This window comes from Arthrobacter sp. CAN_A214 (assembly GCF_015751955.1).
In the GTDB taxonomy this organism is placed as follows: Bacteria; Actinomycetota; Actinomycetes; order Actinomycetales; family Micrococcaceae; genus Arthrobacter_D.
On the sequence record NZ_JADOUU010000006.1, the window covers coordinates 113,670 to 170,671 of the forward strand.

The window sequence follows — 57,002 nt, forward strand, 5'->3', positions numbered from 1 at the left end:
AGCTCAGGCGGCTGGATGTCCGTCATCAGTCCCCACTCGAAGCGTGAACGCATGCGTTCCTCGAAACCCGACATCTGTTTCGGCGGAAGGTCGGAGGTGATCACTACCTGCTTGTTGTGGTTGTGGAGCGCATTGAAGGTGTGGAAGAACTCCTCCTGGGTGCGGTCCTTGCCCGCAAGGAACTGGATGTCATCGATCAGCAGGATGTCGACGTTCCGGTAGGTCTGCTTGAAGCTTGTTCCTTCGTCATCCCGGATGGAGTTGATGAAGTCGTTGGTGAATTCTTCGGAGTTTACGTACCGAACCCGGATTCCCGTGTACAGGTGGCGGGCGTAGTGACCGATCGCATGAAGAAGGTGGGTCTTGCCCAGCCCCGAATCACCGTAGATGAACAGTGGGTTGTATGCCTTGGCGGGGGCTTCCGCCACAGCCACGGCGGCCGCGTGGGCGAACCTGTTGGACGATCCGATGACGAAGGTGTCGAAAACGTATTTGGGGTTCAGCCGCCCGAACTCGTGGGAGTTGCTCGGTGGCGTCGGCGAGGGCTTCGACTCTCCGCGAGGCTCGGGCGACGGGACTGGTTCTGCTGGTGGTTCCTCGACTGGGACCGGGATCAGTTCCGGATCGATGACGAAGGCACACTGGATATCCTCACGAAAAACGTCATGAAGTGCTTCGTCGAGTGCCGCCTTGAGCTGAGTCTGCAGGACTTCCCTGGTGAGCTCGTTCGGTACGGCAACGAGCATCGTGGTTCCGATGAGGCCCTGGGCCTGCGCGAGTACGACGAACCCTCGTTGGCGCGGAGTGACGCGGTCGTCGTGTTCAAGGGTTCGGATGACCTTTCGCCAGGAGCTCCCGACGTCGTTCACTTCATTTGTTCCCACGAAAACCCCTCTTGGTTCCACTGACCCACCTGAAATCGGCCTTCGTCCACAGAGTTGTACACAGCTGGTGATAAATGGGCCATGGCCAACCCTAAAGGATGAAAAGTGCAGAACATAGCGGTCAAACTGCGGGCAGGAGGTGCTCGACGAGGTTTCAAGCCTGTCGGTAGAGGCTGAAGAAGTGTAGTTTTCACACTGGTTTTCCACAGCTGTTGATAAAGTGGGCCGGAGGATTGGTGTGCACCCGGTTTGACGCCCCTGTGCCCGGTCGCCTAACGTTATGTAGTCCTTCATGTCTGCATTTCGCATGCCATCACAGTTGTTCCGGGTACTAAGAGGCCTCGGTTCGTGACGGTGTTTCCGGCGATGTGTGGATGTGCACCTAGCCGCGTCAGTCTGTTCTTCCCCCTTGTTGCAATGGGCCGGGCGCATCTCAAGATCGTTCTGGAGTAATCACAGTGAGCAAGCGGACCTTTCAGCCGAATAACCGCCGTCGTGCCAAGAAGCACGGTTTCCGCCTTCGCATGCGTACCCGCGCAGGCCGTGCCATCCTGTCGGCACGCCGTGGCAAGGGCCGTACCGAACTCTCGGCATAAGCGGCCTAATCGCCCCCAACGATGCGATCCGAAGTCCACGCCGGTAAGAGCCCGTTGCAATCCAATGGAATGGAACGGGGAATCAAGTGCTTCCGGCGGTGAACAGGATCCGCACAGCATCGGAATTTTCACGGACTGTACGTTCCGGTGCCCGCTCTGGGCGCCGGAACGTAGTGTTATACGGATCGATCACCTCCGGGATGGACCCAAGCCGGTTCGGGTTCATCGTCGGAAAGAACGTAGGGAACGCCGTGGTCCGCAACCTCGTTAAGCGGAGACTGCGCGAAGCTGCAGCCATCGCTCTGACCGACAACCCGCAAGGGTTGGATATCGTGGTCAGGGCACTGCCCGCATCCGCGGCTGCCGGCTGGCCCGAGCTTTCGGTCGATCTGGACAAGGGATTGAACTCAGTACTGAGGCGCCTCACCGCGCGGAACAATGCGGCTATGGAAGGCGAGGACTCGTGAGTAGTACCGAAACCAGGTACGCCCAAGCCTCCGGTCTGCTGATGGGGCTCCCTCGAAACGCGCTGATCATCCTGCTCCAGGTGTACCGCCGGATCATCTCCCCCTTGTACGGACCCGTATGCAGGTTCTTTCCGAGCTGTTCCGCCTACGCGCTCGAAGCCGTGACGGTCCACGGAGCAGCAAAGGGGTCAGCACTGGCCATCCGGCGGGTTTCCCGATGTCATCCGTGGAATGACGGCGGAGTGGACCATGTTCCCCAGGGCCGGCGGACTTTCCCTCCAGGGAAAGTCCCGACAATTATTGGATTGAACCACCCGGTGATCCCGGCCGACGATGAAAGCCGCCCCGCGGCCCGAGGAGCTAACTGACTATGGATTTCTTCGAGACAATACTGTCGCCCTTCCGGTGGCTCGTGTCATGGATCATGTTCATGTTCCACGAAGGCTTCAGCGCCCTTGGCATGGACCCCGCGTCGGGCTGGACCTGGACCCTGTCTATCGTCGGCCTCGTCGTCGTCATCCGGGCGGCACTGATCCCTGTTTTCGTGAAGCAGATCAAGGCTCAGCGAGGAATGCAGGCGCTCCAGCCGGATCTGCGAAAGCTGCAGCAGAAGTACAAGGGAAAAACCGATCAGCTGTCGCGTCAGGCCATGACGCAGGAACAGATGGCCCTGTACAAGAAGCACGGCACCAATCCGTTTGCCGCATGCCTACCGATCCTGATCCAGATGCCGTTCTTCTTCGCACTGTTCACCGTATTGAACGGTGTCTCACGGGCAAGCGCCGAGGGCGAGGAGATCGGTGCGCTCTCCATCGATTCGGTACGCCAGTTCGACGCCGCAACAATCTTCGGAGCTCCCCTCTCCTCGACTTTCCTCGGCAGCCTCGGCGGCAACGGGAACCTGAGCGTCATCATTCTTTCGGTCATCATGATTCTTGCGATGACTGCCTCGCAGTTCATTACGCAGAAGCAGATCATGGCGAAGAACATGTCGGAGGAGGCCATGCAGAGCCCCTTCATGCGTCAACAGAAGATCATGCTCTACATCCTTCCCCTTGTGTTCGGAATCGGCGGCATCAACTTCCCCATCGGTGTGCTGGTCTACTGGACCACCACCAACTTGTGGACGATGGTGCAGCAGTTCTATGTAATCCGCCGCATGCCGACTCCCGGCTCGCCGGCCGCCAAGGCGCTGGCGGAGCGGCGTGCCAAAAAGGGGCTGCCGATAGCGCCCCTCCTCGGGGAACGGAAGGCTGAACCCGCCGTGGAATCCGTACCAGAGCCAAGAGGCCAGCGAGTGCAGCCCCAGCGCAAGAAGAGGAAGAAGAAATGACTATCGACAACGAAGAGCAGCTCATTGCCGACGACTCTGCCGACCTCGACCCAGAAACGAAAGCTTCCCGGTTGGAGGATGAGGGCGACGTCGCCGCTGACTACCTTGAGGAGCTGCTCGACATTGCTGATATCGACGGCGATATCGACATCGAGGTGCGAAGTGGGCGGACCTATATATCGATCGTGTCCGATGACGCTGCAGACAGTGGGCTGCGGGCGCTTGTTGGACAGGACGGCGAGGTGCTCGAGGCGCTCCAGGAACTGACGCGTCTTTCCGTCCTGACGGCCACCGAGAACAGGTCGAGGCTTGTGCTCGACGTCGACGGTTACCGGGACGTGCGCGGGAAAGAGCTACGGAACATCGCGGAAGACGCGGTTGCCGAGGTGAAGGAAACGGGTGGCGAGATGGCATTGCCTCCGATGACCGCGTACGAACGAAAAATCGTCCACGATGTCGTCGCGGAACTGGGCATGGTCAGTGAATCCGAGGGAGAAGGAACGGGTAGACACATCGTGGTCTCCCGGGCCGATGCCTGAGCTGCCCCTCGGGAATGCTGCGCATGTGGTGATGCCCGAGATGTCCGAAGGCGAAGGAAAAGCGGCCCAGACGGTCTTCGGTGATCGGCTGGTGCTTGCCGAGCGGTTCGTCACGCATCTGTCGACGTCAGGGATCGAGCGCGGACTGTTGGGTCCGCGTGAAGTACCCCGGTTATGGAGCAGGCACGTGCTGAACTGTGCCGTGGTGGCGGACCTGATCAAGCAGCAGCTGACTGTTTGTGATGTAGGAAGCGGGGCAGGTTTGCCGGGCATCGCCCTCGCGATCGCCCGGCCGGACCTTTCCCTTGTCCTGGTGGAACCATTGGAGCGCAGGGTGATCTGGCTCAACGAGGTGGTTGAGGACCTCGGGCTCGAGAACGTCCTGGTGCACAGGGCACGAGCCGAGCAGGTCGTGGACCAGATTGACGCCGATGTGGTCACAGCCCGCGCAGTGTCGGCCCTGGGAGGCCTGATGCAGTTGACCATACCCCTGCTCCATGGCCGGGGTGAGGTATTGGCAATCAAAGGGCGCAGCGCGGCAGAGGAAGTTGCGAAGGCAGCAAAGCTGATACGGCGCCTCGGTGGTTCCGGGGTGGAGGTTGTTCGCGCCGGAGCGGAAATACTCGAGGAACCGACAACAGTAGTACGGGTGCGGGTCGGCTGAGTTTCAGGGCTTGTTCGCGGCGGGCCAGAACTTTCCCGGATCCGTCAGCTTCCGTATGAACAGAGCGCGGTACGGTAAGAGTACAGCCGTTAGGCTTGTAGCTGATACAGCCCGGCATCTTGAGAGTGAGCATTTGAGTGACCAGAAAAGAAGCCGAGACAAAAACGCCCGTCTCCCCGGCGGCTGGTCCGCCCCCGGCGGTCAGTTGGGGCGGTATTCCACCGGTAGTGTTTGCAAACCCGACCAACACAGGAATTGTTTCACGTGAATCCACCTCTCCGATGATTGAACCGGTGTCCTCCACGGCGGGAAAGAAAGCCGCAAAAGCAAAAAGCGTGATGGAGAGTATGGACGATTCGTCTCCTCTCGGACGTGAGTTGGCCAATGAAACACGCCGACGCGCGAAGCTGCTGGGCCGGACGCTTCCCCGTCCTGGACACACCCGCATCATGACGGTGAGCAACCAGAAGGGCGGAGTGGGCAAAACCACGACGACGGTCAACGTTGCAGCTGCCCTGGCAACCGCAGGTCTCAAGGTGCTCGTAATCGACATCGATCCCCAGGGAAATGCTTCAACTGCCCTCGGCATAGACCACCACGCCGACGTGGACAGTATCTATGACGTGCTGATCGACGATCTCCCACTCAGCAAAGTGGTTGCTCCCTGTCCCGATGTGGAGAACCTGATATGCGCTCCGGCGACGATTCACCTAGCCGGTGCGGAGATCGAACTCGTTTCGTTGGTGGCCCGTGAGCAACGTCTTCGGAAGGCGATCGAAGTGTACGCCAAGGAGCGTGCGGAATCCGGCGAGGCGCGCCTCGACTACATCTTCATCGACTGTCCCCCTAGTCTCGGCTTGCTGACAGTAAACGCATTTGTAGCAGCACAGGAGGTTCTCATCCCCATCCAGTGCGAGTACTACGCACTGGAAGGGCTGAGCCAGCTGCTGAAAAACATCGAGATGATTCAGAAGCATCTGAACGCCGAGCTCGTGGTTTCTACCATCCTGCTTACGATGTATGACGGTAGGACCAACCTCGCGGCACAGGTTGCAGCCGAAGTCCGTGAGCACTTCCCGAAGCAGGTGCTCCGGGCTCTTGTGCCGCGGTCGGTCCGCATATCTGAGGCACCGAGCTATCAGCAGACCGTGATGACCTACGACCCTTCGTCGAGTGGGGCGCTGTCCTATCTCGAGGCCGCCGCGGAGATAGCTGAACGCGGCTAGCGCTCTGCGCCCCACGGACCGCTTTATACTGTCCTTATAAGTTTAATCTGCGGGATGTGTCCTGCTGTCTGGAGGAGTTTTCATGGTTGAGAAACGTCGAGGACTCGGCCGTGGACTGGGCGCCTTGATACCCAGCGCACCGGTGGAGGAGGTCATTGTCCCCGAGGTTCCGTCCCGACGCCCCGGCAGCCGGCCCGCCGACCTCTTCTTCGAAGCGTCACAACAGGGACAGGATGCGAAGCAACGTCGAACGGGTGACGCAGGATCCGGCGGGGATGCGCCGGCCTCCTCTACGCGGGCAAAGGCCCGACCCAGTTCCCGCACAAGCGTGCCCTCCTTGAGAGCGGGCCGGGCCTCGGCAAATTCAGCTAGTTCTGAATCCGTGCCGAAGGCCGGCTTCTTTCCTGAAACTCAACGAGACACACCTGGATCGACTACGGAGAGGGCGCCAGGAAAGCCGACTGAGTCTCCGGAGGCGGTAGACGATTCTTCACCTGCTCCGTCAGAAAGTGTGCCCAACGGCTTCGATGATTTCTCGTCCTCCGGCGAAGCAAGTGATGGTTCCGCGGCAGGCCGGTCCGGCGAAGATGCGTCCGTTTCACGTGAAACATCCAGCTCAGCCTCCGCCGAAACGCAAGTAGATTCTCTGCCGGGATTGGTCGACGTTCCGGGTGCTCGCTTCGCCGAACTGCCGGTGGATGCCATTCATGCAAACCGGAAGCAGCCCCGACAGGAGTTCAACCAGGATGAACTAACGGAGCTGGTCCACTCTATCCGCGAGGTCGGGGTCCTCCAGCCCATCGTGGTGCGGCCATCCTCCGAGGGCGGTGCTGCCGGCTATGAGTTGGTGATGGGTGAACGACGCTGGCGCGCTACACGGGAAGCAGGGCTGGACACCGTACCCGCCATTATCCGTCTTACTGCGGACGATGATCTCCTACGGGACGCGCTTCTCGAAAACCTTCACCGGAGTTCGCTGAATCCATTGGAGGAGGCGGCCGCCTATCAGCAACTTCTCGACGATTTTGGATGTTCACACGAAGAATTGTCCGGTCGGATCGGACGCTCGAGGCCGCAAATCTCGAACACCCTGCGGCTGATGAAGCTTCCACCGCTTGTTCAGCGACGGGTAGCTGCAGGAATCATTTCGGCGGGCCATGCACGGGCACTCCTTGGTCTGGCTGACCAGGCGGACATGGAGAAGATTGCTCAGCGTATCGTCGCGGAGGGGCTGTCCGTGCGGTCGACAGAGGAGATCGTATCGATGAGCGGTGGGTTGAGGCGACCGGCGAAAGCGACAAGCCCTCATGCCGGGGCCCGTCACGAGAGGCTCGATTATTTAGCGACTTCACTGTCGGATCGTTTGGATACGAGCGTCAAGATTACTCTGGGTGTCCGAAAAGGAAAGGTAAGCATCGAGTTCGCGTCCGTGGATGACCTCAATAGGATCATGACCGTTCTCGCCCCTTCCGAAGGCTGACCCTCGTCTCCGCAGGCGTACGAGTTGTGCTCTAAGTCTTTTCCCTGGCATTTTCGCTAAGTCACGGATGATCAAGCCCATTCTGGCGTTGTCCGCCGCTCGTCGCGCGGTTCCGAACTCCGACGGCGATACCGTAGTTGCAGTCTCCGCTTGGGTGCCCACGGTCTGTTCTTGGTCGCAACGTTTGTACAGCGGTCGGTGGGCAAGCGGAGGCACTGTTTCACGTGGAACGACCCAATCCAAACTCCTCCTCGCTTTGATTGCTGGATCCGGCTTTTTCGCTCCTTTGTCGCGATGCTGTTCAGCTTCGGCAAGCGAATGGCAACAAATACCCGGCAGTTTGCCTAATGGGCGCTCAGTATCTGGCTTGGCTCAAGGGTGTTTCACATGAAACGACGGCGCACGACAGACTCCGTTTCCCGACATGCCCGAAGTAGCGACGACTGAGCGTTGCGCCGATGAACTTGGCGATGGGGGCTTGCTCAAGCCCCCATCGCGTCGCCCCTACCGATCTGTCTGCGTGCTCTATCTTCGAATATCCTGATTTATGGCGCCGCAGACTGATCGTGCGGAAGAAGGGCTAATCAGGGGTGCCTCCGGGAAGGATGCTGCTGACCTTTTCGCTCGCGCCGGGGACTTTTTCGAAGCCGCGGACCCATTCTGGAAATCTGGTCCGTCGCCTGAACTGCTTGATCGAGGGCCGCGGCCGTCACTGCGAGTTGAGGCGACGTTCATTGGGCGACTGATCGGCGGGCACGCCGAGTAACATCGAGCAAGCCGACACCTCCCTTTCAGCTGCCGCCCGAGCCTCGGGCCGCCGGTCGTGTCACGTGAAACGGGGAGGGAGAGGGACCGCGGGTAACCGGTCGGGTCCAGCGACCGCGCTGGTTGACCTCCCGTACCGACGGATGTGAAGCCGTGACTCGATGCGTTCGTGCGGGGAAGGGCTTGAGGGGCGCTGCTACGCACTGCCAGGCTACAACCCGGAACCGCCTGGTGCGAGCTGCGCGGAATTGAATAACAGTATCGTCACTGGGGTCGCAGGCTATCAGGCGTCTGGCGGCTTCGTCGAGGATGAGGTTTCACGTGAAACGGGAATCGGATCTGACGCTCGTTGCCGGCCCCGACATCTTGACGCCGTTCGGCCGCCCTCTTCTTCCCCCGAATAATCCGTGCCAACCCGGCGTGTGGCCAGCTGAGGATTCCATACCGCAATCCGTGCGCAATGATGTGGCTTCATTGAACTCCCCGCCCATGAGAGAGCCCGGCCACCCAATGGGTGGCCGGGCTCTTCCCTCGACAGCTCTACTGATCTGACTTCACGGATCAGCGACCGCTGATCCGCGTCTATGGATCTGAAAAACTTCCTGGATCAGATGAAGGCCGCAAATTCCTCTTCGAGGACATGCTTGGGCTTTGCGCCGATGGATGTGGCGGCTACTTCGCCCGACTTGAACACGTACACTGCCGGGATCGAAGTGATCCCATACTTGGCGGCGATAGCCGGATTGTCATCGACATTGACCTTGACCACGTCGATCTTCTCTGCATGCTCGGCGGCGATCTCATCGAGAATCGGCGACAGCTTACGGCACGGGCCGCACCACTCGGCCCAGAAATCAACAATTACAGGCTTCTCGGAGCTAAGGACTTCTGCTTCGAATGAAGCGTCAGTGACATCTCTTGCGGTACTCATGGGATCTCCCTAGGTTAGACGGTTGCGTGTTCTGACACGGCCTCGGCGGGAGGCGTGGGTACTGTTGCAGCAGTAGGAGCTATATCAGCGATATCCGCGAGGTAATGCTCAACATCAATTGCTGCAACACATCCTGAACCGGAGGCGGTGATCGCCTGACGGTAGGTCGGATCGATGACATCTCCGGCGGCGAACACACCGGCAATTGAGGTTTTCGACGTCCTGCCCTGGACCGCAATTGTTCCCTCTGATGTGAGGGTGAGCTGATCCTTCACCAGATCGACCCGGGGATCGTTCCCGATCGCCACGAAAACACCGGTGACGGAGAGATTCGAGGTGGAGCCATCAGCGGTGTCCCGCAGCGTCAGTCCGGTCACCTTGTCCTTGCCGTGGATTCCCACCACTTCCGAGTTCCAGGTGAAGCTGATCTTTTCATGTGCGAAGGCGCGGTCCTGCATGATTTTCGAGGCACGCAACGTTCCCCTGCGGTGAACCACCGTGACGGATCGAGCGAACTTGGTGAGGAACAGCGCCTCTTCCATCGCGGAGTCACCTCCTCCAACAACAGCAATGTCCTGGTCACGAAAGAAGAACCCGTCGCAGGTTGCACACCAGCTCACCCCGTGGCCGGAAAGTCGTTTCTCGTCGTCGAGCCCTATCTCCCGGTAGGCGGAACCCGTCGAGATGATGACGGCACGGGCAAGGAAGACCTCACCCGTGGCGATGGTCAATCGTTTGACGTCTCCGGAGAGTTCGGCGGAGACGACATCTTCGAAAAGGATTTCCGTCCCGAACCGGGTCGCCTGCTTCTCGAACTGCTCCATGAGGTCGGGCCCCATCACCCCGTCCGGGAATCCGGGGTAGTTCTCGACGTCGGTCGTATTCATCAGCTCGCCCCCGGCCTTCACCGAACTGGCGATGAGCAGCGGCTTGAGGTTTGCTCGCGCTGCGTACACCGCAGCCGTATAGCCGGACGGTCCGGACCCGACGATGACGACATCGTGGATCTTCGGCTCGGCATCCGGCGGGTCCTGCTCGGTGGACGTCTGTACGCTTCCGTCGGGGAGTGTAGTCACGTTTACTGTGGACCTTCCTGTCATTGTCTACGCGGGCTTGCTGGTTGGTGCGATGAAGCTGCGGACACTTACTCCAACGGTGCCCCGCATGCGCTTATTCCGCGGCGCTCGTTGATGCCTGCCAGTGACATCAGGACCCCGGCGCCTATCCTTGCGGTCCTAGGAAACGCTGATCTCGGCGATTCTCAGTCCCCAGGGGAACTGTGCCTGGATGTTGGACAGTCGAGGCAACTGGGAGAAGTTGATAATTACATACTGCGCGCTCGGCGGTCCGTCGCTTCCTTCGGGAATCGGAAGGGACACCGTCGGTGCGGTGAAACCGCCCTGGGCTATCTGCTCTGCGCCGGTCAGGGTCGGTTCATCATTGATGAGAACGGAAAAACTTCCGCCGGACCCGTTGAGTTGGGTGATGTCGACCTGGGCGATCGTCGATTCTTCCTCGAGTTCGACGACGAGCGCGAGACTCTGCGCGAGCCCGCCGAACACGTCGTTCGCGTACACGTAACTGCCCCAGAAAGTTGCGGCATTACCATCGATGATCAGGGGCAGGAGCGCGTCGTTCGGAGCATCGAGTGCGGGGTTGTTCGGCACGAATCGCGTCACTCCTACTGCCACCGGCGGCACCGAGGCGGGAACCGGTTCCGCCGACGCACTCGGTTGTGCCGCGGAGGCAGTGGGCTCGGCTTCCGCCTGGAGGCTTTCGGCGGGCTCGGCGGCGTCGTTGCTGAAATTTCCCAGCTGGGTCGCTGCGAGGAACACTGCGGCGACGAGGACGAGGGTGAGTACTGCCCCTACCAGGATACGGCTGAACTTCCGGCTCCCGGTGTCGTCGGCGTACTCGTCGTTCTGTTCCCGGTCGTCGGGATCAGTGTCATAGCCTGCGTCATTGTAGGTTTCGCCGTCGTCGGAGGGGTCGTTCTCGGCGTCCCGTGACTGGTCGTTCGCAGCGGCGGGAAAGTGGGATGCGGTCCGTTCGGGATGACGGGAGGCAGCCGCACCGCCGGCAAGCACGGCACCCGCTGCAACGCCGGCGGCAGGAGACTCCGCGCGGTCCGGCGCGTCGTCGGTCAGCCGGGTTACTTTGGAACTGTTTCCATGTCCATCGGGTGTACTGATCGTGGAGACTTCGCGGGGCGGTTCGCTCGGAGGCACGGGCACACCCCGCGGGGCGGGACTGGACCCGGCCGGTGGGGATGGGTGATCAGCCCGTTCGGATTGGGGTGAACCTCCGGTTTCCGTATCCTCCGCAGCGGTTGCCGACCTGCCGAACCGTCTGGAAAGACCCGCAAGGCGGGAGCGGCGCTCCGGCTGCTCCTCCTCCTCGTAGTGGTCGTCGTCCTCCTCCGGTTCGGTCGAGCGCGTCACGCCGAAGATTTCGGAACCAAGGGTGTCGGTGAAGAAAGGCTCTGTGTAAAGCGGCTCCTGCTGAACGATCAGGTCCAGCAGATCGGCGGCGGAAGCGCGGTTGGTCACGAGATACGTGCCACCCTCGGTGATGGCCAGGTCGAGCACCTGGATACTGCCGGGCCGCTCGCCCGTCGCGACCTCCCGAGCACTTGCCGCAACTTTGCCCGCGTTCTCCGTGGAGGCAACAAGAATACTCACGGGCCGGTTCAGAACCTGATCCATGCCGTCAAGCACGAGGTCCTTTTCAGCAGAAGCCAGGACGTAGGCGGTGACCTTGTACCGGCCCCCTAGTACTGACCCGACATCTACTGCTTGTGGCACGTGTTCCTCCCGCAAAAACTCGTTGATTTTTACCCATGCTACCGTTCAGCGCGATGAATCCGCGGTTCCCGGGCTACTTCCCGGACCGCCGGAAACGCGCCAGCAGCGGAGCAAGGAAGTCGCTGAGTTCACGGACCCGAAGGACCTTCAGCATCAGGAGGTAGGCGCCGGCCATGGCCGTGCCGCCGAGGGTGAGCACGACCACGGCGTTCAGCTTCGATTCCCACACATAGCCGATCGGCTCATAGCCGCCGAAAAGCCACAGCACCCCGGTGCCCACGAGGGCGGACACTATCCCGGCGATGACGAAGCGCACATGGACGTCGAAGATCCGCCCCGCTCCATAACGTCCGATCCTGCGGGTGAGGAAGATGTGGCTGACGACGACGGCGATGGCGTTCCCCAGCGAATAACCGGCGGCCAGCACGGGCACGATCAGGTCCGGTGAGAACGACCCGGCGATAATCGCGAAGCCCACCCCCATGGCGGAGAGGATGAGCTGGATCTTCAGGGGTGTCCTGACGTCCTCGTTGGCGTAGAAGACGCGGTTCAGGAAGAAGTTCGCGCTGAGGAACGGTGCACCGAGGGCAAGGATGGTGATGATCACCCCGTTGATCGCGGCGCTTTCCCTCGATTCACTGAAGAGTGCACCGAGCGGGCCCGCGAAGGCCAGCAGCACCGCGGCGCCGAAGACGGTGGCCACCCCGATGGTGCGCAGTCCGTGGGACAGCGTGGCCTTGACTGCGGGAATGTCGTTTTCCGCGTGGGCCTTCGACAGCTGGTTGAACATCACCGTGGCAAGTGAAAGCGCTATGACAGAGTGCGGCAGCTGGTACACGAGCGCCCCGAACTCGAGGTTGGTCAGCCCCGCGATCAGCACCGGGGGATCCTGCTCGAGGAAGCCGGCGCGGGCTTCCGAAGCAATGGTCGCCACCTTCTGGTTGACCAGGTAGAGCCCGTTGCCCACGAGCATCGTCACGATGGTCACCGACGCGAGCTTGCCCGTGCGGCCCAGGCCGGTTCCACGGAGGCCGAAACGGGGACGCAATCCGAGACGCAGTTTCTTCAGCGGAATGAACAGGACGAGGGCCTGGATGATGATGCCCACCGTGGTGCCGCCGGCCAGGAGGAGTGTCTGATTGCTGGTCCACGTTTCCGGCGTGTGCTGCTCGCTCTGCTCAGCACCCATCAACACGATGAAGACGACCAGGAAGATGATGGACACCACGTTATTGACCACGGGCGCCCACATGTACGGGCCGAACGAGCCGTTGGCATTCAGTACCTGGCCGGCAACGGCATATATGCCATAGAAGAAGATCTGCGGCAGGCACCAGTATGCGAAGGTCACGGTCAGCGCAAGCCTGTCGCCTGTGATGCTGGTGGTGAGCCCTAGGATGAAGGGCGCGGCGAGTGTCACCAGGATGGTGAGGACCAGCAGGACGGCGGCGGCGAGCGTCATCAGGCGGCTGACGTAGTCGGCGCCGCGATCCGGCAGCCTGCTTGCCCGGATGATTTGCGGAACCAGGACGGCGTTGAAGACACCGCCGGCCACCATGAGATAGATGAAGTTCGGCAGGTTGTTCGCCGACGTGAAAAGATCCGATACCTGGCCTGATGCACCGATTGCGGTGGCCAACAGGGCAACCCTGACCAGGCCGAGCAACCGTGAGACAAGGGTGCCAGCTGCCATGATCGCACTAGATCGCGCGGTGGTGTCCGCTTCCGGTGCAGTCCGATTGAGCGCGCCTTCACCGGTTTCATCGCCATCCGGCGTGCTTCGGACCGGGGCTTCGTCGGACGGCGCGCTCTGGCGCGGTGGACCCGGGGGGGCGGCGTTCGGCCGGCCGACGCCGGCGTCCTGGACAGGGATTGAGGCTGTGTTTTGTTCCGACATCGCACATCATCGTCTCATTCAATCGACGCGCTGCAGCAATCTGCGGGGCGGTGTTTTGCTGCCCGCCCGGTCCCGGCTAGAGATACTCGGGTAGGACTTCCCGCGCCAGGTCGGCAATGCGCCTCTCATTGGGGAAGGACAGCCTCCGGCCGAGCTCGTTCAGCGGTACCCAGGCTACGTCCACGGCCTCGTGATCGGGGTCGTTCTCAATGGTGAGATAACCGCCCGTCGCCACGAGCAGGAAATGGTGGACCGTCTTATGCACGCGGTGGCCACTGACCGTGAACCAGTAGTCGATGCTTCCAAGGGCGGTGAGGATACGGCCCTGGATGCCGGTTTCCTCCTCGATCTCCCGGACTGCGGCCTCTTCGCTGTTTTCCTTGTTTTCGGGATGGCCTTTGGGCAGGCACCACTCAAGGCGGCCGCCCCGGTTCAGGCGCGCGATGATCGCGACGTCGAGGGTTTCCCGCGCGGTATCGATGACGATCCCCCCGGCCGAGACCTCCTCGACCGTGGGCAGTTGATGATGAACCGCAGGCATGCCCGGAGCGCCCATCGACACAGTCAAAGGGGTGCGTTTCGGTGCACTTGGAACGGGGCGGTCCATGGCACCACTCTAACGATCTTTAACTGCCGGTGATGACGACGAGGCATGCCCGGCGAGGCGTCGAACTGCTTCCCGATGCGATCCTCTCCGTCACCCCGAGCGGGCGTAGTGGGAATTCCCATTCGATCTGGCACCCTTAAAGGACTATGGCTCACCTGTTGGATTTGTCGACCCTGACCGCCCCGCTCCCCGCCGTTGTGCCAGCGCTGGGGGAACTTTTCAACAGCGCGGGTTTCGACCTGTCCCTGGTCGGCGGACCCGTGCGGGATCTCTTCCTGGGCAGGGTCTCGCCGGACCTGGACTTCACCACCAACGCGGATCCGGACCAGACGATTGCCGTTATCCGGCGCTGGGCCGACACGTACTGGGAGATCGGCAGGGCTTTCGGAACCATCGGTCTGCGCAAGGACGGCCATCAACTGGAAATCACCACCTACCGCGCCGAATCCTACGACCCGGGTTCACGGAATCCCACCGTCGCTTTCGGGACGAGCCTTGAGGATGACCTTCTTCGACGCGATTTCACCGTCAATGCCATGGCGTTGAGACTGCCCTCCCTCGAGCTCGTCGATCCGTGGGGCGGGGTGAAGGATCTTTCGGCGGGAGTCCTGCGCACGCCGGGCGCGCCGTCGTCGTCCTTCAGCGATGACCCCCTGAGGATGATGCGCGCGGCACGGTTCGTGTCCCAGCTCGGAGTGAGCCTGGCGCCCGAGGTGCTCGAGGCGATGACCTCGATGGCCGAACGCATCGGAATAATCTCCGTGGAGCGGGTGCGGGACGAGCTGACGAAGCTGATCCTGGGGCCGGCGCCGGCCAGGGGGATCGACGTGATGGTGGAGACCGGCCTCGCCGACCATGTGCTGCCCGAAGTGTCGGCCCTTCGCCTCGAGGTCGACGAGCACCATAAACACAAGGACGTGTACCAGCACTCGCTCACCGTCCTGAAGCAGGCGTGCGCTCTGGAAACGGAGAATGACGGCGCCGTGCCCGCCCCCGACTTCGTTCTGCGGTTCTCCGCGCTGATGCACGACATCGGCAAACCTGCCACACGGAAGTTCGAGTCCAGCGGCGCGGTGAGCTTTCGCCACCACGACGCCGTCGGTTCGAAACTTACGGCCAGACGCATGCGGGAACTGCGGTTCGACAACGACACCATCAAGGCCGTAGCACGCCTCGTGGAGCTGCACATGCGCTTCTACGGTTACGGTGAGGCGGGGTGGACGGATTCCGCGGTGCGCCGGTACGTCAACGACGCCGGCCCGCTCCTCGATCGGCTGCACCGGTTGACGCGTTCCGATGTCACCACCCGGAACAAGCGCAAGGCCGAGCGGCTCGCCTTTGCCTACGATGACCTCGAGACGCGGATCGCGGTGCTCGCCGAGCAGGAGGAACTGGCATCGATCCGCCCGGACCTCGACGGTGCGGCGATCATGGAACTCCTCCACATCCGTCCCGGTCCCGTAGTGGGGCGGGCCTACCGATTCCTGATGGAGGAGCGGATGGAACACGGGCCCCTCGAACGGGATATTGCTGAGGCGAGGCTGCGTTCCTGGTGGAGTGGGCAGCCCGAATCCCAGGAAACGTGCGAGGCGCACCCTTCCGAGAGCAGGAAAGCATGACTCCGTCGACGGGTGCTGCAACCCCCGACCTCACCCCTGCCGGAACCCCCCTGCCACGGTTGTGGCTCCTGCGGCACGGTGAGACGGAGTGGTCCCGGGATGGCAGGTATACCGGCCTGACCGATCTTCCCCTGACCGGGAACGGCGAGCGGCAGGCCGTCGAGGCGAAGCGGCACTTCGAGGGAGTGGCGTTCGACGCCGTCTACACCTCGCCCCTGCAGCGCGCTACCCGGACCGCGGCGCTCGCCGGCTTTCCGGACGCCGACGTACTTCCCTACGCCCACGAATGGGATTACGGCGACAATGAGGGGCAGAGCAGCGCCCTCATCCGACAACAGAACCCTGGCTACCTGATCTGGACGCACGGAGCGCCGCAGGGCGAGTCCCTGCACGAGGTGGCGGAACGGGCGGACCGCGTTATTTCCCTGGTGCAGGCGGGCTGCGGCACACCTGCTGACCGGGATCCGCAGGCGCAACCGGTGCAGAACGCGCTCCTTGTGGCGCACGGCCACTTCCTGCGGATCGTTGCAGCGCGCTGGCTTGCCTTCAATGCTGTCGAGGGGCGGCGTTTCGTGCTCGGGACCGCTGCAGTCTGCGTGCTGGGCTGGGACAAGCAGACTCCGGCGATCGTCCACTGGAACCTGTAGGTCACGCCGGGGAGTGCCCACCTCGGATTACGCGTCTTGAATCCGCGCAGGTCGCTCCCAATAGGTCACCCGGCGCAGCGCCCATTCCACCGGGCCTTGCGCGAAGCGGGCGAGCCACCACTTGCTGAGCGCCAGTTGGAGTGAAAAGACTCCAACGACGACGAACACCACGAGAAGCGGAGGTAGCTGGTTGGTCAGCTGCAACCCGTAACCCGTGAAGACCAGCGCCAGAACGGCCGACTGCAGCAGATAGTTGCTGAGGGCCATCCTTCCTGCGGGTTCAAGGACCCGCAGGAGCCTTCCGCCCCACCGTGTCCGAAAGGCCAGGAGCAGCGCTGCGGCATAGCTGACGGTGAGCAACGGCGAGGTGGCGACAGAGATGGCGGTGGCCAGCGTGGTCGAGGTATCCCCGCCGCGGTAATGGACGAGGTACGCCTGCGCCGTGGCCGCCCCAAGGCCCAGGGGCAGGCTGACAAGAAGGGCTCTCCGGAGGATCCGGCCGGGAATGTGCCTTTCGAGGAGGCGCGCTTTTCCTGCCGCCACCCCGGCATACAGCGCCGCTAAAGCCAACGGTCCCTGGAAGAACACCACGGACGGGAGGATCCGCAGGTAGGTAGCGGCATTCTCACCAAGCGCCGCTCCCGGCGACGTCGTCACTACTGGAGTTTCGGTTCCCGAAATCTCTGTGATCCCCGGCGGAATCGGCTCGATGACGGCGGCAATGATCATCAGCAGGGCTGCCAGCAGCAGAAGCAACGCGAAGGCCGCAGTGAGGACGATGCCGGCACCCAAGGCTGCCCGCGGTCCAGCAGCCCTGGTGGCGAGCAGGATGCAGCCGAGCAGGGCATAGGTCAGCAGGATGTCGCCGTAGAACAGGAGGATCCCGTGCAGGATTCCGAGTATCGCGAGGAAACCCAGTCTTCGCAGCGTCCGGGGCACCATCGGAGCGGAGACGTCAAGGGCTGAGGCCCACTGCAGAACGAAGCTGTAGCCGAAAAGAAACGAAAACAGGAGGTAGAACTTTGCCTCGAACAGCGCGGTGACCAGGAAGTGCACTAAGGTGTCCTGGCCAGAATCCGTTGGATTCGGTGAGCCGGAGAGTGTCCAGGGGTCGGCAAAATACCAGACATTGACCATCAGGATTCCCAACAGCGCAAAAGACCTTAGGGCGTCCAATTCGCGTACCCGCAGGGAACCCATGATTGATCCGCCTCCAAATTCGCGTGTCAGAAAAAAATCGCACTATTTTTCGGAAAGCACTGTACTAACGCTTCTCCTCTACGGTAGCTTTACTACATGCCATTGGGCATTCCCAACCGAAGGATCTCCGGATCGTGGGATGCACGGCACTTCAGCTAGCGGCACACTACAGGAACAGGAGGTAGGAATTGTGAATACAACAACGAGCGGCATCGTGACCCTCGGCACCGAACCTGCCTTCGTCATCCGGCCCAGCTAGCGCTCCGCCGGCCAGCTCGGCACGGCATCCCGGGCTTCGGCCCTCTTCCGTTCGCCGTCCCTTTTTCGAAACTGATCGCACTTCTCCAGTTTCTTATGCCACTTCCTTTTTGAAAGACAATGATGCCCAATTCCCAGCTTTCTTCTGCCCAATTACAGCAGGACATTCCACAACAAAGCGAGTTCTTCATGGCGGGTTCCCTGACGCCTGCCCGGACTTCGCCGGTATTACCCGAGTCCGGAGAAATTGCCCCAATGCCGGGATTCCACCATCGGAAGGAGGTGCGGCTCACGATCAGGAAACTCAGGAACAGCCTGCCCTTGTGGGAACGGATCCGGATCCAGCGGGTTGACAGCGCCTGGGACGGCGCCCAGCGCTTCGTCCTGCCGCAGCACGGCATGTACATCAAGTAGGCGGGCACCCAGGGCCACACGGCCCCTCCTGCTTCGGAATGTGGTGCGGCGCCGTCGCGTTATAAAGTCGGAGGCGTATCCCCCTATTGCACGAGCACGAGTTCCGGAGAGGAGGAGGTGTGCCCCCCGTCAATCGCGTGGCTATGTTGTCGCTTCACACCTCTCCACTTGAGCAGCCCGGAGCGGGAGACGCGGGGGGAATGAATGTCTACGTCCGATCCGTCGCGCTTGAACTGGCCAGGTTCGGCATCGAGGTGGAAATCTTCACACGCGAAACCGGCGACGGCCGGTCCAAGCGTGAGGAACTCGGCGACGGCGTCGTGGTGCACCACCTCGTTGCCGGGCCGAGCGGGAAGCTGCCGAAGGAAGCGTTGCCGGAGCTGTCGGACACCTTCGCCGATGCCATCTCCGAAGTAACGGACCTGTTGGCGGATGGGCACTACGACGTTCTCCATTCCCACTACTGGGTGTCGGGGACCGTCGGGCTGAAAGTGAGCCGCAGCCTCAAAATTCCGCTGGTGCATTCAATGCACACCATGGCTAAAGTCAAGAATCTGCGGATGAAGAATCTCGTCTCGCCGGAGCCGTCCGACCGCATCGTCGGCGAACAGGCGCTCGCACGGGAAGCGGCACGGATCATCGCCAACACCAGCACCGAGGCGTCGGAGCTCACCTCGCTCTACGGGGCCGCACGGGAGCGGGTGGATGTCGTTGCGCCGGGCGTCGATCTTTCCACCTTCAACCCTGTGGATCGTGAGCGGTCGCGTTCCCGTCTCGAGTTCCCACCGGAGGTGTTCCATGTTGTTTTTGCCGGCCGAATCCAGAAGCTGAAGGGGCCGCAGGTGCTGGTGGCGGCGGTCCGTGAGCTGAAGGCACGCCGCCCGGACATTCGCTTGACAGCAAGCATCCTCGGCTCGGGTAGCGGTTCCGAAGCGCTGAAGCTCCAGCCGATGATCGACGACGCCGGGCTCCATGAGACCGTGCGGCTCTACCCGCCGGTCCAGGCAGCGCAGCTGGCGCACTGGTTCCGTGCGGCGGACGTGGTGGTGATGCCGTCCTACAGCGAGTCATTCGGACTCGTGGCACTTGAAGCCCAGGCGTGTGGGACGCCTGTGCTCGCCGCGAATGTCGGCGGGCTCCCGCAGGCGATCAGTGATGGTCGGACGGGGTTGCTCGTCGATGGGCACCTGCCCGGAGGGTGGGCGGCAGCACTCGAGAAGCTCTACGACAACCGCGAACTGAGAGAGAGCCTCGGTCGCGGCGCGGCTATCCACGCGCTGGCCTTCGGCTGGCAGCGAACGGCCCTCCTGACAGCGCAAAGCTACCGCACCGCCGTCGAGCGGTTCGAACCCGCGGCAGCAATCTGATCCCGCCAAGCTTCGGCCCCGCCGGCCCGGCCTAGGATTGAAGGGTGAATCCCACTGAGCTAGCCCGTTACCTCGACTCCGTCCTCATCACCGGAAACGTCGCCACGCCCCGGCAGGACAACCTGCGCCACATCCGGCTGTTCCTCGACGGGGATGAGAACCTCGAGTTCGGGGTGCGCACCACCAGGGAGTGGACGTACGACGACGTGTTCGACCTGATGTGCGAGCGTGTCGGTATCAGTGCCGACCGCTTCTTCGAATCGGGTCAGGACACCATCGACGCCTTCAAGTGCGTTGCCGCCCTGGACCGGTTCGCCGAACGCCTCGGGGCGGCAGTGCGCGCCCGTCAGCGGATCCTGTTCGCAACCGGTCATCCGGCCGGGCTGCTGCCGGTGCACGCGGCCCTCGCGGAGGCGGCCCGGCAGGCCGGCGCGGAGGTGGTGGAGGTCCCCGAGGGGAACCGCTTCCGCCAGGGTGATATCCGGCAGCTCTTCGGAGTGCTGATGTGGCATCAGCACGGCAATCTGATGCACACCCATTCCCCCGAGCCCATGAGGCTCAGCCTCGAGCTTCTCAAGGATCGTGGCCTTCCGGCACCCGATCTGGTGGTGGCCGACCATGGCTGGGCGGGATACGCGGCGAATTCCATCCCCGCTCTTGGTTTTGCAGACTGCAACGATCCCGGGCTGTTCGTTTCCGAGGCCGAAGGCCACCTGGAGGTGGCCGTGCCACTGGACGACAATGTATGCCCCAGCCTTTATATACCACTGACAGAATACATTCTTCGCGGAGCAGGGCTTGGACAATTCCAGGCGGATTCGGCGCAACCCGCTGGTAGGTTGGCTTCGTGAATGACCTGAAAATTGCCCGAGCCGCCCTCATCCGCCCCATCGAGGACATAGCCGATGCTGCGGGTATCCCCCGGGAAGCAATCGAACTGTACGGCCGGTACAAGGCCAAGATAGATCCGGCAGGGCTGCGGCCGCCAGGGGCGAAGGAGCCCGGCCGCGTTGTGCTTGTCACGGCGATGAGTCCCACCCCTGCCGGCGAGGGCAAGTCGACCTGCACCGTCGGCCTCGCTGATTCGCTTGCCCGGGCGGGCCGGCGCGTCATGATTGCCCTACGGGAACCGTCCCTGGGGCCGGTGCTCGGCATGAAGGGTGGCGCAACGGGCGGGGGCTATTCGCAGGTCCTGCCCATGGACGACATCAATCTTCACTTCACCGGAGACTTCCATGCCATAACCTCGGCGAACAACGCCTTGATGGCCCTGGTGGACAACCACATCCATCAGGGCAACGCACTGGGGATCGATCCCCGGAGGATCACGTTCAAGCGCGTGATGGACATGAATGACCGGGCCCTTCGGGAAGTGGTGATCGGACTGGGCGGCCCCGCCCACGGGACACCGCGCCAGGACGGATTCGACATCACCGTCGCGTCCGAAGTCATGGCCGTCTTCTGCCTCGCCAGGGACCTGCCGGACCTCCGGGAGCGGCTGGGAAGGATGACCATCGGCTACACGTATGATCGTCAGCCGGTCACCGTCGGGCAGCTCGGGGTCGAGGGAGCGCTGACGCTGCTGCTCAAGGACGCCATCAAGCCGAACCTCGTCCAGACCATCGCGGGAACGCCGGCACTCATTCACGGTGGTCCTTTCGCGAATATCGCGCACGGCTGCAACTCGGTCATTGCCACGCGGACCGCCCGGCAGCTGGCCGACATCGTCGTAACGGAAGCAGGTTTCGGGGCGGATCTCGGAGCCGAGAAATTCATGGACATCAAGGCACGGTCCGCCGACGTGGCGCCGGACGCCGTCGTCGTCGTTGCGACCATCCGTGCACTCAAGATGCACGGCGGAGTCGCAAAGACCGACCTTGCAATGCCCAATACGGAGGCGCTGCAGGACGGTACGACGAACCTGCTGCGGCACGTCCGGAACGTGGAGAAGTTCGGCATCGAGCCGGTCGTGGCGATCAATCGCTTCACCACCGACACGCAGGAGGAACTGGACTGGGTGCTGCGCTGGTGTGCCGGCGAGGGGATCGAGGCCGCGGTTGCCGACGTCTGGGGCGAAGGAGGAGGCGGGCCGGGCGGGGACGACCTCGCGGTCGCCGTGCTCAAGGCGCTGCAGCGGCCGGTCGAGTTCAGGCACCTGTACCCCCTCGAGCTGCCTGTGGAGGAAAAAATCCGGGTGATTGCCCAGGAGATCTACGGAGCGGACGGCATCGAGCTGTCACCGCAGGCCCGCAGGCGCCTCGACGAGCTGGAGGCGAACGGCTGGGGACACCTGCCGGTCTGCATGGCAAAGACCCAGTACTCCTTCTCCGACGATCCCTCGCTCCTCGGCGCCCCCAAGGGCTTCACCCTCTCCATCCGGGACCTGATCCCCAAATCCGGGGCAGGTTTTATCGTGGCCCTGACCGGGGCCGTGATGACCATGCCCGGGTTGCCGAAGGAACCGGCCGCATTGAGGATGGACGTCGACGCCGACGGCAGTACTGTCGGCCTGTTCTAGCGTTCGACGGGGCGCTTATCCACAGGAAAGCGCCCCGTATGCAGGGCTTATCAACAGGTTGTCCACATTTCCACCCACCGGGTGGCCTGACCAGGACCGCGGCTCATTCGCCGCGGATGAAAGCCTCGACCTTCTCGTGGGCGATGTCGTCGGCGAACTGCTGGGGCGGCGACTTCATGAAGTAACTCGATGCAGAGAGGATCGGGCCACCGATTCCGCGGTCCAGGGCGATCTTGGCGGCCCGGATGGCGTCGATGATGACACCGGCGGAGTTGGGGGAGTCCCAGACCTCGAGCTTGTACTCCAGCGACACGGGGGCATCTCCGAAGTTACGTCCCTCGAGGCGCACGAAGGCCCACTTGCGGTCATCAAGCCAGGCGACGTAATCGGACGGGCCGATATGCACATCGTTCGCGTGCAGATCGGCTTTCACGTTGGAGGTGACTGCTTGCGTCTTCGATATCTTCTTCGACTCGAGGCGGTCGCGCTCCAGCATGTTCTTGAAATCCATGTTGCCGCCGACATTCAGCTGATAGGTCCGGTCGAGCGTCACCCCACGGTCCTCGAAGAGCTTCGCCATGACGCGGTGCGTAATCGTTGCGCCGATCTGGCTCTTGATGTCGTCACCGATGATCGGCACGCCGGCTTCGGTGAATTTATCCGCCCACTCCTTGGTGCCGGCGATGAAGACGGGAAGGGCGTTGACGAACGCTACACCCGCGTCAATGGCGCACTGGGCGTAGTACTTGGCAGCGTGTTCCGAGCCGACCGGCAGGTAGCAGACCAGGACATCGGCCCGGGTGGCCTTCAGCTGTCCGACGATGTCAACGGGTTCCTCATCGGATTCGACGATCGTTTCGCGGTAGTACTTCCCGAGGCCGTCAAGGGTGTGGCCGCGCTGAACGATGATACCGGTGGGAGGGACATCGGCAATCTTGATGGTGTTGTTCTCGCTCGCGCCGATCGCTTCGGCGAGATCGTGGCCTACCTTCTTGCCGTCGACGTCGAACGCCGCCACGAACTCGACGTCGTTCACGTGGTATTTGCCGAACTGGACATGCATCAGGCCGGGAACCGTCCCCGAAGGATCAGCGTCCCGGTAGTAGTGCACGCCCTGGACGAGCGACGCCGCACAGTTGCCGACTCCGATGATTGCTACCCGGATGGGGTTGTTTCCCACAGTTCTCCTCTGAAGCCCAGAAATTGATCCACCTTGGGTCGCCCTCGGGGCGGGGTGGAACAACCAGTCTACGTGGGTCGGCACTGTAGACCGGTGGGGCAGATGTTAGTGGTCACGAGCGATAGGCTCGGACCATGACGTCGAAGACCGGTCGGCGGGCGCCCCGCCGGATCAGCGTGCCATCGCGTGCCGATCCGCTACTCGCCCGGCTGACGGAGGTTCTCGGCGGCCCGATGGGCCGGCACAGCGCGCCCGGTCTCGTAGCGCCCGGTTTCTTCACCATCCAGCGCGTGCTCATCCTTCTCACGACGATGGCCGCCCTTGCCGCTGTCGCGGTGAAGACTCCCTGCAGGACCGGCGGCTGGACCACGCCCGAACAGTTCTACCGGGCGTGCTACTCCGATTGGCCCGAACTCTTCCAAAGCAGGAGCCTCGGCGCGGGCAACTTTCCCTTCGTCAGCCTGGACGCGCCTTTCGAATACCCGGTGCTTTTGGGACTCCTTGCCGGGCTGACGGCCCTCCTCGTGGCCCCGGGCGAGGAAACGGGTCTCGACGGCGGAGCCAGGACTCTTCAGTACTTCGACCTCAACGCCATATTGATAGCCGGAGTGTGGATCCTGACGGTCCTTGCAACGATGCGGCTGGCCAACCAACGACCATGGGATGCCACGATGGTGGCGGTAGCTCCCGTCATCATCGTTTCGGGCACCATCAACTGGGATTTGTGGGCGGTTCTCTTCGCAACCCTGGGCATGCTGGCCTTCGCGCGTCACCGACCGATTGCCGCGGGCATCCTCCTCGGGCTGGGCACTGCGGTCAAGCTGTACCCCGTGCTGATCCTCGGAGCAATCGTTCTCCTAGCGGTTCGGTCCGGACGATGGAGGGCGGCGATCGTCACCGTCGGTGCGCTTGGGGCGACCTGGCTGGCGGTGAATGTCCCCTTCCTGCTGCGGGATTATTCAGCGTGGGCCTACTTCCTTCGCTTCAGCAGTGAACGGGAGCCCGGGTTCTCCTCCGTCTGGTACCTCTATAACGCCTTCGCTGAGCGCCTCGGCTTTCAGATCCTCTCCCCGAACCTCATCAACGGAGCCGGCGCGGTCCTGTTCCTTCTCGCGTGCGTCGGCATTGCCGTCCTTGCCCTGGCTGCACCCAGGCGGCCCCGGCTAGTGCAGCTCGCCCTGCTCATCGTGGGCTCATTCATCCTCCTCAACAAGGTGTACTCGCCGCAGTATGCCCTTTGGCTCGTGCCGCTCGTTGCTCTTGCCTATCCCCGGTGGAGGACCTTTGCCGTCTGGCAACTGGCGGAGGTGATGCATTGGTGGGCGGTCTGGATGTATCTCGCCTTCACGACGAGCGGAGGGTCCATCTACACCAACATCGACCTCCTCTACTACGCCCTTGCGGTGGCGGGGCACATCCTCCTCACTGCATACATCCTGCTGAGAGTGGTGCTCGAGGTGCTCGACCCGGGTTCGGATCCGGTTCGCCGGGCCGGGATCGATGACCCCAGCGGGGGCCCCTTCGACAGGGCAGCCGATCGCTTCGTCCTCTTCAAGCGCCCGGTTGGCGTCCCGTCGACCAGCTGATGGGCCAAGGGGCTCGGGTAGGCTTGGGGTCGCCAGGTTCCCCAGCGAAAGAATTGACGTGAGTGCAACGCTGTTCCGTTACGACAAGCTGGAAGAAGCCGAGTTCGATGCCATCGCGGACAGCCGTCCCGAGATTCGAATCCCCCTTGAACAGACGCCGGCATGGGCCCGCTTCGAGGCCGCACTGGGGCGACAGCCCTTCGGGACCTGGGCCTACCGCGACTCGAACGGCACGCTCGTCGCCATTGCGAGCTTCCTCCGCATCCAGCGCCGGTTCCGGGAGTCGCTGGTGGTGGTCAATGGTCCGGTGTGGTTCAGCGAGAGGACTCCGGCGGCCGAGCGCGTGCTGATGCATACCCTCCGCCAGCAGTTCCGGGCCGATGACGACGCCTCGCCCCTCTACATGCGCATGCAGGTCGCAACGCTGCAGCCGCCTGCCACTGGTCCGCTGGAGCACGGGTGGTATGAGCGGGAGATCGTCGTCGACCTGCGGCCCGAGGAGAAGGCCCTGTTGGCCGGCTTCCGCCCCAATGCAAGGAACAGCATCCGCCGTGCCCGGAAGGAAGGGGTTGAGGTCCGAAACATCCCCCAGGAGGAATGGACCGCGGTTTTCCGGACCGAACTCTTTCCGATCCTGCAGGAGACCGCCGAGCGGGATGCGTTCCAGAGCTTCGATTCCTCCTACTACGAGACGTTCCTGACGCAGCTCGCCGGCTATGCCGGACTGCTGGTCGCCTACTCCGATGGCAAGGCCACCAGTTGGCTGATCACCACCCAGTACCGGGGCCATGCCGTGTACTACTTCGCGGGCAGCACTCTGGACGCGCGCCGCACATTTGCTCCCTATCTGCTCCTCTGGGAAGCATTCCGGCTGCTGAAGGAAGCCGGAGCCACCAGTTGCGGGCTCACGGGCATCGTGAGCGAAAACTACCCGCAGCTCATCAACGTCACCACGTTCAAACGCAACTTCTCGAAGAACGTGGTCACCATTCCCACCACCTACGACATTCCTCTGCATCCCCTCCGCTACCGCGCGGTGGCTGCAGTGCTTGATGTGCGGCGCAAGCGCTCCCATGGCTGACGTCGAGATCGTCGGGTCCGGACCGAACGGGCTGGCGGCCGGCGTCGTCCTGGCCCGTGCGGGGCTCACGGTCCGTATCCATGAGGCGTCGCCGACCATCGGCGGAGGATCACGCACGCTCGAACTGATGGAGGACGGGCACTTCCACGACTTCTGCTCCGCCGTCCATCCCATGGCACTGGCATCGCCCTTCTTCCGGGCGTTCGGCATCAGTGAGCGTATTGGTTTCGCAGTGCCGGAGGTCTCCTTTGCGCATCCGCTCGATTCCGGTCGAGCCGGGGTCGCCTACCGCAGCCTTGACCGCACGGTCGAGGGACTGGGGGTTGACGGGGACGCGTACCGCCGGCTGATGGAACCCCTGACGGAGCGCGAGGAGGGGATCCTCGGCTTCGCACTGAACTCCTTCCTCCGCATGCCGAAGAAGCCGGAAGCGGCGCTTCGTTTCGGGCTCGCGGTACTGGACCAGGGATCCCCCCTCTGGAACCGGCGGTTCCGCACCGACGAGGCACGCGCACTGCTCACCGGCGTCATGGCGCATCCCGTGGGGCCGCTTCCATCGCTGACCGCGGCAGGGGCAGGGCTCGCCCTCGGCCTCCTCGCCCATACGGTCGGCTGGCCGATCCCGGTGGGCGGTTCCCAGGTCATCGTGGACGCGATGGCTGCAGATATCCGGGCGCACGGCGGAGAGGTGGTGGTGGACAGCCGCATCGATTCCCTGGCTGAGCTCGGCGCGGCGAAAGTGGTTCTCCTCGACGTCGCGCCGAAGTCATTGGCCCGCCTTGCGCGGGGCCGGCTTCCGGCCGCCTACGAACGCGCCCTTCGCCGTTTTCGATACGGTAACGCTGCGTGCAAGGTCGACTACATCCTTTCCGGACCTGTGCCGTGGGCCAATGCCGAAGTGGCCCGGGCAGGAACGGCCCATCTGGGGGGCACGAGGGCCGAAATCGCCGCGGGGGAGGCGGCAGTCGCGGCGGGCAGGCATCCCGACAGTCCCTACGTCCTGGTGTCCCAGCCGTCGACGTTCGATCCCACGCGCGCTCCCGGGGGGCGCCACACGCTCTGGACCTATTGCCATGTCCCCAGCGGTTCGACAAGGGACATGACCGAAGCGATCACCCGGCAGATCGAGCGCTTCGCGCCGGGCTTCCGCGACGTCGTCGTCGCCACCCATACGACGACGGCGGCCGAACTGGAAACCTATAACGCCAATTATGTGGGCGGCGACTTCGGCAGCGGTGCCGTTACCCTGCGTCAGATGCTGGCGCGGCCCGTTCCGTCAGTGCAACCGTGGGCAACGCCGCTCAAAGGCGTCTACCTCTGCTCCCAGTCCACCCCTCCGGGTCCGGGAGTCCACGGAATGGCCGGGTTCCATGCCGCGAAGCTCGCGCTGCAGCGGGAGTTCGGGATGCAGGTGCCCGCTCTCGGGGTGGACTAGCCGGGTTCGTGCGTGGCAGCAGGGTCCAGCAGCCACGCCGTTGCATCGGCCCGCGACGTGAAGAAACGCGTGGGGCACGGCGGTGTGTGCACCCCGAGGAAGAAGTTGGCGAGCAGACGGTCCACGGGGGACTTTCCCAGGAGAGCGATGCGTGACGCCGCACATGGAATGGAAAAGACGCTTCGTGCGCTCCGGCTCACGGCTTCGGTGGTTTCCATATCCACGAGCATGGGGTGCGAATCGTCCTGGCACAGCGCGTCGACCGCTTTCATCGCGGCACGGGCATCCTGCTCCTCGATGCGGACGCCGCGGATCCAGGTCAGGTGCACAATGCCGTCCGCCCGGAGTTCGAGGGTCGCTTTTCCGCCGTCGATCGTTCCTCGCGGTGTCCCCGCAGTCACGGGCGGCTGAGCATCGCGTAATAGCCCGGGATGGCGGTCGGTCCACCCGCCGTCATGGTGACCGCTTCGATGGTGACCGGGCCTTCTCCGTCCACGTGCCAATCCCCTGCTGGAAAGGTTGCCGCCCGCTCTCCGGCACCAAAACGGCCGGGCGCGGGAATGCCGGAAATGGCACGCTCAAGCTGCTCGGGGATATCGCCCGGAGTTGCACCGAGGCTCTGCAGGTAGGCAAGCGGATTGCCCCGGAAGTTCGTCTCGGTCAGCAGCACTTTTCCCGGATTGCCCACAACAAGATCAGCGAGGTTCCGCGCGAGCGCCCGCTGCTGGTCCTTCCGGAGGACGTGAAGCACGCCGCGGACGAAGACGTTCACCGGTCCGAACTCCGCGCGAATCACCGCCCCGATGCCCGCTGTCGTGAAATCTGCAGCACGGTATTCGGTTCGCGAAATACCGGCTGACTCCAGTTCAGCCCGGTCGACCGCACTTCGGGCGACATCGACGCCGAGGGCGAGCGGAAAAACGCCGGCCAGCCGCCGCGTGAACGTCCCATTGCCGCATCCGACGTCGACAACGGGGAGGGTGAGGTCCATCCACTTCTGAATGAGACCTTCGTACTGGTTCCATTCAGTGTCCGAAACCGAGTCCCACAACACCTCTCCGCCGGCACCGGTCTGCCGCACGCGGCTCCAGTATCCCTCCCAGGCCTTGGCCGGATCCCGGGGCGCCCGCGTGGAGAGGAGGGCAACCCGCGGCACCATGCGGGCCTGGTCGATGAAATTCGGCATGAGGCTACCCTAGGAGGTCACGTCAGCAACTCGCGCACCATCGGTATCACTTTTGTTCCGTACAGCTCCACGCTGTGCATCAGTTTTTCGTGCGGCAGTGGCCCGGCGCTGTACTTCATGTCGAAACGGTCGATTCCGAGGGTGGTCGCCGTGGCGGCGATCTTCCTCGCAACGGTCTCCGGCGAGCCCACATAGAGGGAGCCGCCGTCGGCCTCGGCGTCGAACTCCGCCCTTGTAGTGGGGCCCCAGCCGCGCTCGGCGCCGATGCGGTCGCGCAGGATCCGGTTGTCGGGCCAGAGCTCCTCGCGGGCCTGCTCGTCGGAGTCGGCGATGTAGCCCGGAGAATGCACGCCGATGGGGAGCATCGGCTGACCCAGTTGAGCAAGGGCGCGGTGGTACAGATCGACATAGGGTGCGAAGCGGGAGGGATCGCCCCCGATGATGGCCAGCATGAGGGGCATTCCGTAGCGTGCGGCGCGCACCACGGATTCGGGGCTGCCGCCGACGCCGATCCACGTCTTCAGGCGCCCGGACTCCGTGGGCGGATAGACGCGGTGGTCGGTCAGGCCCGGGCGGGTACGGCCGCTCCAGTTCACCGGCTCTTCCTTGAGAAGTTCGGCGAAGAGGCTCAGCTTTTCCTCGAAGAGCTCCTCGTACTGCGAGAGTTCGAAACCGAAGAGCGGGAAGGACTCGGTGAAGGACCCGCGGCCGAGGATCACTTCGGCGCGCCCGTTCGACGCCGCATCGAGGGTTGCGAATCGCTGGTAAACCCGGACGGGATCATCGGAGCTCAGTACCGTGACGGCCGAGCCCAACCGGATCCGCGTGGTCCTGCCAGCGATGGCGGCAAGGACCGTTTCGGGCGCCGAGACCGCGAAATCGTCCCGATGGTGTTCGCCGACACCGAAGAAGTCGATTCCCACCTGGTCGGCCAGCACGGCTTCCTCGATCACGTTACGGATCACCTGCGGGTAGGGAACCAGTGTGCCGTCTCTTCCCCTCGTGACGTCGCCGAAGGTATCCAGTCCCAGTTCGAGGTGCCGTGCCATGGTTGACGCTCCCGTGTTCTTGTAGTCGACCCGCTCCGGATCCTGGTGGCTACAACGCGGCCATTCCGGGCCCCATTCCCGATCCCCATGCACATGCATGGTTCGCGTCGGGGCCTTCGGCTCGTCCAGTCCTACCTTCCTGCGGTGCACATCACTCATACCGCGAGAGCTCGGCCCACTTTTGCCCGACCCACCACCACGCGGTAAGCTTGTGAGAAGGACCACACACAATTGAATACGCCATTGACCTGCAGCGGGAGAGTTCAACCGTGAAAGTCGACTCCGGTAGGCGCCGTAGGAGCAAATCCTCCCCAGGAATCTCTCAGGCCCAGTACCGCTGCGGTTAGGCAACTCTGGAAAGCAGCACTGCATCCTCCCGCGTTTCTTCGCGGAACCTGCGGCGCTCACCGACGGTGCAAGCAGGCGTTCATGCCTTGCGGAAACTCTCAGGTCCCCTACAGAGCGGGGAGGAACCCACCACGTAGGCGCACCCACGCGCACCCACCTGACGTATGGAGTTCCCATGACAGCCTCCCCAGAAATGGCTTCAACCTTCGCAGACCGGCACATCGGCCCCCGCCCGTCCGACGCCGGTCGGATGCTGGAAGTGCTCGGCTACCCCAGCATCGACAAGCTCGTCGATATCGCTGTACCCGCCAGCATCCGCTCCGAGCGTGCACTGAACCTTCCCGGCGCGCTGAGCGAATCGGAGGTCCTCGTCCAGCTGCGTGCCATGGCAGGGAAGAACAGGACTGCGGTCCAGATGATCGGGCAGGGCTACTTCGACACCGTCACGCCACCCGTGATCCGCCGCAACGTGCTCGAATCCCCCGCCTGGTACACGGCCTACACGCCCTACCAGCCCGAGATCTCGCAGGGACGCCTCGAAGCGCTCCTCAACTTCCAGACCATGGTGCAGGACCTCACCGCCCTCGACATCGCCAACGCCTCGCTGCTCGACGAAGCCTCCGCCGTAGCCGAAGCCGTCCTGCTCATGCGCCGCACCGGCAAGAACAAGGGCCGCACGGTGATCGACGCCGACGCCCTCCCCCAGACCGTCGCCGTCGTCCGTGGCCGCGCCGAAGCCCTCGGCTTCGAAGTGGAGATCGCCGACCTCTCGACCGGACTGCCCGACGGCGACATCAACGGCGTCGTGCTGCAGCAGCCCGGCGCCTCGGGAGCCATCCGCGACTACAAGGCAGTGATCGACGCCGCCAAGGAGCGCGGCGCACTCGTCACCGTCGCCGCAGACCTCCTCGCACTGACCCTCATCACCCCTCCCGGCGAGCAGGGCGCCGACATCGCCGTCGGCTCGGCCCAGCGCTTCGGCGTCCCGCTCTTCTTCGGCGGGCCGCACGCCGCGTACATGGCCGTCCGCAAGGGGCTGGAGCGCATGCTCCCCGGACGGCTCGTCGGCGTCTCGAAGGACGCTGGCGGCGCACCCGCCTACCGCCTGGCACTCCAGACCCGCGAGCAGCACATCCGCCGCGAGAAGGCGACGTCGAACATCTGCACCGCGCAGGCACTGCTGGCGATCGTCGCCGGCATGTACGCGGTGTATCACGGACCGGAGGGGCTGAAGGCCATCGCGCGCACCACGCACGAGCGTGCCGTGCAGCTCGCCGACCTGCTGGCCGGGACCGATGCCACCGTGGTCCACACCGAATTCTTCGACACCCTGCTGCTGAAGGCGCCGGGCAAGGCTGCCGGCCTCGTGCAGCAGGCCGAGGAGCAGGGCTTCAACCTGCGCCGCATCGACGCCGACTCCTTCGGCATCTCCTGCGACGAAACCACCACTGTGCAGCACGTCGAGGCGCTCGCCGGGATCCTCGGGGCGGAGACCACGGGATCCGCCGGCGCCGACGGATCCTCCGCCACCGGCGGAACGAGCCGTATCCCCCGGGAGCTGCAGCGGACGTCGTCGTTTCTGACCCACCCCGTCTTCTCGATGCACCGCTCCGAAACCGCCATGCTGCGCTACCTGCGCCGCCTGTCGGACAAGGATCTGGCGCTCGACCGCACCATGATCCCGCTCGGCTCGTGCACCATGAAGCTCAACGCCACCGTGGAGATGGAGTCCATCTCCTGGCCCGAATTCGCCTCGATCCACCCGTTCGCGCCGGAAGGCCAGACCGAGGGATGGCGGGAACTCATCACCGACCTCGAGGAGCGGCTCGCCGAGATCACCGGATACGCGAGGGTCTCCCTCCAGCCGAACGCCGGTTCACAGGGCGAACTCGCCGGCCTGCTCGCCATCCGCGGGTACCACCGATCGCGCGGCGATGAGGACCGCACGGTTTGCCTCATCCCGTCCTCCGCACACGGCACCAACGCCGCCTCGGCGGTCCTCGCCGGCATGAAGGTGGTGGTCGTGGCAACGGCAGCCAATGGCAATATCGACCACGACGACCTCGTCGCGAAGATCGAGAAGCACGCGGATCAGCTCTCGGCGATCATGATCACCTACCCGTCCACGCACGGCGTGTTCGAGGAGGACGTCCGGTGGGTGTGCGATCAGGTGCACGACGCCGGCGGCCAGGTCTACATCGACGGCGCCAACCTCAACGCACTGGTGGGCCTTGCGAAGCCCGGTGAATTCGGCGGCGATGTCTCGCACCTCAACCTGCACAAGACGTTCTGCATCCCGCACGGCGGTGGCGGACCCGGCGTCGGGCCTGTGGCCGTTGCCGAGCACCTTTCACCGTTCCTCCCGGGGGACGCGAACCGCAGCATCGCGGACGACGGCGGCGCGGACGCGGCCGGAGGCGCCCCGGTGTCGGGTTCGATGTACGGATCGGCCGGCGTGCTGCCCATCTCCTGGGCCTACGTTGCGCTCATGGGATCCGAGGGTCTTACGAGCGCCACGGCGCACGCGCTGCTCGCCGCGAATTACGTGGCGGCCCGCCTCAACGACCACTTCCCCGTGCTCTACACCGGAGCGCAGGGACTCGTGGCCCACGAGTGCATCCTCGACCTGCGGCCGCTCACGGCGAAGACGGGAGTCACTGCCGAGGACGTCGCCAAGCGCCTCATCGACTACGGGTTCCACGCACCCACGCTGTCCTTCCCCGTCGCCGGAACCCTGATGGTGGAGCCCACCGAGTCCGAGGACCTCCGCGAGCTGGACCGGTTCATCGAGGCCATGGTCGCCATCAAGGGCGAGATCGACCGGGTGGCGAACGGAGACTTCAGCCTGGATGAGAGCCCGCTCCGGCAGGCCCCGCACACCGCTCAGCAGCTCATCGACGATGAGTGGAGCCACGCGTACGCGCGTGAGCTCGCCGCCTATCCGCTGCGCTCACTCCGGCAGAACAAGTACTTCCCGCCCGTACGCCGGATCGACGGCGCACACGGTGACCGCAACCTGGTGTGCTCGTGCCCGCCGATCGAAGCCTTCGAAGACTAGGGACTCCATGACCAAGCAGACAGCGCTCTACGCCCAGCACGAAGCCCTCGGGGCGTCCTTTCTGGACTTCGGCGGCTGGCAGATGCCGTTGAAGTACCGCAGTGAACTCGATGAGCACCACACGGTGCGGCGGGCCGCCGGGCTCTTCGATCTCTCCCACATGGGCGAGGTGCTCGTCAGTGGTCCGCAGTCCGCGGACTTCCTCAACTACGCCCTGGTCAGCAACCTGGCAGTCGTGGCCATCGGCAAGGCGAAATACTCACTCATCTGCAACGCCGAGGGCGGCGTGATCGACGACCTCATCGTCTACCGCCTGGCCGAGGAGCGCTTCCTGGTGGTGCCCAACGCGGGCAATGCGGACAGTGTCGCCGTGCAGCTGCGCATCCGCGCCGACGGGTTCGACGTCGCTGTGGAGGACCAGTCGGAGGAAACAGCACTGATTGCCGTGCAGGGCCCCACTGCTGAAGCGATCCTCCTGGCGATGGCCGCTCCCGAGGCGGCGGCGAGCATTACCGGACTCCGCTACTACGCGGCAGTCGAGGTGGAGCTCGCAGGGCTTCCCGTGCTGCTGGCGCGCACCGGCTACACCGGGGAGGACGGCTTCGAGATCTTCATCGGCGGCCCCTTCGCGGTCCGCCTTTGGAACGCGGCGATGGAGGCGGGTCGGGAGCACGGCCTGATGCCGTGCGGCCTCGCTTCCCGTGACTCCCTGCGACTCGAAGCGGGAATGCCGCTGTACGGTCATGAACTCGGCCTCGACACCAACCCGTTCGAGGCCGGCCTCGGGCCGGTGGTCAGCCTCAAGAAGACCGAGGACTTCGTGGGCCGGTCCGTCCTCGAACCTTTGAAGGGCCAGGAACCGGGACGCCGGCTGGTGGGACTGCGGGGCTCCGGGCGCCGCTCGGCGCGGGCGGGGTACGACGTCGTGGTGGACGGAAGTGCCGTGGGAACCGTGACGTCGGGCCTCCCGAGTCCTACCCTCGGCTATCCCGTGGCGCTGGCCTATGTGGAGGCATCCCTGGCCGTACCCGGCACCGACGTGTCTGTCGATCTGCGCGGAAAACCCGAGCCCTTCACTGTGGTGGAGACACCGTTCTACCGGCGCCAGAAGTGATGTCCTTCTCGTATGCCCTGATCAGCATATTCCCGGTTTTGATCGAATCCGGCCTGACCGACCCTGCCGAAGAACACGCGCAACGGAATGGAATCGACCCATGAGCATCGCTACCGGGCGCATCAGCGCCGTCGATCACCTGAACGCCGGCCTCGCCGACCTCGATCCTGAAGTCGCTGCGGGCATCGACGCCGAGCTGGGCCGCCAGCGCCGCGGCCTCGAGATGATCGCGTCGGAAAACCACACCCCGCAGGCAGTGATGCAGGCGCAGGGATCAGTGCTGACCAACAAGTACGCGGAGGGTTACCCCGGCCGCCGCTACTACGGGGGCTGCGAGCATGTGGACGTGCTGGAGCAACTCGCCATCGACCGTGTGAAGTCCCTTTTCGGGGCGGGTTTCGCCAATGTCCAGCCGCACTCGGGAGCCCAGGCCAATGCCGCCGTCATGCATGCGCTCATCAAGCCCGGAGATACCATCATGGGCCTGAACCTCGCCCACGGCGGTCACCTGACGCACGGCATGCGCATCAACTTCTCCGGCCGGCTCTACAACGTGGTGCCCTACCAGGTGCGGCAGGACGATCACCGGGTAGACATGGACGACGTCGAGCGCCTGGCTCAGGAGCACAAGCCGCAGCTGATCGTGGCGGGCTGGTCGGCCTACGCCCGCCAGCTCGACTTCGCCCGGTTCCGCGAGATCGCCGATTCCGTCGGGGCGTACCTCATGGTGGACATGGCCCACTTCGCCGGTCTCGTCGCCGCAGGGCTGCACCCTTCCCCGGTTCCGCATGCCCACGTCACCACCTCCACGACGCACAAGACCCTTGCGGGGCCACGCGGCGGCATCATCCTCAGCAATGACGCCGACATCGCGAAGAAGATCGATTCCGCAGTCTTCCCTGGCCAGCAGGGTGGGCCGCTGGAGCATGTCATCGCGGGGAAGGCCGTCGCTTTCAAGATCGCCGCCTCCGGGGAGTTCGCCGAGCGACAGCAGCGGGTGCTCGACGGCGCCCGCATCCTGGCCGACCGGCTGATGCAGCCCGATGTTGCCGCTGCGGGAATCTCCGTGATCAGCGGCGGCACCGACGTGCACCTCGTCCTGGTAGACCTGCGGAACTGCGAGCTCAACGGGCAGCAGGCTGAAGACCGCCTCGCCACGATCGACATCACGGTCAACCGCAACGCCGTCCCCTTCGACCCCCGGCCGCCGATGGTGACCTCGGGTCTCCGGATCGGCACGCCGGCGCTGGTGAGCCGGGGGTTCGGTGACGACGCCTTCCGCGATGTTGCCGACATCATCGCCGCAGCCCTCACTGCAGAGGAGGGTGCGGATCTGTCGGGGCTCGCCGCGCGTGTCGCCGGCCTCGCCGATGCGCACCCGCTCTATGACGGCGTCGAGCCGTTCCTGCGGCAGGCCACCGGACCAGGCACCCCATGACGATCAGCGCCTTCGATCTGTTCAAGATCGGCATCGGCCCGTCGAGTTCGCACACCGGCGGGCCCATGACGGCTGCATACCTCTACGCAGAACTGTTGCGCGCAGAAGGACTGCTGGATGGCGTGGACCGACTGCATGTGCAGCTCTTCGGGTCGCTCGGGGCCACCGGTCACGGCCACGGGACGGTCAAGGCAGTACTCTTGGGCCTCGAGGGCGAGCAGCCGCACCTCGTGGACCCGACCACCGCCGACGCACGCGTCGACAGTATCGGCGAAGCCTCGTCGCTCCGGTTGGCAGGGGAGAAGCCCATCCGCTTCGACCCGAAGGTGGATCTGGTCCTGCACCGCAGGGAGCGCCTCGACTACCACACCAACGGCATGAGGTTCGAGGCCTATGGCTCCACCGGTGAGCTGCTCAGGACCCGCGACTACTTCTCGGTGGGCGGGGGATTCGTGCTGGACGAGGACCAGATCGGGTCCACGTCAGCCACCGAGAAGCCCGTTCCCGTCTCACAGCCGTTCACCACCGGAGACCAGCTCCTTGCCCTCTGCAAAGCCACCGGCATGTCGTTCTCCGATGTCGTGCTCTCCAATGAACTGTCGTGGCGGACCGAGGCGGAAGTGCGGGCCGGTCTGCTGGAGATCTGGGACGTCATGCAGGACACGATCCGCCGCGGCACCTCCACCGGGGGGATCCTGCCGGGCGGGCTCAAGGTCCGGCGCCGTGCGGCGCGTCAGCTCGAGTTGCTCGAGAAGGCGAACGATCCGGACGACCGCCTCGGAACCATGGAGTGGGTCACGCTGTTCGCGCTAGCGGTCAATGAGGAGAACGCTGCCGGTGGGCGCGTGGTCACAGCTCCCACCAATGGTGCGGCCGGCATCATTCCCGCCGTCCTGAAGTACTACGTCGATTTCGTGCCGGGAGCCGACGACGACGGCGTGGTGCGGTTCCTGCTCGCCGCCACCGCCGTCGGTTCGCTGTTCAAGAGGAACGCGTCGATCTCGGGTGCCGAGGTCGGCTGCCAGGGCGAGGTCGGTTCGGCCTGCGCGATGGCTGCCGGAGCGCTGGCCGAGGTCCTGGGAGGTACGCCGGAGCAGGTGGAGAACGCGGCGGAGATCGGGATCGAGCACAACCTCGGGCTCACCTGCGATCCGGTGGGCGGGCTCGTCCAGATTCCCTGCATCGAGCGCAACGCCGTCGGAGCAATGAAGGCGATCACGGCAGCCCGTATGGCGGTGCGCGGTGACGGGCAGCATCACGTCTCCCTCGACGTCGCCATCAAGACCATGCGCGACACCGGCGCGGACATGATGGACAAGTACAAGGAAACAGCACGCGGTGGCCTGGCCCTCAACGTAGTGGAGTGCTGAGAGGCCCAAGAACGGCGGCGTCGACGGTCAGGTCGGAGCTGCTGCGGGTAGCGGTGACCAGCCGCGCATTCGCCTCGTCCACGCGTTCAACCCAGGACCGGGCGGCGGAAGAAATTTCCCGAACCGGACATGGCGGTCGATCAGGCGTTCGATGCGCAGCTGATCGTCGGATTCGCAGTACCAGGTCTCGCTGCATTCAGCCCGTGCTTCCCGCCCGCCCGGGGCGTCAGGGAGCAGATAGTTTCCCTCCGTCACCACGAGCGCGACAGCGAGCGTCGATTTCCCTGCTCCGGGCACCCCGGCAATCCCTGGAACGGTGCGCCCTGTCCCCGCTGCGGCAAGCCCGAGGAGGCGTGCGGCAAGCTGGTCGAGGGAACGCATCGGGTCCCCAGGAACGGGGCTCAAAGGGAGCAGGACCAGCGCGGATCAGACCGCTGCGGCAACGAGCTTCTGCCGCTGGGGGGCGAGTTCGCCGACAATTCCACGGAGCAGGGCCCGTAGTTCGAAGGATTCGAGGCCCTCGCCTGCCATGAGTGTCCGCTCGATGTTCTCGGCCTTGATCAGCGCCTCCGTGCCGGAGGCGCTGATGGTGACCCGCTGGCTGCGGCGGTCCATCGTGTCGCGGATGCGCGAAATGAAGCCCTGGCGCTCGAGCTTCTCGATCGTCTTGCCGATGGTCTGTGCCTGCACGTGCACCGCGAGCGCGAGTTTGGCCCCGGTCATGGTTCCTTCGCGGGAAAGGACCCCGAGCGTGGTGTAGCCGGCGTGGGTGATGCCGATATCGAGAAGACGCTCGTTCCACGCATGATCTACCAGCCGTGCGGCGGTGGTGAGGAGGCGGCTCGTTGACCACTCGTTCATTTCAGGCATGTCGGCACTTCTTCCCAGTCTTTGGAGCACCTGGCCGGCCTCGCTGCGGAGAGGCTGGCCAGGTGCATTATCTCTCTACTATGCGCTTCAATCTTCAAGTTATCCCTATGGTGCCGCTGAAGCTTGTTGCAAGCCCTACTTCGCATCGGCGCGGGAAGGGATCGACCGCGTGAAGGTCCGGATCAGCTCGGCGACTGCAGCAGGCGCGCTGTGCTGCACCACATGGGGGTGGCCCTCGATCTCGCTGAACTGGCCCGCAGGGCTCGTTTCTGCGAGTTCGCGGCACCATTCCTTCCGTGCCACCGGATCCCGGGAGCCCCGAAGAACCAGAGCGGGACACTTCATCCCGGGCATCCTGTCCTCGAGCGGATAGGTCATCATGGGCTTCAGTTCGCTGAGGTACCAGCGTATGCCGGTCCGGAGGTAGTCCGTGAACACGATCAGGTTGGCCGAGGGCGCTTCCCGCAGGGAGTCGTGGGCCAGCGCAAACGCCTGACGCAGTACGGTGCGTCGCCTTCGGTCCACCACAGGGCCGATGAGGACGACGCCGGCAACCAGTTCCGGGGCCTGCAGTGCCGCTTCGGCAACGATCTGCGTACCCATGGAGTGTCCCACCAGGACGCAGCGGGACACGCCGGCATCCAGCAGCACCTGTACCAGGATGGCAGCGTGCTCCTCGACCGAAAGGGGACGGCCGGGCCGTGGGTTGGGCCCGAAGCCGGGAAGGTCGAGGGAGTAGGTGTCGGCCGAGACGGACAGCAGATTCTGCAGTCTCGCAAGGTAGCGGTGGGACATCCCGATCCCGTGGACCAGGGCAAACGCGGGCCCGGGCGTGGCCGATCCAGTACTCGAATGCAGCTTGAGGGTCTGGCCGAAGACGGTGAGGGACTGCGCAGTGGGTGTGGTCACCAGAAAATCCTACGGGCACGACTACCGCGCCAAGTTCAAGATCTGTTCAAGGGCAGACAATATACATTGCCGTTTTCTGGCAATGTAGAGGTATGCCCAATCAGTCGCCGCAGCGCACTGCCCTCGTTGTCGAGGATGACCAGGATATCCGCGATCTGCTGTCCGCGACGCTGCGCATGAATGGGTTCTTCACCTTCGAAGCACCAAGCGGCCAGGAAGGCCTTGCCCTGATCCGCACACACCAGCCCGACCTCATCACCCTGGACCTCAACCTGCCGGATCTTGACGGCGTGGAAGTGTGCCGCCAGGCCCGCGCACTCAGTGATGCCTACATCGTGATGGTGACCGCACGCCAGGAGGAGATCGACCGGCTGATCGGCCTTGAGATCGGGGCTGACGATTTCATCGGGAAACCCTTCAGCCCCCGCGAATTCTCGGCCCGGGTGAACGCCATGTTCCGCAGGCCACGCACCGGTGCCCAGCAGTCGGCTTCCCCGTCGGACGGGAATGCGGTGCTCGAACACGGCGGCCTCGTCGTGGATGTCGAGGGGCGCGTGGTGACCCTCGACGGCGTGGAACTAGCTCTCACGCGCATTGAATTCGACCTCCTCGAGACTCTCCTGGCGGGTGCCCAGCGCGTCTGGACGCGCGAATCACTGCTCAGCCGTGTGTGGGGGGACGGTTGGGGCCAGGATCACCACCTGGTGGAGGTGCACATCCGCAATCTTCGGAAGAAACTCGGTGAGGATGCCAGCACGCCCCGCTTCATCCGGACCGTGCGGGGCGTTGGTTACCGGATGATTCCCCTGGGCACAGCCATCTCCGCAGCAGCAACGTTCCAGGCTGCGGCTACAGGAGAGTGAACCAATTGGGGGCGTCCCGCGGCCACGGGCCCGCGCCGCGTTCCTCGAGGATGCTTTCCTGCTAGCGGTACACCGCATGCAGGTCGTCGGCCATGATTCGCGAGGAATTCGTCGACGTCGTCCGGGATCGCGCCTGTGACGCAGACGTGGCGCCGAGCCCCGAGTCGGCGTCCTTCCGCAGTGCCGGTTTGCCAGCGGATGAAAGACTTGGGCAGTGGCACACCTAGACGTCTCCAACATCGATTACTTCCTCTCCGACGGCCGGCAACTCCTCAACGCAGTGTCCTTCAAGGTGGGCGAGGGACACAAGACCGCGCTGATCGGACCCAACGGAACGGGCAAGACAACCCTGCTGCGCATCATCGCCGGTGACCTCCGCGCGGACGAGGGAGCGGTGAGCCGCTCGGGGAACATGGGCATCATGCGCCAGTTCGTGGGGCAAGTCCGCGACGATACGACAGTCCGGGACCTCCTCGTCTCCGCGGCTCCCCCCGCGCTCGCTGCGGCAGCGAAGGGGGTGGACGACGCCGAGCTTGCCATGATGGAGGCCGACGATGAACCCACGCAGATGAAGTACGCGCAGGCGCTCGCCGACTGGGGTGACGCCGGCGGATACGAGCTCGAGACCACCTGGGACGAAGTGACCATGGCAGCCCTCGGCGTGCCGTTCGACCGCGCGCAGCACCGGGCGGCGTCGTCGTTATCCGGTGGCGAGCAGAAGCGGCTAGTACTGGAGGCACTTTTCACCGGACCGGATGAGCTCCTGCTGCTCGACGAGCCCGACAACTACCTGGACGTGCCCGGAAAGCGCTGGCTCGAGGCGAAGCTCAACGAGTCGAAGAAGTCGGTGCTGTTCGTGAGCCACGACCGCGAACTGCTCGCCAATGCCGCCACCCGCATCGTCACCCTGGAACCGGGAGCATTGGGCGCCTCCTCCTGGACACATGGCGGGGGATTCGAGACCTACCTCAAGGCCCGTACCGACCGCAACGCACGTTTCGAGGAGTTGCGGAAGCGGTGGGACGAGGAACACATCAAGCTCAAGGAGCTGGTGAACATGTACAAGAACAAGGCGGCCTTCCGCTCGGACATGGCCAACCGGTACCACGCGGCCCAGACCCGTCTGGCGAAGTTCCTCGAAGCGGGCCCGCCGGAGGCCATTCCGATGGAACAGAATGTCACCATGCGCCTGCGGGGAGGCCGGACGGCGAAGCGCGCCGTCGTTGCGCAGAAGCTCGAGCTGACCGGGCTGATGAAGCCTTTCAGCTCGGAGATCTGGTTCGGCGACCGCGTGGGAGTACTGGGCTCCAACGGATCGGGGAAGTCCCACTTCCTGCGGCTCCTTGCGGGTGGCGGAACCGATCCGGACAAGGAGCACCTGCCGGTGTCCGAGGTCGACATCGCGGAGGTGCCGCACGAGGGTTCCGTGAAGCTCGGCGCGCGCATCCGCCCCGGATTCTTCGCCCAGACCCATTCGCGCCCTGACCTCCTGGGACGCACCCTGCTCGATATCCTGCACCGCGGGGATGAACACCGCTCGGGGCTGGGGCGCGAAGCGGCGTCGGCTGTTCTGGACCGCTACGGGCTCGCGGGCCAGTCGGAGCAGGTCTATGACTCGCTGTCCGGCGGCCAGCAGGCACGGCTGCAGATCCTCCTGCTGGAGCTCTCGGGGGCAACGCTCCTGCTGCTGGACGAGCCTACTGACAACCTCGACCTGCATTCCGCCGAAGCCCTCGAGCGGGCCATCGACGCGTTCGAAGGCACCGTCCTCGCGGTGACCCACGATCGCTGGTTTGCGCGCAGCTTCGACCGGTTCCTCGTCTTCGGAACCGATGGCAAGGTGTACGAATCGAAGGAGCCGGTGTGGGACGAGGGCCGGGTGGAACGGGCGCGCTGACCACCGAGACTTGGGGGTGCATTGCCCCCATTGCTACGGTTGCTCAGTGAATCCCAACCTTCGAACGGCTATGTGGGCGACCTATGCGATCTTCGGGCTCAACGGCCTGGTTTTCGCCAGTTGGGCAGCGCGGATCCCGGCGGCGTCCTCGATCCTCGGCCTGTCCTCGGGACAGATCGGTTCACTGCTGCTGGTCGGGGCGGTGGGCTCGGTCATCTCCCTTCCGCTGGCCGGGTCGATGTCCGCCCGCGTGGGTACCGCGAACACGGTTCGCCTCGGTGGAGCGGCCGCGGCGATCGCCGCAGGGGCCGTGGCTTCGGGACTGTGGCTGGAGTCGGTGCCCCTGACGGGCATCGGCCTGTTCCTCTTCGGTTCGGGCGTTGCGCTATGGGACGTCGCCCAGAACATCGAGGGTGCAGACGTGGAGCGCCGACTCCGGCGCACGATCATGCCGCGCTTCCACGCGGCGTTCAGCGGTGGTGCGTTCGTCGGCGCCATGGTCGGAGCCGGTCTGTCGGCGCTCGAGATCTCCCTGCCGGCGCATTTGGTCGGAGTGTCGATCGTGTCGCTGTGTGTTTCCCTGTGGGTCCCGCGGTACTTCCTCCCCGAAGCCGCCCATCCCGCCTCTGCCGGGTCCGGTCCCGTTCCCGGACGGCTCGACGCATGGCGGGAGCCGCGGACGCTCCTGATCGGGCTCGTCGTCCTCGGCGCAGCGCTCACCGAGGGTGCCGCGAACGACTGGGTGGCGAAAGCGACCGTCGATGGTCTTGGTACAAGCGAGAGCGTCGGTGCAGTCATGTTCGCGGTTTTCGTCGCGGCGATGACCGCGTTCCGCTTCATCGGCGGGAGCTTCATCGACCGCTTCGGGCGGGTGCGCGTGCTGCAGGTCAGCCTCGGTGCGTCCCTGGTGGGCCTGGTGATCTTCGTCTTCGCCCCGAACCTTCCGCTGGCCGCGCTGGGTGCAATCCTCTGGGGTACCGGCGCCGCGCTCGGATTCCCCATGGGAATGTCCGCTGCCGCCGACGATCCGACGCGGGCAGCGGCACGCGTCTCCGTTGTTTCCACCATCGGCTATACGGCTTTCCTGGCCGGACCTCCGTTGCTTGGATATCTCGGTGATGTTGTCGGCATCCGCAATGCCTTGCTGGCGGTGGGGGTGGCGGTCCTTGCGTCGTTCCTCGTTGCACCTGCAGCCCGAGAGCGGGAAGTATCAGTGCCGGCCGACAACCGCGCACCTCTGGATAAGGACAGAACCTGACCTGATTTCGTAGTGGGAGGGGTCCGGGGGTCCTAGGCTTTGTCGCATGGCAATCATCGAGGCGCACGGCCTGCGCAAGACCTACAAGTCGAAGAGCGGCCTCGTCCATGCGCTTGACGGCATGGACCTCTCAGTTCCGCAGGGCACCGTGAAGGCTCTGCTGGGACCCAACGGAGCGGGAAAGACCACTGTCGTCAAGATCCTCACCACGCTGATCCAGCCCACCGGGGGCAGCGCCGTCGTCGACGGGATCGATGTGGTTGCCGACCCGAAGTCCGTGCGGCAGATCATCGGGGTGTCCGGCCAGTACGCAGCAGTGGACGAGAACCTCACGGGTTTCGAGAACCTGGAGATGGTGGGCCGGCTCTATCACCTTGGAGCGCGCACCGCGAAGCGCCGAGCGCAGGAGCTGATCGACCAGTTCGAGCTCACCGAGGCCGGCAACCGGCCGGTCAAGGGGTTCTCCGGCGGTATGCGGCGTCGGATCGACCTGGCCGGAGCGCTGGTCATCAATCCGAAGATCCTCTTCCTCGACGAGCCCACCACCGGCCTCGACCCGCGCAGCAGGCTCTCGCTGTGGGGCATCATCCGTAACCTCGTCAGCGACGGCACCACGCTGCTCCTCACTACCCAGTACCTTGAGGAAGCGGACCAGCTTTCCGACGACATCGCCGTGATCGATGGTGGAAAAGTGATCGCCGAGGGAACCGCCGACAAGCTGAAGGCGCAGATCGGCGGGCACCGGGTCGTGGTGACCCTTGTGGACGAAGCCGATGCCGCGGCGTCCGTCGAGGTGCTGGGACGCCACGGTGATGGCCCACCGTCCCTTGCCGCCGACGGCCGCACCGTTGAGGTGCCCGTCATCAACGGCCCTCGAGCCCTTCAGTACATCCTCGCTGACCTCGGCCAGGGAGCCATCGAACTCCACGACGCAGGGATGCGGCGCCCCAGTCTCGATGACGTCTTCCTGAAGCTCACGGGACGCCGCGCCGAAGACACTGAAAACCTGTCGGACAGCGAAACCCTGAAGGAGAAAGCAATATGAGTGTCCTTGCGCCACCGAAACAGCCTGCGCAACAGCCGGTGGTGCCAAGCGCGGGTGCCATGTGGTTCTCGGACGGTTGGACCGTCACCAAGCGGAACCTGACGAAGTTGAAGCGCTCACCGGACATGCTCATCTTCGCCGTCCTTCAGCCCATCATGTTCGTCCTGCTGTTCAGCCAGATCTACGGCGGATCCATCGAAGTCGAAGGCACGGACTACACCCAGTACCTGATGGCAGGCATTTTCGCGCAGACTGTCATTTTCGGATCGACCTTTTCCGGCGCCGCCATGGCCCAGGACCTGAAAGACGGCATCATCGACCGTTTCCGCACCCTTCCCATGAGTTCGTCTTCGGTGCTCATCGGCAGGACCAACAGCGACCTCGTGCTCAACACGATCTCGGTGCTCATCATGATGGCGACGGGTTTCCTCGTGGGCTGGAGGGTGAATGCTTCGGCGGGGAGCTTCCTGGGAGGCGTAGCCCTCCTCCTCCTCTTCTCCTATGCATTCAGTTGGGTGATGGCCTTGCTCGGCATGTCGGTCAAATCACCGGAAACGATCAACAACGCCTCCTTCATGATCCTGTTTCCCCTGACGTTCATTTCCAACGCCTTCGTGCAGAGCCAGACGCTACCGGGCCCGTTGGAAACCATCGCGAACTGGAACCCGGTTTCGGCCTTCGTGCAGGCCGCGCGGGAGCTGTTCGGGAATGTGGGATCGGCGCCGGTCCCGGACGTCTGGCCCATGCAGAACGCCCTTCTGACGGTGCTTCTCGGTGCAGCCCTGATGCTCATCATCTTCGTGCCGCTCTGTATCCGGAAATTCGCCTCGATCAGCTCGCGGTAGGGGTGGGCGGACGGTCTCCAGATTCGGCGTGCCGGGCGAAACCGTCATCCCAAAGGGGTACGGATGGTTCCCCCGGATCATCCCCCGGGCCGGTTACTCCTGGATCTGCCCGGCCTACAGTTGCAACAGGGCGGTTTGTCCGCCTGATGCAGACGATATCGAGGGGAAGGACCGGAATGATCGAGGCACACGGCCTGGGCAAACGCTATGGATCCAAGACCGCGGTGGACAACATCTCCTTCACCGTTCATCCGGGCAGGGTGACAGGTTTCCTTGGCCCGAACGGTGCCGGAAAATCCACCACGATGCGCATGATCGTCGGACTGGACAGTCCGACGTCGGGAAACGTCAGCGTGAACGGGCGGCCCTACGCGGACCACAAGGCACCGCTGCGTGAAGTGGGAGCACTGCTCGACGCCAAGGCGGTCCACACAAAACGCTCCGCCTACAACCACCTCCGCGCCATGGCCGCAACCCACGGTATCCCCAACAGTCGCGTGAAGGAGGTCATCGAGCTGACGGGACTCGGCCCCGTGGCCAGAAAGCGCGTGGGCGGCTTCTCACTCGGCATGGGCCAGCGCCTGGGTATCGCCTGCGCACTCCTCGGAGACCCGCACACCATGATCCTCGACGAGCCGGTGAACGGGCTGGACCCCGAGGGCGTCCAGTGGGTGCGTCATCTTGCGAAGGGCCTCGCGGCCGAAGGGCGCACCGTCTTCCTCTCGTCGCACCTGATGTCGGAAATGGCCCTTACCGCCGACCACCTCATCGTGATCGGGCGCGGACGCATCATCGCCGATGCTCCCATCAAGGACATCATCGACGGCGACAACCAGGCACGTGTCCGCGTCCGCGCCACCCGCCCGCAGGATCTTCTGGCGGCGATTGCCGGCGATGGCGTTTCCTCGAAACTCCTCGAACCCGAACTGCTGGAAGTCATGGGCCTGGATGCCCGCAGAATCGCCGAAGTGGCGCTGCGCGAGAACGTGCTCGTCTACGAGCTGACACCGCTCCAGACATCCCTTGAGGATGCCTATATGCAGCTCACCCAGACGGAAGTCGAATACCGGTCCCATGACCTTCCGCAGCACAACACCGGCATGGTCCAGGCAGAAGGACACTGACATGGCAACGACAACACCGCCCGCCCCGTCCGGGCAGCAGCCACGATACGCTCAGAATTCCGGAGCAGGGGTCAACTTCGGCAGGGTCCTGAAGTCCGAGTGGATCAAGGTCACCACAATCCCTTCGACGGTTATCCTGGTGATCACCACCGTGGTGGTCATGGTCGGGCTTGCGGCACTCTTCGCCTGGTCGCAGGCCATCTTCCAGGAGCAGCTTTCCAACCAGGACATCCCTGCAGAGTTCCAGCCCCCGACGGAAGGACCGGGAAGTCCCAGCTACGACTCATTGACGGTCCCGTCATCCGGAATCGTCTTCGGCCAACTGCTCATCGCAGCGCTCGCCGTGGTACTCATCGCCTCCGAATGGGCTACCGGAATGATCCGGTCCACCATGGTGGCTGTACCGAAGCGGATTCCGGCTCTCCTCGCGAAGAATCTCATCATCGCCCTCGTGGCCCTGGTGGTTGGTGCGTTTGCAGCGCTTACCTCGTACCTGGTCGCGCAGCCGCTCCTCAGCCCGCAGAACCTGGACTTCTCCCTTGGCAAGGAGGGCGTTGCAGCGAGCATCATCAACACGGGTACCTACCTTGCGCTGGTCGCGGTGATCTCCATGGGAATCGGAACACTGATGCGCAACACCGCCGGCGGTGTGGTGACCGCCGTCGGAATCTTCTTCGTACTGCCGATCATCGTCCAGCTCATCTCCGGTCTCGCCGACTGGATTCCGGACGCCGCGCGGTTCCTTCCAGGTTCTGCGGGTACTCAACTGGTGGCAATCACAACAGCCGAGGACGCCCTCACCCAGCTCGAGGGTGGCCTCGTCATGGCGGCCTGGGCCGTCCTCCTCCTCCTCGTGTCCCTGATCGTCACGAAGAAGCGGGACATCTAGTGCCCCGACGCCCCTGAACTCGCTGCATGGGACCAACCTCATGAGCGGCACTCCTTCGGTGAAGGAGACTGCGGAACGAACGGCCGCAGTCTCCTTCACCGAACTCAATGCACGCCGTCTCGGTCCGATCCGGCGGTTCTTCCGTGGGCATTTGCGCATCGCCGACGCCGCCGTCGTTCTCGGATTCCTGATTCTCACGCTACCGAACGTCCTTCCTGGCGTGGGCCTTCGGGATGGTTCGGCGGGACTTGCTCCAGTGGCTGTTTCCGCGGTCATCCTGATGTTCAGGCGGAGCAGGCCCCTGCTGGTCCTGGCCGTGATCAGCCTCCTTGAGCCCGTCACGCTATTTTTCTCACAGGGTGTTGTCACTCTGGCGATCGGCATCTGGGCTGCGCTGTACACGGTTGCAATCTGTCAACCGCTGCGCACAACGCTCCTCGCCACGGTCGCCGCGAGCTTCCCGGCCGCGGGCGGTCTGTTCGTCCTTCCACCCGGCATCATGGGGGAACCGGCGGGGCTCGTCTGGCTGGTCAGCGGTATCGTCGTGCTGTTCCTGGCGATCTCGGCGGGTATCGGAATAACCGTCCGCCGCGATCGCGCTCATGAGACCGAGCTCCGGGAGTGGGCGGGCCGCAACGCTGAGCTGGCGTCCGCGGGGGAGCGAAACCGCATTGCTCGGGAAATGCACGATGTCGTTGCCCATTCATTGACCGTCATGGTGGCACTGTCGGACGGCGCCGCCGTCGTGATGACCCGAGACCAAGCCAAGGCGCAGGCGGTCCTCGGGGAGCTTTCCGCAACGGGTCGCCACGCCATCGCGGACATGCGGCGCGTACTGGGCGTTCTCCGTACGGAGTCCAGTGGCGCGGACTTCCAGCCGCTACCCGCATCCAGTTCACTGGCACAGCTGCTGGAAGGATTCCGGTCCGCCGGGCTCCCGCTCCGCATCCTCATCAGTGGACCCGCGTTACCCGCCGACTCCGCATTCCAGTTGACGCTGTACCGGATCATTCAGGAATCGCTGACCAATGTCCTGCGCTACGGCAAGGGGGTTACTGTGGTCGAAGTATCGATAGCCCGCACCGGAAACGAGGTGGCCATCCGGATTGCCGACGACGGGAAGGGCAGCATGGGACCGGGCGTTTCGCAGGGATCGGGCCAGGGGATTGTCGGTATGCGCGAGCGTGCCGCGATCTATTCCGGAACGCTCAAGTGTGGGATGCGGGTGGCCGGCGGGTGGGTTGTGGATGTGCAGCTGACGGTCCCGGATTCGGGCGATCAACGGGGGAAAGAAAAGGATGACCGACCATGATCAGCAGGACAGCATCATCCGGGTGCTGCTCGCGGACGACCAACCGCTTCTGAGAATGGGTTTCCAGCTCATTCTTGAAGGCCAGGATGACCTCGCTGTGGTTGGTGAGGCTTCGAACGGTGAAGACGCCGTGCGGCTCGCTGCCGACCTTCGTCCCGACGTCGTGCTGATGGATGTGCGGATGCCGCAGCTCGACGGAATCGAGGCAACCCGACGGATCACGACTTCGGGGTCGTGCGCGCGGGTCATCATCCTCACGACATTCGATCTCGACGAATACGCGTTCGCCGGACTACGGGCCGGCGCCTCGGCTTTCCTGCTCAAGGACGTTGCGCCACAGGATCTCGTCCGCGCTATCCGCATCGTCGCCAGCGGCGATGCAGTGGTGGCGCCCCGCGTCACCCAGCGCCTCCTGGAAACATATGTGCGCTCCTTGCCCCCGGCACAGGCGAACTCAGCCCAGCCCCATCCGCGGTTCGCCGAACTGACGCCGCGTGAGCGGGAAGTTCTCGAGGCCGTGGCCGAAGGCCTGTCGAACGCTGAACTGGCGCGCCGGTTCTTCCTGTCCGAGGCGACCATCAAAACCCACGTTCGCCGCATCCTGACGAAACTGGGCCTCCGCGACCGTGTGCAGGCTGTGGTCTTCGCCTACGAGAACGGAATCGTGTTTCCAGGCCCCGCCGGCACCTGAAGATCCGCGGTGCAACCAGTGCCCGGGCGTCCCGTGCTGTCCATCTCTGGTTGAATCGACCTTATGTCTTCCGCAGCGCAGCACATTGCCGACCTCGGGGCCTATGTTTCGGCCTCCCCATCGAGTTTCCACGCAGCACGCGAGGGAGGACTGCGGCTCGCGGCCGCGGGATTTCTCGAACTGCACGAAGCGGACGCGTGGTCTGCGGGGCCGGGCCGCTTCTTCGTGGTCCGCGACGGCGCGCTCATCGCATGGATCGTGCCGGAAAGCGCGACACCGATCACGGGATTCCACATCCTCGGAGCGCACACGGATTCGCCGTCGTTCAAGCTCAAGCCGAAGCCGACCACCGGTCGCCACGGATGGCTTCAGGCCGGCGTGGAGGTCTATGGCGGTCCGCTGCTCAACTCCTGGCTCGACCGCGAACTGGCGCTCGCCGGTCGGCTGGTCACGCACGACGGCGAAGAGCACCTCGTCTCCACGGGTCCCCTCCTCCGTTTTCCCCAGCTCGCCATCCACTTGGACCGCGCGGTCAATGACGGGCTGTCTCTGGACAAACAGCAGCACATGAACCCGATCTGGGGTCTCGGTGCACCGGGAGAAGCCGATCTGCTCGGCCTGCTGGCGGAGCGGTGCGGGCTGGACGCCGCCAGTGTTGGAGGATTCGACGTCGTTGTCGCCGATACGCAGGAACCCCGGGTCTTCGGCGCCGACGGTGAGTTTTTCGCCTCCGGCCGCCTGGACAACCTCACCTCGGTGCATGCGGGCCTGGTTGCCCTGATTCAGGCGGCTCCAGTGGAGACCGCAGGAGCGCCGATCGCGGTGCTCGCTGCATTCGATCATGAAGAGGTGGGCAGCGGCTCACGCTCCGGCGCCAGCGGACCGTTCCTCGAAGACGTCCTGCTGCGGATCTCCGGTGGCCTCGGTGCCGATGGAGAGGAAAGGATGCGGGCACTGGCGGCGTCGTTCTGTGTGTCAGCCGACGCCGGGCACGCGGTGCACCCGAACTACGCGGAGCGCCATGATCCCGCGAACCACCCGGTCCTGAACGGCGGACCGCTGCTGAAGATCAATGCCAACCAGCGGTACACCACCGATGCTCCCGGAGCGGCGTACTGGGCACGGCTGTGCCGTGCGGCCGGGGTGCCCTACCAGGAGTTCGTGTCGAACAACGGAATGCCCTGCGGATCAACGATCGGACCCCTCACCGCCACCCGGTTGGGTATCCGCACCGTGGACGTCGGAACCCCGCTCCTGTCCATGCATTCGGCGCGTGAACTCTGCGGCGTGGATGATCCGGCGCATCTGGCTGCCGCGGCGCGGACGTTCTTCGTGAGCACGGTCTAGCCGGCTGTCCACAGGTTTCCGAGCTGCCGCCGACTTCCGGTAGTATTGACAGGTCTGTGCTGGATCAGCGCCCGGGAAATTCCAGGCGTACCGGCCGGATCTACGCTAAAGAACCTCCTGTTGCGGAAAGACCGCGACCGTTCAGCCCAAAGGAGGTGGGTTCACACATGCGTGCATATGAATTGATGGTAATCATCGACCCCGACGTCGAGGAACGCTCCATCGACCCAACACTCGAGAAGTTCCTGAATGTCGTCCGCACTGGCGGCGGCACCGTGGACAAGGTGGATATCTGGGGACGTCGCCGTCTGGCGTACGAAATCCAGAAAAAGACCGAAGGCATTTACGCCGTGGTCAACTTCACCGCAACGCCCGCCGTGGCAGCAGAACTTGACCGTCAGCTTGGCCTCAACGAGACCATCATGCGTACCAAGATCATCCGCCCCGAGGAGCAGAAGGTTTCCGCCGAATAGTTCCGGCGGTTCTTTCAGTACTCAACAAACCCGCTCCCGCGGGATGTGACCCAAGGAGGCACCATGGCAGGCGAAACCATCATTACGGTCGTTGGCAATCTGACCAACGATCCTGAGCTTCGGTTCACGCCGTCGGGATCTGCGGTGGCGAACTTCACCATCGCCTCGACGCCACGCACTTTCGATCGTCAGTCCAATGAATGGAAGGACGGCGAAACGCTGTTCCTCCGTGCATCGGTCTGGCGTGAAGCTGCGGAGAACGTTGCTGAGACGCTCACCAAGGGAACCCGCGTGGTTGCCCAGGGCCGCCTGAAGTCACGATCGTACGACACCAAAGAAGGCGAAAAGCGCACCGTCATGGAGCTTGAGGTGGACGAAATCGGTCCGTCCCTGCGCTATGCATCCGCGAAGGTCAGCCGCACCCAGCGCTCAGGTGGTGGTGGCGGAGGAGGCTTCGGCGGCAACAACAGTGGAAACTCCGGATCGGGTTCCAACCCGAACTGGGGCGGCGGCCAGCAGGCCCAGCAGCCGGCAGATGACCCCTGGGGAGCACCCGCAGGCGGGAATTCGCAGAGCTGGGGTAACGGCGCCGATTCCGAGCCCCCTTTCTAGGTGCGGGACGGCTCCGACTCCGGGGCCCCCGCGATGGTCACCCGCTGACCAGTAGTTCCCATCCCGCAGAATCGTTCTGCGGGCTCCACAAGAATAAGGAGCACCACGATGGCTAAGGCTGAACTCCGTAAGCCCAAACCAAAGTCCAACCCCTTGAAGGCCGCTGACGTCACTGTCATCGACTACAAGGACGTAGCACTGCTGCGCAAGTTCATTTCCGACCGCGGAAAGATCCGCGCCCGCCGTGTCACCGGCGTAACCGTGCAGGAACAGCGCAAGATCGCCCAGGCAATCAAGAACGCCCGCGAAGTTGCGCTCCTGCCTTACTCCGGCGCCGGCCGCGGCTAAGGGAAAGGAACCTATCTCATGGCAAAGCTCATTCTGACCCAGGAAGTAACCGGTCTCGGTGCCGCGGGCGATGTTGTCGAGGTGAAGAATGGTTACTCACGTAACTACCTTCTTCCCCGCGGCTTCGCGCTCATGTGGACCAAGGGCGGCGAGAAGCAGGTCGATTCGATCAAGGCGGCACGCGCAGCGCGCGAGCACGCATCACTCGAAGACGCCCAGAAGCAGGCGGCCTCGCTTTCGGCAAAGCCGGTCAAGCTGACAGTGAAGGCAGGCGACTCCGGTCGCCTGTTCGGCACGGTCAAGGCCGACGACGTCGCCAAGGCTGTCGAGGCTGCCGGTCTCGGCCGCATCGACAAGCGCAAGGTGGAGCTGCCCGCCCACATCAAGTCCGTCGGTTCGTACCAGGCCAACGTGCGTCTTCACGAAGACGTCGCTGCGGTCATCGACCTCGACGTAGTGGCAGGCTAGTCCTCCCGCATCTCCTGCTCGACACACTGCCCCCGCGGACCTCCGCGGGGGCAGTGTCCTTTAAGCGACGTCTTGATGGGATGGACGTTTTACGAAGGAGACTTCGCTTACTTGTCAACACGCAAGCTGTGGATGAAGGTTGACTCAAAATACTTTTCCTCCACAGACGCTGGATAAAGTTTGCCCACGTCAGGAGCACTATTCACGGAAAACTATTTTGTTGTCCACAGTGTTGTCCCCATCCTGTGCACAAGACACGCCGTACTCTCCACAAGTTGTCCACAGGGTCGGTCGACACGCGGCTTTGCATGGGGGTGCTGCGCGGCTACCGTTGCGAAGGGTCCCTCGGAGAATAGGGGGTACCGGGTGGTAAACCATCCATGAAGGCCCCGGACCGGCTTGCTGCATCGACAGCCCGGCTACTCCGGAAATTGATTAATGAGTGAAAGGCACCCACGTGTCACTGGCCCAAGCCGATTCCCCGCAGGACGTCCGCACACCCGATTTCGCCCGGACGCCTCCGCAGGATCTGGTGGCCGAGCAGTCCGTCCTCGGCGGCATGATGCTGTCCAAGGACGCGATCGCCGACTGCGTGGAGGTACTTCGCGGCATCGATTTCTACCGGCCCGCCCACGAGAGCATCTACGAGGCAATCATCGGCCTGTACGGGAGGGGAGAGCCGGCCGATGCAGTTACGGTCTCGGACGAGCTCACCAAGCGCGGAGAGATCTCCAGGATTGGAGGTCCCGCCTACCTTCACACGTTGATCCAGTCGGTGCCCACCGCGGCGAACGCCGGCTTCTACGCGGAAATCGTCCGCGAACGGGCTGTCCTGCGGCGCCTGGTGGATGCCGGCACGAAAATCGTGCAGCTTGGGTATTCGAACGACGGCGAAGTTGACGACCTCGTGAACGCAGCACAGGCCGAGGTGTACGCGGTCGCTGAACGCCGGTCAGCCGAGGATTACGTTGCACTCAAGGACATCATCGAAGGCACCGTCGACGAGATCGAGTCGGCCGGTCACCGGGGCGAGGGCATGACGGGTGTGCCGACCGGTTTCTACGAGCTCGATGAGCTTACCCAGGGCCTCCACGGTGGCCAGATGATCGTCGTTGCTGCGCGGCCGGCCATGGGCAAATCGACCTTCGCACTCGACTGGGCGCGGTCCGCGGCCATCAAACACAACCTGACCACCGTTTTCTTCTCACTGGAGATGGGACGAAACGAGATAGCCATGCGCCTCCTGTCAGCCGAGGCAACCATCGGGCTCCAGGACCTCCGCAAGGGAACAATCAAGGATGAGCAGTGGGGCAAGATCGCTACCACGATGGGCCGCATGAACGACGCACCGCTCTTCATCGACGACAGCCCCAACATGTCCCTCATGGAGATCCGGGCCAAGTGCCGGCGCCTGAAGCAGCGCCATGATCTCAAGCTGGTGGTGCTGGACTATCTTCAGCTCATGTCGTCCGGCAAGCGCGTCGAGTCACGCCAGCAGGAGGTCTCGGAGTTCTCGCGTGCACTCAAACTGCTGGCGAAGGAACTGAACGTCCCCGTCGTCGCGCTGTCGCAGCTGAACCGTGGGTCCGAGCAGCGCACCGACAAGCGGCCGCAGGTGTCCGATCTACGCGAGTCGGGATCCATCGAGCAGGACGCCGACATGGTCATCCTGCTGCACCGCGACGACGTCTATGACAAGGAGTCACCGCGCGCGGGTGAGGCCGACGTCATTGTTGCCAAGCACAGGAACGGCCCGACCAAGACGATCGTCGTCGGCTTCCAAGGCCACTACTCACGGTTCAATAACATGGCGTCCGACGGCGGCGGATACTAGCGCCGGGACTTGGAACTGACTGCGGGAGGACCTTGATCATTCCTTTTCCGCAGGAATCTTATTCGGTCCGAGTTCATTGATCACCGTCTCCAGGCGCTTACGCAGATCCTGCGACGCAAGCCCGTCCTCGGGCATCAGTTCGTTCTCGATATTCTGCGCACGCTCGAGTGCTTTTGAGCCGGCAGGGGTGATCGTAATACGCTGACTTCTTCTGTCGGCGGTGTTGCGAAGCCGCGTTACGAGCCCCCGCTTCTCGAGCCGGTCCAGTGTACGTCCGACGGTTTGCGCCTGGACGTGCACCAACTGGGCCAAGCGGACGCCCGTCATGGTTCCTTCGCGGGAGAGCACCCCGAGCGTGGTGAGGCCCGCATGGGTGATGCCGATGCTCAGGAGCTTTTCATTCCAGGAGTGCTCGACGATGCGCGCAGCTGTCGTAAGCAGGCGGCTCGTGGACCATTCATTCAACTCCGGCATTGTGGCATTTCCTTCCTCAAAATCATCCGCGGATATTCTTTCCCTGTTATCCACTGTAGACAGTCCAACCGCAAATAGGAAGCCTACTTATTATCGGCCCCAGGGTTGGTCAGCCGGGCTCATGCAGCGCTTCAGGGCGCCGTGCAGCAAGTCCGGTGTAGACGAGGAAGGCCCGGAGCTGCGAGCTCCGGGCCTTCCATTCCAGGACGGGTTATCGTGTCCTGCGATCGGTGTCATTGATGTCGACATCGTCCGTTTCGATCTTTTCCTTACGGACGTCACTGCTGACGGTTTCGTTCGTGGTCACCGTCTCCTTGTCGAGGCGAACGCGCTCAACGGGAACGGCTTCCTTCTCGACGACAGGGCGTTCCGCGTGAAGAACGACTTCATGCTCTTCCTCGCTGATCGCGGGGCCATCCAGGGCGTCGCCCCGGTTGGCGTCCGTGATGGGCTCGCGCTCTATCCGGACTTCCTCATGGCTGACAGGCACGGTCGTGGTGACGTTCTCGGTCACCACGTACTTGCGCAGGCGGGCCCGGCCCACCTCGCGGTTTTCGGTGCCGACACGGAGCTGTTCTTCCGAGCGGGTCATGGCGTCGTCTGTGGTGGGACCGGAGGTGTCGTGGCCGACAGCTTCGCGGTCCCTATCGCCGGTGAGGTTCGCCTCGTGGCGTCCTCCCCTGGCGTCGAGGTCGAGGTCGCTGTCCCGATTCGTGCCGCCGAAGCCGCCAACGCCGGCGGTACCGGCAGTTTCGAGGCCGCTCGTATCAGCAGTGCCCGAGGTGGTTTCGGTGCGGCTACCGGCGCCGCTGAGTTCGTAGTGGCGGTACAGCCGCTCTTCTTCCTCGGGGCTCAGGCTGCCGTCCGAATCGACGCGGGGGGCGTCCTTGACCTGGTGCTTCGAGTAGGGCACGCGCACGTCGTGGCCCTCGAGGTCGGCGCCCTGCAGCGGAATGAAGGACTCAGAAGTTCCGAAGAGCCCTGTCTTCGCAGTGACCCAGCTGGGCTCGCCGGTCTGGTCATCAAGGTAGACCTGGCCAATCGATCCGATCTTGTCACCATCTGATCCGATGACGTTGCCGCCGCTGCTGAGCATGGTGTCGATGTTGTTCTGCGTAATCATTTCCTTCTCCTTCTGAGCTGTCTCATTGTGAGGGGCTTTGAATTCCTGGCTGCTAGGTCAGCGGTGGCGGGATGCAAATCTTCCCCCCAAAGGACCACCGGTATCTACTCTAAGCACACTTAGTACTCGATGCAAAGCGTGCTTAGCATTTATTTTCTCCGCCTATGAGGAGCTGTCGCCGCATCCATGGCGAATCAGCCAAGGAGGGCGCCGAACACTTCGTGTTCCGCACCCTCCCGAGACTCGGTCGCCTCTTCGCCGCCTAGCGGATTCCTACTGGCTCTTTACCTGGCTTGTGGCATCCTGCGCCTTGCCCTTAACGTCTGAGGCGGCCTGCTGGCCCTCATCCTTGACGTTCTGCGCCGATTGGGTTGCTGATTCCTTGACCGATGCCATGGCCTCCTGTGCAGGCTCCTTGATGTCTTCCACGATCTGCTTTGCAGCATCGGTCAGTTCTGCCTTGAGGGGTGCAGCCTGTTCCTTGAGCGCGAATGCGGCCTGCGCCTCCTTCTGGCTGGCGGGGATGATCGACGCCACCAGCAGCCCAGCGCCGAAGGCGATGAGGCCTGCCGCCAGGGGGTTTCCCGCAGTCTTCGAGCTGAGTTCGCGGGGGGCACCCTGCACGGCCTGGCCGGCGTGCTGCGCCTTCAATTTTGCCTGGCCGGCTTTGCTCTTCGCGGAGCCCTTCCCTTGGCCGGCTTTGTTCTTCGCAGAGCCCTTCACATCGCCGGCTTTGTCCGAAACCGTGTCCTTGACGTCATGAGCCTTGCCCTTGACGCTGTCTACAACATCTTCCGCTTTGCCCATTACCGTGTCCTTGACGTTGCTGAAACTGGTTTTTACCTTCTCGGTCTGACGGTGTGCAATGTTGGCCGGGTTGACCTTGTCCGCGAGGGCGTCGACATCGGTGCCGAGTTCCTGGCGGGTGCGCTCAATGTCAGCGCGGATTTCTTCTGGAGTTTGGCTCATCGGCTTTCTTCACCTGGTTTCAGTGTCGGCGGAATTTCTTTGACGGTTTCAGAAGTTAGGGGAAGGCCCTTGACCTGCTTCATTTCCTTCTTGCCCATCATGGCGAGGACGGCGGCAATGATGCCCCAGATCACGGCAACGATCACTGCTGCCCAACCGAGTGGCATGAGCGCGCCGAGGCCCCACATGAGGGCGATCGACAGGAAGAGGAGCACGAAGTGCCCGCCGACTGCAGCCCCGGCGAACATGCCGGCGCCTTTTCCAGCGTTTTTCGCAGACTCGGTGGCTTCCGCCTTCGCGAGGGCCACCTCCTGCCTCATCAGGAGCGAAAGGTTCTTGGTCGTTTCGCTGAATAGCTCACCCACTGAATGATTGGCCGCCAGAACTTCGGCTTCAGAGGGGGGTGGTGGTGCGGCGGGGTGAGCGCCGCCCGAGTATGCCTCGCTCATTAGCGCAGGTCCCTTTCTCCCGGAAGGGTTCCGACGGGTGGGGTGCCCGGGGGAATGGTCGGGTATTCGACGGCAGGGTCCACGAAGGCGGGAGCTGGGTCAGATACGTGATTTCCACGACTTGTACCCGTTTCGTAACCA

The 57,002-nt window shown here is 63.8% G+C and carries 55 protein-coding genes and 1 riboswitch (2 of these 56 cut by a window edge); of the genes, 36 read left to right on the plus strand and 19 right to left on the minus strand.

Annotated features, from left to right (window positions below; translation table 11 throughout):
• Positions 1-884 carry the 5' portion of a chromosomal replication initiator protein DnaA gene (dnaA, locus tag IWX65_RS07840; protein ID WP_196881860.1) on the minus strand. It extends 526 nt beyond the left edge of the window, so the window shows 884 of its 1,410 coding nt (coding positions 1-884); it begins with the start codon at positions 882-884; its stop codon lies beyond the left edge, outside the window.
• 458 nt (positions 885-1,342) lie between these two features.
• Between dnaA and rpmH the strand changes: the two genes are divergently transcribed.
• From rpmH to IWX65_RS07880, 8 genes are all read left to right on the plus strand, one after another.
• Positions 1,343-1,480: a 50S ribosomal protein L34 gene (gene rpmH / locus IWX65_RS07845; protein WP_022892375.1), complete on the plus strand. Its 138-nt coding sequence runs from the start codon at positions 1,343-1,345 to the stop codon at positions 1,478-1,480.
• A gap of 98 nt (positions 1,481-1,578) precedes the next feature.
• A complete protein-coding gene (rnpA, locus tag IWX65_RS07850) occupies positions 1,579-1,947 on the plus strand; it encodes a ribonuclease P protein component (RefSeq protein WP_334683730.1) in 369 nt (122 codons plus the stop codon).
• 41 nt (positions 1,948-1,988) lie between these two features.
• Entirely contained in the window at positions 1,989-2,315 is a 327-nt protein-coding gene (gene yidD / locus IWX65_RS07855) for a membrane protein insertion efficiency factor YidD (protein WP_196881917.1), read from the plus strand.
• Between the two features lie 2 nt (positions 2,316-2,317).
• Positions 2,318-3,280 carry a membrane protein insertase YidC gene (gene yidC / locus IWX65_RS07860; RefSeq protein ID WP_196881862.1) on the plus strand — a complete coding sequence of 321 codons (963 nt, stop codon included), beginning with the start codon at positions 2,318-2,320 and terminating at the stop codon, positions 3,278-3,280.
• The gene (locus IWX65_RS07865) at positions 3,277-3,819 is read left to right on the plus strand and encodes a Jag family protein (RefSeq protein ID WP_196881863.1); all 543 of its coding nucleotides are present in this window, start codon (positions 3,277-3,279) and stop codon (positions 3,817-3,819) included. Before yidC ends, IWX65_RS07865 begins: the two co-directional genes overlap by 4 nt.
• A 31-nt stretch (positions 3,820-3,850) precedes the next feature.
• Complete coding sequence (gene rsmG, locus IWX65_RS07870) at positions 3,851-4,483, plus strand: 16S rRNA (guanine(527)-N(7))-methyltransferase RsmG (RefSeq protein ID WP_196881918.1); 633 nt, start codon at positions 3,851-3,853, stop codon at positions 4,481-4,483.
• A 281-nt stretch (positions 4,484-4,764) separates the two neighbouring features.
• Positions 4,765-5,709 carry a ParA family protein gene (locus tag IWX65_RS07875; protein WP_196881919.1) on the plus strand — a complete coding sequence of 315 codons (945 nt, stop codon included), beginning with the start codon at positions 4,765-4,767 and terminating at the stop codon, positions 5,707-5,709.
• Between the two features lie 82 nt (positions 5,710-5,791).
• Complete coding sequence (locus IWX65_RS07880) at positions 5,792-7,189, plus strand: ParB/RepB/Spo0J family partition protein (RefSeq protein WP_196881864.1); 1,398 nt, start codon at positions 5,792-5,794, stop codon at positions 7,187-7,189.
• Between the two features lie 1,372 nt (positions 7,190-8,561).
• On the opposite strand, the gene trxA is transcribed toward IWX65_RS07880, so the two are convergent.
• The 5 genes from trxA to IWX65_RS07905 form a co-directional block, all read right to left on the minus strand.
• Positions 8,562-8,885 (minus strand): thioredoxin, encoded by a 324-nt coding sequence (gene trxA, locus IWX65_RS07885; RefSeq protein WP_196881865.1) that lies wholly within the window; start codon positions 8,883-8,885, stop codon positions 8,562-8,564.
• A 14-nt stretch (positions 8,886-8,899) separates the two neighbouring features.
• Entirely contained in the window at positions 8,900-9,961 is a 1,062-nt protein-coding gene (gene trxB, locus IWX65_RS07890) for a thioredoxin-disulfide reductase (protein WP_442859176.1), read from the minus strand.
• 159 nt (positions 9,962-10,120) lie between these two features.
• A complete protein-coding gene (locus IWX65_RS07895) occupies positions 10,121-11,689 on the minus strand; it encodes an ABC transporter substrate-binding protein (protein ID WP_196881867.1) in 1,569 nt (522 codons plus the stop codon).
• 73 nt (positions 11,690-11,762) lie between these two features.
• The gene (gene murJ / locus IWX65_RS07900; RefSeq protein WP_196881868.1) at positions 11,763-13,586 is read right to left on the minus strand and encodes a murein biosynthesis integral membrane protein MurJ; all 1,824 of its coding nucleotides are present in this window, start codon (positions 13,584-13,586) and stop codon (positions 11,763-11,765) included.
• A 76-nt stretch (positions 13,587-13,662) separates the two neighbouring features.
• Complete coding sequence (locus IWX65_RS07905) at positions 13,663-14,193, minus strand: NUDIX hydrolase (protein ID WP_196881869.1); 531 nt, start codon at positions 14,191-14,193, stop codon at positions 13,663-13,665.
• Between the two features lie 146 nt (positions 14,194-14,339).
• Here IWX65_RS07905 and IWX65_RS07910 point away from each other — a divergent pair, with 146 nt between their 5' ends.
• Both IWX65_RS07910 and IWX65_RS07915 read left to right on the plus strand, forming a co-directional pair.
• Positions 14,340-15,812 carry a CCA tRNA nucleotidyltransferase gene (locus IWX65_RS07910; protein WP_196881870.1) on the plus strand — a complete coding sequence of 491 codons (1,473 nt, stop codon included), beginning with the start codon at positions 14,340-14,342 and terminating at the stop codon, positions 15,810-15,812.
• On the plus strand, positions 15,809-16,459 hold the full coding sequence (locus tag IWX65_RS07915; protein WP_196881871.1) for a histidine phosphatase family protein: 651 nt from the start codon (positions 15,809-15,811) through the stop codon (positions 16,457-16,459). The genes IWX65_RS07910 and IWX65_RS07915 overlap by 4 nt, the downstream gene beginning before the upstream one ends.
• A gap of 27 nt (positions 16,460-16,486) precedes the next feature.
• On the opposite strand, the gene IWX65_RS07920 is transcribed toward IWX65_RS07915, so the two are convergent.
• Positions 16,487-17,659 carry a DUF418 domain-containing protein gene (locus IWX65_RS07920; RefSeq protein ID WP_196881872.1) on the minus strand — a complete coding sequence of 391 codons (1,173 nt, stop codon included), beginning with the start codon at positions 17,657-17,659 and terminating at the stop codon, positions 16,487-16,489.
• A gap of 513 nt (positions 17,660-18,172) precedes the next feature.
• On the opposite strand from IWX65_RS07920, the gene IWX65_RS07925 reads away from it, so the two are divergent.
• From IWX65_RS07925 to IWX65_RS07940, 4 genes are all read left to right on the plus strand, one after another.
• Positions 18,173-18,331, plus strand: coding sequence for a hypothetical protein (locus IWX65_RS07925; protein WP_196881873.1), 159 nt, complete (start codon positions 18,173-18,175; stop codon positions 18,329-18,331).
• A 119-nt stretch (positions 18,332-18,450) separates the two neighbouring features.
• A complete protein-coding gene (gene mshA, locus IWX65_RS07930) occupies positions 18,451-19,698 on the plus strand; it encodes a D-inositol-3-phosphate glycosyltransferase (protein WP_196881874.1) in 1,248 nt (415 codons plus the stop codon).
• A gap of 44 nt (positions 19,699-19,742) precedes the next feature.
• The gene (locus IWX65_RS07935) at positions 19,743-20,549 is read left to right on the plus strand and encodes a phosphatase (protein ID WP_196881875.1); all 807 of its coding nucleotides are present in this window, start codon (positions 19,743-19,745) and stop codon (positions 20,547-20,549) included.
• Positions 20,546-22,216, plus strand: a complete 1,671-nt coding sequence (locus IWX65_RS07940; protein WP_196881876.1) for a formate--tetrahydrofolate ligase — start codon at positions 20,546-20,548, stop codon at positions 22,214-22,216. Before IWX65_RS07935 ends, IWX65_RS07940 begins: the two co-directional genes overlap by 4 nt.
• Before the next feature lie 103 nt (positions 22,217-22,319).
• Here IWX65_RS07940 and IWX65_RS07945 read toward each other — a convergent pair whose 3' ends face one another.
• Complete coding sequence (locus tag IWX65_RS07945) at positions 22,320-23,396, minus strand: inositol-3-phosphate synthase (RefSeq protein WP_196881877.1); 1,077 nt, start codon at positions 23,394-23,396, stop codon at positions 22,320-22,322.
• 134 nt (positions 23,397-23,530) lie between these two features.
• Between IWX65_RS07945 and IWX65_RS07950 the strand changes: the two genes are divergently transcribed.
• Genes IWX65_RS07950 through IWX65_RS07960 form a run of 3 tightly spaced genes read left to right on the plus strand, consistent with a single transcriptional unit; the run spans position 23,531 to position 27,498 of the window.
• Positions 23,531-24,982, plus strand: a complete 1,452-nt coding sequence (locus tag IWX65_RS07950) for a glycosyltransferase family 87 protein (RefSeq protein WP_196881878.1) — start codon at positions 23,531-23,533, stop codon at positions 24,980-24,982.
• A 58-nt stretch (positions 24,983-25,040) separates the two neighbouring features.
• Positions 25,041-26,063, plus strand: coding sequence for a lipid II:glycine glycyltransferase FemX (locus IWX65_RS07955; protein WP_196881879.1), 1,023 nt, complete (start codon positions 25,041-25,043; stop codon positions 26,061-26,063).
• A complete protein-coding gene (locus tag IWX65_RS07960) occupies positions 26,056-27,498 on the plus strand; it encodes a phytoene desaturase family protein (RefSeq protein ID WP_196881880.1) in 1,443 nt (480 codons plus the stop codon). The genes IWX65_RS07955 and IWX65_RS07960 overlap by 8 nt, the downstream gene beginning before the upstream one ends.
• On the opposite strand, the gene IWX65_RS07965 is transcribed toward IWX65_RS07960, so the two are convergent.
• The 3 genes from IWX65_RS07965 to IWX65_RS07975 are packed head-to-tail and all read right to left on the minus strand — an operon-like array spanning position 27,495 to position 29,733.
• Positions 27,495-27,899, minus strand: a complete 405-nt coding sequence (locus IWX65_RS07965) for a DUF7793 family protein (RefSeq protein WP_196881881.1) — start codon at positions 27,897-27,899, stop codon at positions 27,495-27,497. The genes IWX65_RS07960 and IWX65_RS07965 overlap by 4 nt on opposite strands.
• On the minus strand, positions 27,896-28,684 hold the full coding sequence (locus IWX65_RS07970; RefSeq protein ID WP_196881882.1) for a class I SAM-dependent methyltransferase: 789 nt from the start codon (positions 28,682-28,684) through the stop codon (positions 27,896-27,898). Before IWX65_RS07970 ends, IWX65_RS07965 begins: the two co-directional genes overlap by 4 nt.
• A 17-nt stretch (positions 28,685-28,701) precedes the next feature.
• Entirely contained in the window at positions 28,702-29,733 is a 1,032-nt protein-coding gene (locus IWX65_RS07975; RefSeq protein ID WP_196881883.1) for an LLM class flavin-dependent oxidoreductase, read from the minus strand.
• Positions 29,734-29,977: 244 nt separating this feature from the next.
• A riboswitch (glycine riboswitch) is annotated at positions 29,978-30,080 on the plus strand.
• A 176-nt stretch (positions 30,081-30,256) separates the two neighbouring features.
• Here IWX65_RS07975 and gcvP point away from each other — a divergent pair.
• The 4 genes from gcvP to IWX65_RS07995 all read left to right on the plus strand — a co-directional run bounded on the left by gcvP (position 30,257) and on the right by IWX65_RS07995 (position 37,061).
• Positions 30,257-33,139 (plus strand): aminomethyl-transferring glycine dehydrogenase, encoded by a 2,883-nt coding sequence (gene gcvP, locus IWX65_RS07980; protein ID WP_196881884.1) that lies wholly within the window; start codon positions 30,257-30,259, stop codon positions 33,137-33,139.
• Between the two features lie 7 nt (positions 33,140-33,146).
• The gene (gcvT, locus tag IWX65_RS07985) at positions 33,147-34,253 is read left to right on the plus strand and encodes a glycine cleavage system aminomethyltransferase GcvT (RefSeq protein WP_196881885.1); all 1,107 of its coding nucleotides are present in this window, start codon (positions 33,147-33,149) and stop codon (positions 34,251-34,253) included.
• A gap of 100 nt (positions 34,254-34,353) precedes the next feature.
• A complete protein-coding gene (glyA, locus tag IWX65_RS07990; protein ID WP_196881886.1) occupies positions 34,354-35,691 on the plus strand; it encodes a serine hydroxymethyltransferase in 1,338 nt (445 codons plus the stop codon).
• Entirely contained in the window at positions 35,688-37,061 is a 1,374-nt protein-coding gene (locus IWX65_RS07995; protein WP_196881887.1) for an L-serine ammonia-lyase, read from the plus strand. The genes glyA and IWX65_RS07995 overlap by 4 nt, the downstream gene beginning before the upstream one ends.
• Positions 37,062-37,088: 27 nt before the next feature.
• Here IWX65_RS07995 and IWX65_RS08000 read toward each other — a convergent pair whose 3' ends face one another.
• The 3 genes from IWX65_RS08000 to IWX65_RS08010 form a co-directional block, all read right to left on the minus strand.
• The gene (locus IWX65_RS08000) at positions 37,089-37,442 is read right to left on the minus strand and encodes a hypothetical protein (protein ID WP_334683731.1); all 354 of its coding nucleotides are present in this window, start codon (positions 37,440-37,442) and stop codon (positions 37,089-37,091) included.
• Positions 37,443-37,487: 45 nt separating this feature from the next.
• Positions 37,488-37,931, minus strand: a complete 444-nt coding sequence (locus tag IWX65_RS08005; protein ID WP_196881888.1) for a MarR family winged helix-turn-helix transcriptional regulator — start codon at positions 37,929-37,931, stop codon at positions 37,488-37,490.
• 135 nt (positions 37,932-38,066) lie between these two features.
• Positions 38,067-38,840 carry an alpha/beta fold hydrolase gene (locus tag IWX65_RS08010; RefSeq protein WP_334683732.1) on the minus strand — a complete coding sequence of 258 codons (774 nt, stop codon included), beginning with the start codon at positions 38,838-38,840 and terminating at the stop codon, positions 38,067-38,069.
• 92 nt (positions 38,841-38,932) lie between these two features.
• Here IWX65_RS08010 and IWX65_RS08015 point away from each other — a divergent pair, with 92 nt between their 5' ends.
• The 15 genes from IWX65_RS08015 to dnaB all read left to right on the plus strand — a co-directional run bounded on the left by IWX65_RS08015 (position 38,933) and on the right by dnaB (position 53,846).
• Positions 38,933-39,703: a response regulator transcription factor gene (locus IWX65_RS08015; protein ID WP_196881889.1), complete on the plus strand. Its 771-nt coding sequence runs from the start codon at positions 38,933-38,935 to the stop codon at positions 39,701-39,703.
• Positions 39,704-39,917: 214 nt separating this feature from the next.
• Positions 39,918-41,600: an ABC-F family ATP-binding cassette domain-containing protein gene (locus tag IWX65_RS08020; RefSeq protein WP_196881890.1), complete on the plus strand. Its 1,683-nt coding sequence runs from the start codon at positions 39,918-39,920 to the stop codon at positions 41,598-41,600.
• A 70-nt stretch (positions 41,601-41,670) separates the two neighbouring features.
• Entirely contained in the window at positions 41,671-42,858 is a 1,188-nt protein-coding gene (locus IWX65_RS08025) for an MFS transporter (RefSeq protein WP_196881921.1), read from the plus strand.
• Positions 42,859-42,904: 46 nt separating this feature from the next.
• Positions 42,905-43,903: an ATP-binding cassette domain-containing protein gene (locus IWX65_RS08030; RefSeq protein ID WP_196881891.1), complete on the plus strand. Its 999-nt coding sequence runs from the start codon at positions 42,905-42,907 to the stop codon at positions 43,901-43,903.
• Positions 43,900-44,748 carry an ABC transporter permease gene (locus tag IWX65_RS08035; protein ID WP_196881892.1) on the plus strand — a complete coding sequence of 283 codons (849 nt, stop codon included), beginning with the start codon at positions 43,900-43,902 and terminating at the stop codon, positions 44,746-44,748. The genes IWX65_RS08030 and IWX65_RS08035 overlap by 4 nt, the downstream gene beginning before the upstream one ends.
• A gap of 176 nt (positions 44,749-44,924) precedes the next feature.
• A complete protein-coding gene (locus IWX65_RS08040; protein WP_196881893.1) occupies positions 44,925-45,872 on the plus strand; it encodes an ABC transporter ATP-binding protein in 948 nt (315 codons plus the stop codon).
• A 1-nt stretch (position 45,873) separates the two neighbouring features.
• Positions 45,874-46,761, plus strand: coding sequence for an ABC transporter permease (locus IWX65_RS08045; protein WP_196881894.1), 888 nt, complete (start codon positions 45,874-45,876; stop codon positions 46,759-46,761).
• Positions 46,762-46,801: 40 nt separating this feature from the next.
• On the plus strand, positions 46,802-48,073 hold the full coding sequence (locus tag IWX65_RS08050) for a sensor histidine kinase (RefSeq protein ID WP_196881895.1): 1,272 nt from the start codon (positions 46,802-46,804) through the stop codon (positions 48,071-48,073).
• Positions 48,060-48,764 (plus strand): response regulator, encoded by a 705-nt coding sequence (locus tag IWX65_RS08055; RefSeq protein WP_196881896.1) that lies wholly within the window; start codon positions 48,060-48,062, stop codon positions 48,762-48,764. The genes IWX65_RS08050 and IWX65_RS08055 overlap by 14 nt, the downstream gene beginning before the upstream one ends.
• A 63-nt stretch (positions 48,765-48,827) precedes the next feature.
• On the plus strand, positions 48,828-50,111 hold the full coding sequence (locus IWX65_RS08060; protein ID WP_196881897.1) for a M18 family aminopeptidase: 1,284 nt from the start codon (positions 48,828-48,830) through the stop codon (positions 50,109-50,111).
• Between the two features lie 167 nt (positions 50,112-50,278).
• Positions 50,279-50,584, plus strand: a complete 306-nt coding sequence (gene rpsF / locus IWX65_RS08065; protein WP_196820406.1) for a 30S ribosomal protein S6 — start codon at positions 50,279-50,281, stop codon at positions 50,582-50,584.
• 63 nt (positions 50,585-50,647) lie between these two features.
• The gene (locus tag IWX65_RS08070) at positions 50,648-51,196 is read left to right on the plus strand and encodes a single-stranded DNA-binding protein (protein ID WP_196881898.1); all 549 of its coding nucleotides are present in this window, start codon (positions 50,648-50,650) and stop codon (positions 51,194-51,196) included.
• Positions 51,197-51,304: 108 nt separating this feature from the next.
• Positions 51,305-51,544 (plus strand): 30S ribosomal protein S18, encoded by a 240-nt coding sequence (gene rpsR / locus IWX65_RS08075; protein ID WP_005273147.1) that lies wholly within the window; start codon positions 51,305-51,307, stop codon positions 51,542-51,544.
• An 18-nt stretch (positions 51,545-51,562) separates the two neighbouring features.
• A complete protein-coding gene (rplI, locus tag IWX65_RS08080) occupies positions 51,563-52,012 on the plus strand; it encodes a 50S ribosomal protein L9 (RefSeq protein ID WP_196820408.1) in 450 nt (149 codons plus the stop codon).
• A gap of 457 nt (positions 52,013-52,469) precedes the next feature.
• Positions 52,470-53,846, plus strand: coding sequence for a replicative DNA helicase (gene dnaB / locus IWX65_RS08085; protein ID WP_196881899.1), 1,377 nt, complete (start codon positions 52,470-52,472; stop codon positions 53,844-53,846).
• Between the two features lie 36 nt (positions 53,847-53,882).
• On the opposite strand, the gene IWX65_RS08090 is transcribed toward dnaB, so the two are convergent.
• The 5 genes from IWX65_RS08090 to IWX65_RS08110 all read right to left on the minus strand — a co-directional run.
• On the minus strand, positions 53,883-54,320 hold the full coding sequence (locus IWX65_RS08090) for a MarR family winged helix-turn-helix transcriptional regulator (protein ID WP_196881900.1): 438 nt from the start codon (positions 54,318-54,320) through the stop codon (positions 53,883-53,885).
• Positions 54,321-54,531: 211 nt separating this feature from the next.
• Positions 54,532-55,443 (minus strand): DUF2382 domain-containing protein, encoded by a 912-nt coding sequence (locus IWX65_RS08095; protein WP_196881901.1) that lies wholly within the window; start codon positions 55,441-55,443, stop codon positions 54,532-54,534.
• Between the two features lie 273 nt (positions 55,444-55,716).
• Positions 55,717-56,412 (minus strand): DUF3618 domain-containing protein, encoded by a 696-nt coding sequence (locus tag IWX65_RS08100; RefSeq protein WP_196881902.1) that lies wholly within the window; start codon positions 56,410-56,412, stop codon positions 55,717-55,719.
• Positions 56,409-56,861, minus strand: a complete 453-nt coding sequence (locus IWX65_RS08105) for a phage holin family protein (RefSeq protein ID WP_196881903.1) — start codon at positions 56,859-56,861, stop codon at positions 56,409-56,411. Before IWX65_RS08105 ends, IWX65_RS08100 begins: the two co-directional genes overlap by 4 nt.
• A protein-coding gene (locus IWX65_RS08110) for a hypothetical protein (RefSeq protein ID WP_196881904.1) crosses the window boundary here: on the minus strand, positions 56,861-57,002 show its final stretch. The gene runs 680 nt beyond the window's last position; the window shows 142 of its 822 coding nt (coding positions 681-822); the start codon falls outside the window, past its right edge; its stop codon occupies positions 56,861-56,863. Before IWX65_RS08110 ends, IWX65_RS08105 begins: the two co-directional genes overlap by 1 nt.

Excerpts from the sequence above, each read along its gene's own strand:
- yidD (WP_196881917.1), top strand. The coding sequence starts at position 1,989 with ATGGGGCTCCCTCGAAACGCGCTGATCATCCTGCTCCAGGTGTACCGC.
- yidC (WP_196881862.1), top strand. The coding sequence starts at position 2,318 with ATGGATTTCTTCGAGACAATACTGTCGCCCTTCCGGTGGCTCGTGTCA.
- IWX65_RS07865 (WP_196881863.1), top strand. The coding sequence starts at position 3,277 with ATGACTATCGACAACGAAGAGCAGCTCATTGCCGACGACTCTGCCGAC.
- rsmG (WP_196881918.1), top strand. The coding sequence starts at position 3,851 with ATGCCCGAGATGTCCGAAGGCGAAGGAAAAGCGGCCCAGACGGTCTTC.
- IWX65_RS07875 (WP_196881919.1), top strand. The coding sequence starts at position 4,765 with ATGATTGAACCGGTGTCCTCCACGGCGGGAAAGAAAGCCGCAAAAGCA.
- IWX65_RS07880 (WP_196881864.1), top strand. The coding sequence starts at position 5,792 with ATGGTTGAGAAACGTCGAGGACTCGGCCGTGGACTGGGCGCCTTGATA.
- trxA (WP_196881865.1), bottom strand. The coding sequence starts at position 8,885 with ATGAGTACCGCAAGAGATGTCACTGACGCTTCATTCGAAGCAGAAGTC.
- murJ (WP_196881868.1), bottom strand. The coding sequence starts at position 13,586 with ATGTCGGAACAAAACACAGCCTCAATCCCTGTCCAGGACGCCGGCGTC.
- IWX65_RS07905 (WP_196881869.1), bottom strand. The coding sequence starts at position 14,193 with ATGGACCGCCCCGTTCCAAGTGCACCGAAACGCACCCCTTTGACTGTG.
- IWX65_RS07910 (WP_196881870.1), top strand. The coding sequence starts at position 14,340 with ATGGCTCACCTGTTGGATTTGTCGACCCTGACCGCCCCGCTCCCCGCC.
- IWX65_RS07915 (WP_196881871.1), top strand. The coding sequence starts at position 15,809 with ATGACTCCGTCGACGGGTGCTGCAACCCCCGACCTCACCCCTGCCGGA.
- IWX65_RS07920 (WP_196881872.1), bottom strand. The coding sequence starts at position 17,659 with ATGGGTTCCCTGCGGGTACGCGAATTGGACGCCCTAAGGTCTTTTGCG.
- IWX65_RS07925 (WP_196881873.1), top strand. The coding sequence starts at position 18,173 with ATGCCGGGATTCCACCATCGGAAGGAGGTGCGGCTCACGATCAGGAAA.
- IWX65_RS07950 (WP_196881878.1), top strand. The coding sequence starts at position 23,531 with ATGACGTCGAAGACCGGTCGGCGGGCGCCCCGCCGGATCAGCGTGCCA.
- IWX65_RS07960 (WP_196881880.1), top strand. The coding sequence starts at position 26,056 with ATGGCTGACGTCGAGATCGTCGGGTCCGGACCGAACGGGCTGGCGGCC.
- IWX65_RS07970 (WP_196881882.1), bottom strand. The coding sequence starts at position 28,684 with ATGCCGAATTTCATCGACCAGGCCCGCATGGTGCCGCGGGTTGCCCTC.
- IWX65_RS07975 (WP_196881883.1), bottom strand. The coding sequence starts at position 29,733 with ATGGCACGGCACCTCGAACTGGGACTGGATACCTTCGGCGACGTCACG.
- gcvP (WP_196881884.1), top strand. The coding sequence starts at position 30,257 with ATGACAGCCTCCCCAGAAATGGCTTCAACCTTCGCAGACCGGCACATC.
- gcvT (WP_196881885.1), top strand. The coding sequence starts at position 33,147 with ATGACCAAGCAGACAGCGCTCTACGCCCAGCACGAAGCCCTCGGGGCG.
- glyA (WP_196881886.1), top strand. The coding sequence starts at position 34,354 with ATGAGCATCGCTACCGGGCGCATCAGCGCCGTCGATCACCTGAACGCC.
- IWX65_RS07995 (WP_196881887.1), top strand. The coding sequence starts at position 35,688 with ATGACGATCAGCGCCTTCGATCTGTTCAAGATCGGCATCGGCCCGTCG.
- IWX65_RS08000 (WP_334683731.1), bottom strand. The coding sequence starts at position 37,442 with ATGCGTTCCCTCGACCAGCTTGCCGCACGCCTCCTCGGGCTTGCCGCA.
- IWX65_RS08005 (WP_196881888.1), bottom strand. The coding sequence starts at position 37,931 with ATGCCTGAAATGAACGAGTGGTCAACGAGCCGCCTCCTCACCACCGCC.
- IWX65_RS08015 (WP_196881889.1), top strand. The coding sequence starts at position 38,933 with ATGCCCAATCAGTCGCCGCAGCGCACTGCCCTCGTTGTCGAGGATGAC.
- IWX65_RS08025 (WP_196881921.1), top strand. The coding sequence starts at position 41,671 with ATGTGGGCGACCTATGCGATCTTCGGGCTCAACGGCCTGGTTTTCGCC.
- IWX65_RS08030 (WP_196881891.1), top strand. The coding sequence starts at position 42,905 with ATGGCAATCATCGAGGCGCACGGCCTGCGCAAGACCTACAAGTCGAAG.
- IWX65_RS08035 (WP_196881892.1), top strand. The coding sequence starts at position 43,900 with ATGAGTGTCCTTGCGCCACCGAAACAGCCTGCGCAACAGCCGGTGGTG.
- IWX65_RS08040 (WP_196881893.1), top strand. The coding sequence starts at position 44,925 with ATGATCGAGGCACACGGCCTGGGCAAACGCTATGGATCCAAGACCGCG.
- IWX65_RS08045 (WP_196881894.1), top strand. The coding sequence starts at position 45,874 with ATGGCAACGACAACACCGCCCGCCCCGTCCGGGCAGCAGCCACGATAC.
- IWX65_RS08050 (WP_196881895.1), top strand. The coding sequence starts at position 46,802 with ATGAGCGGCACTCCTTCGGTGAAGGAGACTGCGGAACGAACGGCCGCA.
- IWX65_RS08055 (WP_196881896.1), top strand. The coding sequence starts at position 48,060 with ATGACCGACCATGATCAGCAGGACAGCATCATCCGGGTGCTGCTCGCG.
- IWX65_RS08060 (WP_196881897.1), top strand. The coding sequence starts at position 48,828 with ATGTCTTCCGCAGCGCAGCACATTGCCGACCTCGGGGCCTATGTTTCG.
- rpsF (WP_196820406.1), top strand. The coding sequence starts at position 50,279 with ATGCGTGCATATGAATTGATGGTAATCATCGACCCCGACGTCGAGGAA.
- IWX65_RS08070 (WP_196881898.1), top strand. The coding sequence starts at position 50,648 with ATGGCAGGCGAAACCATCATTACGGTCGTTGGCAATCTGACCAACGAT.
- rpsR (WP_005273147.1), top strand. The coding sequence starts at position 51,305 with ATGGCTAAGGCTGAACTCCGTAAGCCCAAACCAAAGTCCAACCCCTTG.
- rplI (WP_196820408.1), top strand. The coding sequence starts at position 51,563 with ATGGCAAAGCTCATTCTGACCCAGGAAGTAACCGGTCTCGGTGCCGCG.
- IWX65_RS08090 (WP_196881900.1), bottom strand. The coding sequence starts at position 54,320 with ATGCCGGAGTTGAATGAATGGTCCACGAGCCGCCTGCTTACGACAGCT.
- IWX65_RS08095 (WP_196881901.1), bottom strand. The coding sequence starts at position 55,443 with ATGATTACGCAGAACAACATCGACACCATGCTCAGCAGCGGCGGCAAC.
- IWX65_RS08100 (WP_196881902.1), bottom strand. The coding sequence starts at position 56,412 with ATGAGCCAAACTCCAGAAGAAATCCGCGCTGACATTGAGCGCACCCGC.
- IWX65_RS08105 (WP_196881903.1), bottom strand. The coding sequence starts at position 56,861 with ATGAGCGAGGCATACTCGGGCGGCGCTCACCCCGCCGCACCACCACCC.